Genomic DNA, 57,671 nt, shown 5'->3' on the forward strand with positions numbered 1-57,671 from the left:
CCGCTGTCCGTGATTCGCCTTCTCCCCTTCGGCACCGCCGCGCTCCTTCGGCTCGGGGCGGGAAGGCGCCCGCTGGGGCCGCACATGCCGGTGGGGGGGGCCCCCCCGGGTGGGGGGGGCCCCCCCCCCCCGGGGGGGGGGGGGGGGGGGGGGGGGGGGGGGCCCCCCCCCCCCCCCCCCCCCCCCACCGCTCCGCCGCTCAGCGGTGGCCGGAGAACTGCACCACCTGCTGGTACGTCGGCCGGTTCTGCCAGGTGGTCTTGTCGTCCGTCACCCCGCCCAGCGGGCGCTGGATGATGGTGTCGGCGCACCACTGGTCGCCCGCCGCGCAGTCCGCGTCGCCCGGATAGACCTGGGCGGGGGCCTGGGCGGCGGCCTGGCTCAGGGTGGTGAGCAGGACGTTCCGGCAGGCCGTGAGGTCGCCCCCGCCGCAGAACGGGCGGGCCAGCGGTCCGGCGACCGGGTCGCCGAGGACGGACCGCAGGTCCTTGTCCAGGTAGCTCCACCAGCCGTACTGGAAGGACGAACCCTTGTGCGGGATCGACTCGTTGGCGCTGACCGGGCCGCCGGCCGAGGCGCCGGTCTGCCCGCCGGAGGGCGACTCGTTCATCTGGAGCGCGCCGGTCAGGGCGGTGAACAGCTGGTCGCCGAGTCCGGGGCGCATGACGCCGTCGGCGAGCAGCGGCCACCAGGCGTCCAGCACCCGGATCGCGGTCGCGTCCGCGTAGGCGTGGCTGCCGGGTGACGTCTCCTTCCGCTGGGCGCCGTCGGCGAGCCAGGCCTCCAGCTGCTGGAGGGCGGTGGCGGCCGTCGGGTCGGTGACCGGTGCGCTGCGCAGCACCCGGATCAGGTCGGGCAGCACGTCCTCGGCCCGCAGGTCGGCCAGGGCGGCGCTCTCCATGGCCTGGGTGAGCGAGACCCTGCCGGCCTTGCCGCCGCCCTGCAGCAGTGCCTTGACCCGGTCGTCGAGCAGGTTGGCGCGGTGCACCGAGCCGTTGCCGAAGCCCGCGGCGGTGTAGCCGTCGGCCTGCTTGTTGTTCCAGGAGACGTAGTAGTCCTGGTTCACGGACTGCGGGTGCTCGGTCGGCGGCGTGTACCGGGCGGTGTTGGTGGCGGGGTCGAAGTCGGCCCACTCGTAGGCCGGTCGGGCGAGCACGGGGAGGCCGGAGTCGACGCCGGGGGCGCGGACCGGGTTGCTGCCGGAGTTGTAGTAGGCGATGTCGCGGGAGTCGGCGTAGAACCAGTTGAAGGTGTAGTTGATGTCCTGCGCGGCCCGCTGGAAGCTCGGTGCGTCGTGCACCGCTCCGGGGTCGTTCAACTCCTGGAAGCCGATGATGGAATCGGCCTCGTGCCGGTAGGTGGAGCGCAGCGAGGTGAAGGCGACGGGCGCTCCGCCGACGGTGCCTCGGGCCGTCACCAGGCCGTAGTTCGAGCGGTACATCACCAGGGTGTACGCGCCGGCGGGGGTGGAGTCGGCGGTGGTCGGGCTCCACGCGTCCTTGCGTTCCAGCCGGTCGAAGGGCAGGCAACTTCCGTGCCAAAGATAGGAGTTGGCGGCGGTGGTGACCGGCGAGCCGTCGGTGGTGCAGAGCGGGACGGCGTAGGTGTCGGTGATGTCCTGCCCGGCCGAGGTGGCACTCCAGGCGTAGTCCTGGCCGCGGCCCAGCTGCACGTAGAAGCTGAGGCCCGCGAAGGCCGCGCCGCGGGCGCTGATGCCCGGGCCCTGGATCTCCTCCAGCATCAGCAACTGCGGGGCGAAGTAACCGGTTTGCGGGCCGAACACGGCGACCGGGTGGCCGTCGTCGGTGTGCGCGCCGGAGACCAGCAGGGCGTTGGACATGCCGTGCTTGGCGGTGAGCAGGTTGCCGGGCAGAACGCCGCTCGCCTTCGTGGTCGCGGTGTTGGCCGAGCCGGTGGCGTCGTAGACCATCCGCTCGGGCACCACCGAGCCGGGGTCGGGCAGCGCCTGCCCCTGCGGGTCGTCGGGTACGGTCGCGTACGGGAATCTCTGGCCGTCGTGCAGGGTCCGTACGGCCTCCGGGTCGTCGGCCTCGCGCAGCGACCGCCACACCGCGTCCCCGGTGTCCCTGCCGTACCGGGCCTCGGCGGCCGACTTGACCTGGGCGGAGGCGAGTTCACCGCCGCCACCGGAGCCGAACAGCGCGCCGACCACCGAGGCCAGGGCCACCAGGTCGGTCAGCTTGAAGGGTGCGATGGAACCGGCGTTGGTGATCGGGTCGATGTGCCCGGTCAGGTCGTACTCGCCGGGGAAGGTGCGGCCGTTGTACGCCTCGGTGACGTACTGGTTGATGCCGTCCAGGTAGGCGTTGGCGTCGGCGAGCGCCTGGGTGGCCCGGCCGCCGCGGGCCGCGAGCGCGTCGATCTGCTGCTGCAACTCGGGCTCGGTGTACGGCGCGGCCTGCCAGAAGCTCTGTTCCAGCTGCCGGTTGGCGGCCGCGCCGCCCGCGAAGCCGGACAGCTCGCCGCGGCCGACGTGCCGAAACAGGTCCATCACCCAGAGCCGGTCCTGCGCGGCGGCGTAGCCCGCGCCGAACTCGGTCCCGTACCGGGTGGTGCCGCTGATGTGCGGCACGCCGGTGGCCTTGTCGCGCACGATCGTCACGTCGGGGCGCGGACTGGTGCTGCCGGCGACCTGGTCGGCGGGCACGCCGAAGGACGCGTCGTTGAAGAAGCTCCGCAACCCGGCCTCGGTGAGCCCCGAATACCCGGAGGCGAGGGCCGCGTACGGGCCGAGCTGGTCGTCGGTGTGCGCGGGGCGGCTGCCGAACATCCGGTTCAGCAGGATCTCGGCGAGCGTGGCGTTGCCGTTCTCGCCGGGCGGCAGGATGTCGGTGCAGCGGCCGCCGCAGTAGTCGGGCGCGGCGGCGGTCGCCGTGGTCGTGGTCGCGGTCGCGGTGGCCGGTGCGGTCAGGGCGGCGGTGACGAAGAGGGCCGACGCGAGGGCGACGGCGGCGGACCGGAGGGGATGGGGGCGTGTGCGTGGGCGCAAGGAGAGCTCCTCCGTCGAAGCCACGGGGAGTCGACGGTAGGGGCGCTACTGGACGGTTGGCTAGTGGCGTGCATGCCATTTCGCTCGCGCGCCGGGGAGAGTTGACTGTTCGTGGACCGTGGGACCGGCGCCGGTTGTCGGTGGGGTCGGTTATGGTCGCTCGCGTCGGTGGAAAGATCGTCCGTCGCGGGTCGGCGGGGCAGGGGGGCGTGCGGTGACGGGGACTGGTGTGGAGGCGGGGCGGCTCCGGGCGGTGCCCGAAGGGGTCACGCACGGGCCGAGTCGGGAGCTGCTCGCGGCCGGGGAGCTGTGCTGGTCGCACGCGTACCTGGACTTGGAGGCCTCGGGGGACGAGCCGCTGCAGTCCGCCACGTCCTGGTACGAGCGGCAGGGCGTCCGGGGCACCGAGGGCCTGTACGTGCTGGGGGAGGCCTGCTACCAGGCCTGGACGGGGCCGGTCACCGTGTTGCTGGACGGTGCGAGCGGTGAGGTGTACCTGGCGCGGCCTGACGGTGACGACGTGCTCCGGCGGGACTTGCTGGCCAGCGGCCCGGAGTCCCTGATCGCGCTGGCGGCGGAGATCGAGGCGGTCGGCGCGGCCGCCGCCGGCGAGCAGGGCCTGCCGGAGGGCGGGGTGCGGCCGTACGGTCCGGCGGCCGTGAGCGAGGTGGAGCAGCTCGTACGGCAGTCGCTGCGCGAGGCCGATCCGGAGCTGTTCCGGCGGACGGACGACCGGCCCGCGCACTGGGAGACGGCGCTGACGATCCGCGCCCTCGCCCGGGGCGCCGAGGCCGGCGGGCCGGGCGAGCAGGCGTACGCCGTCTCCGCGGCCCTGGTCGAGGACCTCGCGACGCTGAAGGGCGAGGGCAGCGTCCGGCGGTTCGAGGAGGCCGAACTGCCCGCGAGTGTCAGCCACGGCCCGACCCGTCGGCTGCTGCGCGAGATCGGCCTGCCCGTCTCCGACCGGTGCGTGCTCGACGTCGACGCCGGGGAGCCGCTGCGCACCTTGGCGGAGGAGTACCCGGAGAACTTCGACGCCGAGGGCGAGGACGAGGACGAGCTGTCGACCCGCCCGCAGCAGGGCGGGTTCCTGGTCGTCGGCGGCTGGATGTACGACTTCGTGGTCCTGCTCGACGGCGCCACGGGCCGGGTCGAACTCCCCGACTTCTGGGACGACGGGGAGCCGGCCGCCTATCTGCACCGGGACCTGTCCGCCCTGCTGTACGTGCTGTGGACCTTCGAGCGCCTGCGGGCCGTGCGCCGCGAGACGGAGCGCCCGCGGAGACCCGGGCCGTGGTCGGTGTTCGAGCCGTCCGAACTCCTCGACGGCGCGGCCGAGGCGGTGATGCGCGCCCTCGACCCGGAGGCGTTCGAGAGCGAGAGCCACTTCTGGCCGATACGGATCGACGACGGGCACATGGGCAGCCTGCTGGAGTGATGCCACGGTAGCCGGGGGGCCGTTCACGGGGCGGCTCCCGGGGGCCGGGACGGTCGGGTCCCCGGGCGCCGACCCCGTCCGATGCCGTGCCCGGCTCAGTCGGGCAGGTGCAGGGAGGTGTCCGCGGGCCCCTGGGTGAAGCGGGTGAAGCGGACCTGGAGGCCGGCGCGTTCCGGGGAGCAGCAGAACGGGCCGGCCGTGGCGGTGGCGTCCGGGGCGAGCGGTGCGAGGCGGACGAGGCGCCAGGGGCCGTCCCCGCAGCGGGCGCGGACGGTGACGGCGTCACCGGTGCGGCTGGCGCGGATGGTGACCGGGTGGCCGTGCCAGCCGGGGACGGGCGCGAGGGACCAGTCGGAGACGCCGCGGGTGGCCACCGCGCCCACGTGGGGGAGACCGTCGCTCATCTCGACTCCGGCCTTGATCCACGTCTCGGGGTCGACCCGGATCAGCAGACCGGCCTGGTCGTAGAGGGCGGCGAAGTCGGCGAGGAAGGTGACCTCGGTGGCGCTGCCCGGGGGGAATGGGGTGAGCAGAGCGTGGCCGTCGTCGCGGACGAAGCCGTAGCTGGTGGTGCGCCAGAAGTCGCTGCGGTCAAGGCTTGAGGACCAGGCGGATCGGGTTGCCCTCCTTGCGCTCCAGCGCCTCGACGGCGCGGGCGGCGTCGGCCAGCGGGAGGGTGCCGCTCACCGAGCGGGCGAAGTCCAGTCGGCCGCCGCGGACAAGATTGACCAGGTCGACGACGTCCTGGCCGTCGGAGCCGTAGTGGCCCAGGATCTGCTGGCGCAGGTAGCTGAGGCGGGTGCCGTCGGTGATGGTCAGCGGCTTGTCGGTGAGGCCGACGAGCACCAGGCGGCCGCGCTCGCCGAGGGTGGCCATGGCCTGCTCGCGGACCGGGGCGACGCCGGCGAAGTCGAAGGCGGCGGAGAGCGGGCGGCCGCCGGTGGCCGAGCGCAGGTGCTCGGCGAACCGCGGGTCGGCCGGGTCGAGGGCGGCGTCGGCGCCGAAGGCGAGGGCGCGCTCGCGGGCGGCCGGGAGCGGGTCGACGGCGATGATCGGGAAGGCGCCGATCGCCCGCAGCAGCTGGACGCCGTGGGCACCGAGCCCGCCGACGCCCCAGACGCCGACGGCCTCGGCCGGGCGGACCGCGCCGGTGGCGGTGATGGCGGCCCAGGGGGTGGAGACCGCGTCGGGGATGAAGCAGGCCTGCTCGAAGGGGAGTTCGTCAGGGATCGGCACCACCGTCGTGGCGGTGGCGAGCGTGTACTCGGCCCAGCCGCCGTCGTAGTCCACGCCGCGGGTGAACACCCTGCCGTCGCGGGTCTCGCCGGCCTGCAGCAGCACCCGGTCGCCGACGGTGGCGCCGGTCACGCCCTCGCCGAGGGTGTGGACGGTGCCCGCGACCTCGTGGCCGAGGGTGACCTTGTCGCCCCGGAGGAGGAACGGCTTGAGGGTGCCGTCGATCAGGTGGACGTCGGAGAGGCAGACGCCGGCGGCCTCGACCTTGATCAGCACCTCGCCCGGGCCGGGCACCGGGACGGGTACCTCCTCGACGGCGAAAGCGCCCTTGGTGACGTCGAGGCGGCCGGCGAGCATCGTGGCGGTCATCGGGAGTTCCCTTCTGCCGGGGGCGGCGGAGCCGGGGGAGTGCCTCGCCGCCCCAAACTTGCTTGTTGGACAACAAGCAAGTTCGACCCTAGCATGGTGCCATGCCCACGCACGATGAAACGGCCACCACCCCTGACACGCCTGCGCAGGAGACCCCGGCCCGCCGCACCCAGGCCGAGCGCCGTGCCCACGCGGAGGGTGCGCTGCTCGCCGCCGCCGCCCGGCTGATCGCCGAGCACGGCAGCACCGGGGTGACCCTGGCCCGGGTGGGAGAGGAGGCCGGTTTCAGCCGCGGCCTGGCCACCCACTACTTCGGTTCCAAGGCCGCCCTGCTCGCCCGGCTCCAGGAGGAGGCGCTGGCCGAGGCGATGGCGGCGGCCGCGCCCGAGCGCAGTGGCGCCGGGGCGGTGGAGGAGCTGTGCGGCTTCGCCCGGGGCTGCCTGGAGGGCGTGCGGAACCCGACCGACCTGGGCCGGGCCTTCGTGGTGCTGGGCGCCGAGGCGCTCGCCGGTGCATCCGAACTGTCGCCCGCGGTGGCCGAGTTGGATGGCAGGACGCGCGGCTGGGCGGCGGAGGTGGTCGGTCAGGGACTGGCCGAGGGGCAGCTGCGGGCCGAGGTGGACGCGCGGGCCTTCGCGTTCGCCTTCGTGGGTCTGCTCAAGGGGCTGGTGGTGCAGGCGGCCGCCGCACCGGAGGCCTTCGACGTGGTATCGGCCACCGCGGAGGCGGAGCGCTGGATCCGGCTGGCGCTCGTCGCGGACTGACAAAGGCGTTTCGGGCCACGGTGACGCCCCGAAACGCCGAGCGCCGCGCCGGGGGGGCCGGCGCGGCGCTCGTGATCGCAGCGGGTTCGCAGCAGGTTCGCCGCGCGGTCAGGCGGTGGGCGCCAGCCGGGCCGCGAGGGCGTCGGTGTCCGCGAGGAACCAGATGTGGGAGCCCCGGTTCGACTCGACGACGAGCGAGCGCAGCGCCGAACTGGCCTCCAGGTGGCGGGAGATGTCGCCGAGGACAACCAGCCTGACGTGGTAGTTGACGAACTTCTGCATGACCTCGCCCGCGAACCCGGTGCTCAGCACGAAGAAGGTGTCGTCCAGCCGCTCGGCGGCCACGGCGACCGTCTCGGCGCCGCTGTACGCCGCGCCGATGAGATCCAGTGCGTCCTGCACGGTGGTGATCGCGGGCCCGGCCGGGTCGCACACGAGCACCTTCACCCCGCTCAGTTCCTGCACTGTGTCTGCCATGCTGCTCTCTCCTGCCGGTCGGACGCGACGAGCCGGATCCGGTCATCCGGGCACGAGCCTCAACCTAGGCCAGGGGGAGGGGCGGTCGGAAACGATTTACCGCCCGGTGGCGGCTACTTCCGGGAGCGGCCGTGCCCCGTCGGTGCCGCGATGCGCACCCGCGTGGCGGGGGCGGCCCGTTCGAGGTCCTCCAGCTGGGCCAGGACGGTGGCGCGCAGGTCGTCGTCGTCCTCGAAGTGGTGGTCGTGGAAGAGCGTGTAGCCCGTCCACATCAGGTTGGCGCACACCCGGGCCGGCACCCGTCCCGTCCGGGCGCCCATGCCGACCAGCGCCACCGACCGGATGCTCCCCGGCGCCAGCCGGTTCTGCCGGTGGACGGCCTGGAAGGCGGCCGCGCAGGCGAGGGCCACGTTCAGGGTCTCGCTCACGTTCTGCGAGGAGGTGTGCATCGTGGGCGCGGATATCAGGAACTTCGGGTTGACGGCCCCGGAGGGCACGCAGACGGCGCTGCCCACCGGCAGCGTGCCCGCGTACCGGTCGCGTATCGCCCGCTGCACCTTCAGCTGGATGCCCGCCCCCAGGTGCCGCTTGATCGCCGCGTCCGTGCCGCCGTCCATCCGGCCGCGGGCGTTGGTCGGGCTGACCCAGGCGTCGACCTGTTCGGCGAGGATCGAGCCGTGCCGGACCTCGACGTCGGGGACGTCCGCGAAGGCCGCCCGCCACGACTCGACCACCGTCGCGTTGAGGTCCGTCAGCACCACCCTGAGCGGGGACTGCGCGCGGTCCGTCGTCATGCTGCCACTCCTGTTGTTCGTCGGGTCCTGTTGCCCGTGCTTGCCCGTGCTCGTTCGTCGAGCCGTTTCCCCCGTCGACCAGGAAGCTAGCGCGCGGCACCGACAATCCGTCCGCCGCCGGGCTGCCGACCCGGACTGTCGGTGCCCGCTGTTAGGAATGTGCCGTCCGTTAGCGAGCTGACGGCCAGTCATCCGAATCCTTCCGTGATCCGATCCAGCCGGAGTACCACCATGAGTGCTGCCGAATCCCCCACCCCCGTCCAGCCCGACCCGAACGACCCGCTGGCCCTCACGGAGCTGTTCCAGGGCGGCGGCGAGCCGTGGCTCCCGGTGCTGAAGCCCGTCATCGAGGCGCGCCCCGGCGCGGCCTCGTTCATCGGCCCGGGCCGCAGCCCGGAAGTCGTGCCCGTCCGCGAGCTGACCTTCCAGGCACTGAAGCCGCACGCCCCGCACCGGTGGAAGGTCGTGGTCTTCGGCCAGAACCCGTACCCGCGGCCGGAGAGCGCCACCGGCATCGCCATGTTCGACAACGCCTTCCACGACTGGAAGGAAAGCCAGTTCGGCCGGGTGATCAGCATCCGCTGCATCATCAAGGCCGCGGCGATGTGGAAGTACGGCATCCCCAAGAAGACGCCGATCGCGGACATCCGCGCGCTGCTGAAGAAGGAGGAGACGGTCCAGCCGCCGGAGTGGTTCCAGGCGATGCTGACCCAGGGCGTGCTGCTGCTGAACGCCGCGCTCACCGCCAGCGCCGACGGCTCGATGGGCCCGGACGAGCACACCGGTTTCTGGCGGCCGGTGGCCGAGCGGATCGTCGAGGAGATCCTCCGGGCCAAGCAGCAGGCGGGGGAGGAGGACCGGGGCGTCGTCTTCGCCTGGTGGGGGGCGCACGCGCGCAGCCTGAAGAGCGTCGTGCAGCGGCTGGAGAAGAAGTACCCCGACGTCCAGGTCCGCCACATCGACCACGCCAACCCGGCGGCCCAGGGCGACATCTTCTGCGACAACGACCACTTCGCCACCGTGAACGCCGCCCTCGCCTCGCTCGGCTCGGACGAGATCGACTGGCTGCCCAGCAAGGGCTGGAACGCCGCCGCGGCACAGGGCGAGGGCGCGGACGGCGGCGTCGCCGAGCGGATGGGCGCGTTCATCGCCTCCACCATGGAGCTGCACCAGCTCTACCTGGACCGTCTGGCGAGCGTCAAGGACGAGGGCCTCGAACTCCCGGCGATCAGCGGGGTGTTCGACACGCCGCTGATGGGCTTCCGGGAGGCCGTGGCCCCGGTCGCCGGGCTGCTCCGCGGCCTGGACCGGCACGTCGCGCTGTCGCACGACTTCGGCAAGCGGCGGGCGGACGAGGGCGCGGCCCCCGGCCTGTCCGCCGACGCGATCGCCGCGCTGTACCTCTACACCTGCGAGTCCGCGTTCTACCGGGAGATCAACGCGGTGCTGCGCTCCTCGGACCGCAGCCGGCTCGTCCCGTACCTGCCGTACCTGCGGCTGCTGTTCGCGGCGGTGGCGCAGCTGCCGGTCCGCACCGAGCCGCTCTGGCGCGGGGTGTCGCTGGACCTGCGCAAGCAGTACCCGCTGGGGCGGACGGTGACGTGGTGGGGCGTCTCCTCCTGCACGTCCGAGCTCGGCGTGGCGAAGTCCTTCCTTGGCAGCCGCGGCAAGCGGACGCTGTTCGAGGTGCGGCCGCTGCGCGCCACGGGCATCCAGCGGTTCTCGGCGTTCACGGGCGAGGAGGAGTACATCCTGCTGCCCGGTACCCAGTTGGAGGTCACGGACGTGCGGGCCCAGCGCGGCGGGCTGTGCACCGTGACGCTGACCGAGATCGCGGAGGGGCCGTTGGTGTCCTGAAGTCCCACAGGGGCTGACTTGGTTAGAATCTTTACTTGGTTAAGTTAAGGTAGTTCCTCCGAACAGCAGCCGAGCCGAGCGCGGAGGAAGCGATGACGTCAGGAGCCCTGGGTCTCGACGGTGAGTTGGCGCGCGAACGCGCCCACGTCGAGGTCTGTCGGGCGGCGATGGCCCGGCAGGTCGCGGACGCCGACCACCAGGTCATCGCCGGTGAGGACGTCTCGGGCGACGGCGCGAGCGCCGAAGCCCTGGGCCGGTACCTGCGGACCAGGGCCAAGCGGATGAAGGAGCTGCCGGAGAGCCCCGCGTTCTTCGGCCGCCTCGAATTCGGGGACGCCCCCGAGGCCGGGGAGCACCGGGGGCAGCGCTACTACGTCGGCCGGCAGCGCATCTCCGAGGACCCGACCGTGCCGCCGCTGGTGGTCGACTGGCGCGCCCCGGTCTCCCGGGCGTTCTACCGGGCGAGCACCCACGACCCGCTCGGACTCGCCGGACGCCGACGGTTCGGCTGGGCGCCGTCGAGCCCGGGCCGGCCGCAGGACCTCACCGGACTGGAGGACGAACGACTCGGCGACGCCGAACAGCACCCCGCGAACGGGCCGGGTGGCATCCTGGCCGCCGAGATCGAGCGCCCGCGCACCGGGCCGATGCGCGACATCGTCGCCACCATCCAGCCCGAGCAGGACGAGCTGGTGCGCGGCGGGCTCAGCGAGTCCGTCTGCGTCCAGGGCGCCCCCGGCAGCGGCAAGACCGCCGTCGGCCTGCACCGCGCCGCGTACCTGCTCTACAGCTTCCCCCAGCGGATCCGGCGCAGCGGCCTGCTGGTCATCGGCCCCAACCGCACCTTCCTGCGGTACATCGCGGAAGTCCTCCCCGCCCTCGGTGAGCTGGACGTCTCCCAGTGCACCGTCGAGGACCTGGTCGCCACCCGCCCGGTCACGGCGGTCGACGGCGAACGGGCCGCCGAGATCAAGCACGACGCCCGGATGGCCGTGGTGCTGCGCCGGGCGCTGTACGGCCGGATCCGGGCGGCCGGCGCGGAGCCGCTGGTCGTCCCGGAGGGCTCCTACCGCTGGCGGGTGCCCGGCGAGCGGCTCGACCGGCTGGTCGCCGAGGTCCGCGAGCAGGCGCCGCCGTACGCGATCGGGCGGGAGAACGTCCGGGCCCGGGTGGTGGCGACGGTCCAGCGCCAGGCCGAACGCCGGACCGACGTCAAGAACGCCGCCTGGCAGGCGAAGGTCGGCCGCTGCCGCCCGGTCGCGGCCTTCCTGGAGGCAGCCTGGCCCGCGCTTCGCCCGGAGGCGGTGGTGGCCGCGCTGCTCGGCGACCCGGCCGTGTTGGCCGGGGCCGCGGACGGCGTGCTCGACGCCGAGGAGCAGGCGGCGATCCTGTGGCGCCGGCCGCCGCGCTCGGCGAAGAGCGCGAAGTGGTCCGAGCACGACCTGCTGCTCCTCGACGAGGTGGCCGGACTGATCGAGCGGCCGGCGAGCTTCGGCCACGTGGTGGTGGACGAGGCCCAGGACCTCTCCCCGATGCAGTGCCGGGCGATCGCCCGCCGCAGCGCCTTCGGCTCCCTCACCGTGCTGGGAGACCTCGCCCAGGCCACCGCCCCCTGGTCGGCCCGCAGCTGGGCCGACCAGCTCGCCCACCTGGGCAAGCCGCAGGCCGCCCTGGTGCCGCTGATCACCGGATACCGCGTCCCGGCCGCCGTCATGGCGCCGGCCAACCGACTGCTCGGCGCCCTGGACGTGGACGTGCCACCGGCGGTCTCACTGCGCCGGGGCGGCGAGGTGACCGTCCGCCGGGCACCCGACCTGGACGGGGCCGTCGTCACCGCCGTGCGCGCGGCGCTGGCCCGGGAGGGCTCGATCGCCGTGATCGCCACCGACGACGCCCTGGCCCGGGCCACCGCCGCACTCCGGGCCGCCGGGATCCCGAGCGCCTCCGCCGAGGACGCCACCACCACCCGGGTGACGGCCCTGCCCGCCTCCCTGGCCAAGGGCCTGGAGTACGACCACGTGATCGTCCTGGAACCGGCCGCCATCGTCGAGGCCGAACCGCGCGGTCTGCACCGCCTCTACGTGGTACTGACCCGCGCGGTCTCCCGCCTCGACCTCCTCCACAGCCGCCCCCTCCCGGCCCCGCTGACCGCCTGACGCGCAGCCGGGAGGTCAGAGCACCCGGTGCAGCCAACCCCGGGTGTCCTCGGTGCGTCCGTACTGGATGTCCAGGATGTGTTCGCGGAGGGCGAGGGTGTGCTTGCCGGGGGCGGCGTTGCCGATGGTGAACTCGTAGCCCCGGCCCTTGAAGGCGGTGATCGGGGTGATCACGGCGGCGGTGCCGGCGGCGAAGACCTCGGTGATCGTGCCGTCGGCGGCTCCGGTGCGCAACTCGGTGAGGGTGACGGCGCGTTCGACCGGGGTGAGGGCGAACTCGTCGGCCAGGGCGAGGATGGAGTCCCTGGTCAGGCCGTCGAGGATGGTGCCGAGGGCGGGGGTGACCAGCTCGCCGGCGGCGGTGATCAGGCAGAGGTTCATCGTGCCGGACTCCTCCAGGTCCCCCTCGCCGCCGGTGTCGTCCAGGAACAGCACCTGATCGCAGCCGTGCTGCTTCGCCTCGGCCTGGGCGGCCAGGCTGGCGGCGTAGTTGCCGCCGCACTTGGCGGCGCCGGTGCCGCCCCGGCCGGTCCGGGTGTACTCGGTGCTGACCCACAGGCTGATGCCGGCGACGCCGGAGGGGAAGTAGGGGCCGGCCGGGCTCGCGATGACCGAGTAGGTGACGTGGTCGGCCGGGCGGACGCCGAGGAAGGCCTCGGAGGCGAACATGTACGGGCGCAGGTACAGGCTGCCCTCGCCGTCGGCGGTCGGCACCCAGGCCTCGTCCGCGCGCACCAACTCCTCGACGCTGGTGAGGAAGTCCTCCTCGGACAGCTCGGGCAGCGCCAGGCGCCGCGCGGAGCGGGCGAAGCGGCGGGCGTTGAACTCCGGGCGGAACAGCCAGACGCTGCCGTCGGCGTGGCGGTAGGCCTTCAGACCCTCGAAGATCTCCTGGGCGTAGTGCAGCACGGCCGCGCTCGGGTGCAGCGAGAACGGGGCGAGCGGCCCGATCCGGCGGTCGTGCCAGCCGGCGGCGGAGGTCCAGACGGCGGTGGCCATGTGGTCGGTGAAGAACCGCCCGAACCCCGGTGCGGCGAGGATGCCCCGGCGGTCCGTCTCGGAGGCGGGACCGGTGCTCCGGGACAGCGGGAAGGTTCCGCTCATCGTCAACTCCTCGTGGTGGTGGCCGGTCCGCCGCGGGCAGGCGGGCAGACCAACGGGCGGATGGGCGTACGGAGGGACGGGCGCACGGAGGGACGCGCGGGGCCGGTGCTCGGCGCCGCCCCGGCATGCTAACGCCCGTTCGCTTCGGCGGCGCCCGTTCGTTCGGGTCGTGGACGGACCGAACCGGCAGCCCCGGGGCCCCTGCGCGGGCAGGCCCGCGCCCGCCCGGTGACGCCGCGCGACGAGTCGCCGGATAAGCCAATGCGAGTTCCCCGCGAGTTGCGCCCCGATTCCCCGGCGGGGTGGGCCGGTTGTCGAATCGGCCCATTCAGGAGGTGGTGCTGCCGCGCGGTTGGCCGATTATCGCCAACTATTGAGCGTGCTCACTCAGCTGAGGTACAGTCATCAGCGGTTGATCGGCACACTATTCATCATCCTCGATGGCAGAACCGACCAGGCGGCACAACCGGCCTCCGCAGAGCGGCGATCCAGTGACGGATCGAATGAGTTCTGGCATCATTTCCAGAAAGGCCGCTTCGGAGACCATGGACTTTCCGGACGACCTCGGGCCAAAAGCCGGACTTCCTGGACGGCGCCCGTGAACGGCCAGATACTCCCCGACAAATGGTTCGTTTCCCGAGAATTGCGTCCGGAGGCGCCGGTCAGGCTCGTCTGCTTCCCCTATGCCGGCGGCGCCACGGCCGTCTACACCCGCTGGCCGGCCGCGCTCGGCCCCGACGTCGAGGTCACCGCACTGGCCCTGCCGGGCCGGGAGCGCCGCATCGGCGAGCCCGCGGCCGTGGACGTGGAGCAGATCACGGCGGCCGTCGCGGCTTCCGCCGACCGGCCCTACGCGCTCTTCGGCCACTCGATGGGCGGCCTCCTCGCGTTCGAAGTGGTCCGCCGGCTGCGCCGGGACGGGGCCCGACTGCCCGTCCACCTCTTCGTGTCGGGCTGCGCGCGGCCCGACCAGCCGCGCGGCGGGGACATCTTCGACGGCCTGTCGGAACTCCCCGACGACGAGATGTTGGAGCGGCTGGTCCGAGGCGGCGGCCTGCCCGCCCTCGCCCTGGACGAGCCGGAACTGCTGGAACTCGTCCTGCCCGTCTGCCGGGCCGACTTCGGCTGGCTGGACGCGTACGACTGCGGCGACGAACCGCCCCTGCCGGTGCCCATCACCGCCTTCGTCGGCGCCGAGGACGCCTCGGCCCGACCCGAGGACGCGGCCGGCTGGGCCGCGCACACGACCGGTCCGTTCACCCAGCACGTGGTGCCGGGCGGACACTTCTTCCTCGATGACAACCTGGACGCCATCAGCCGGGCGATTCGCGCCGGGATCGGGAACCCCGTGGCATGACGGCCCCGGGCCGGGCCCGGGGCCGACGGGGATCCACGAGACGGCTGCCGGGCCACGACAGGTTGGAACGACGAGGTCAGGAACTCTGATGGCGGATGGAACCACCGGGTCGGCCGTGCCCGGCGTGGGCGGGGAGCGCACCGCCCGCGCGGCCCACGGCCAGGAACTGGCCTGGCTGACCGGCCGCCGATTCGAAGGCCAGCTGCTCCAGCACGTGGCCGACACCTTCCGGGTCGGCGCCGCGACCGACGAGGCGCAACTGCGCTCCGCCTTCGGTGAACTGGCCCTCCGGCACACCGCTCTGCGCACCTCGCTGCGCGTGGTGGACGGCGAGCTGTGGCAGGTCGTGCATCCGCGGATCGGCCTTCCGCTGGAGTTCACCGACCTCCGCGGGGTGGACGACGGCAGGCGGGCCGAGCAGCTGGCCGGGATCGCCGAGCAGGCGGCCGCACAGCCCTTCGACCCGGGCCGGGCGCCGCTGTGGCGGGCCGTCGCGGTCCGGCTCGGCGAGACGGACTGGGCGGTGGCGCTGGTCGCCCACCAACTGGTCTGCGACCCGGCCTCCTTGTTCCTGCTCAATGCCGAACTCGTCGAGCTGTGTGCGGCGTCCGAGCAGGGCCGCACGCCCGTGCTGCCGGAGCTGCCGAGGGACCCCGCCGGCTCAGCCGACCGCCGGCAGGACCGGTCGGCCACCGAACTCCGCGCACGGAACGAGGAGTTCTGGCGCGAGCAGCTGGCCGGCCTGCCGCCCGGCCACGGCATCCCGCTGGACCGGCCGCGCCCGGCCGTCCGGACCTTCGCGGGCGCCGAGGTCCGCTCGGAGCTCCCACCCGGCCTGCCCGCCGCGCTGCGCAAGGGCGCCGACCGGCTCGACGCGGCGCCCGCCGTGGTGCTGCTGGCCGCCTACGCGGCGCTGCTGCACGGCCGGTCCGGTCGGACCGACCACGGGATCGGCGTACCCGTCTCCGGCCGGCACCGGCCGGAGACGCTGGCGCTGGTCGGCGCCCTGGCCGGCACGGTGGTGCTGCGACTGGACACCTCCGGGGACCCGGACTTCGCCGAGCTGGTCGACCGGGTCCGGGGCGTCGCGTCGGCCGCCTGGGAGCACCAGGGCCCGTCGTGCCCCCACGCGCACCAGCTCGCCTTCAGCCTGACGGAGGGCCCGGACCCCGGCCCCCCGTGCGGCTTCGCCGAGGCCGACCTGCTGCTCGAAGTCGCCGGCCGCGCCGCCCGGTTGGTGTACGACAGCGCGCTGTTCGCCCCCGTGACCGCCCGCGGCCTGCTCGGCGACTACCTGGCGCTGCTCGCCGCCGCCCTCGCCGAGCCGGCCACGCCGCTCTCCCTGCTGTTGTCCCTGCTGCCCGGAGCCGCCGCGACCCGGCCGCCCCGACCGGCCCACGACGAGCGGACCGCCGGTTCCCCCACCGCCGCCCCCGGACCGTCCGAGCCGGAGGCCCCCCGTGGGGGCCGGGCCGCCCCATCGGTTCTTCTGAGGAGCACGACATGACGGTGACCGGTCGGATCGTCGGCGTACCGAGCGAGGTGTGGCACGAGGAGGTGCTGGCGCCGCAGTTCGCGTACGAGGCCGAGCACCTGCTGCGGCACTACGTGGCGATCGAGAAGGTGCTGCTGCTGGAGTACCGGCGGATGGAGCTGGTCGACGACGCGGGCACCGCCGCGATCGCGGGCCGCCTGGACGGGGTGTCCCCGGAGACGGTCCGGGCGAACCCGCGGGAGAACATGTCGGACATCTCCTTCGCCCTGGAGCGGCACGTGGCGGCCGGCCCGGTCGCGCCGTTCGCGGCCTGGCACGTCGACCGGAGCCGGAACGACCTCCAGGTGTGCGCCCAGCTGCTGTCCGCCCGCGAGCAGGTGCGGGCGCTGGCCGCCGACCTGCTCGCCTTCGACGCGGCGGTCCGTGAGCTGGCGGCGGGGGCGGTCGAGGTGCCGATGCCCGGCTACACCCACGCCCAGGCCGCCCAGGTCGTCAGCCCCGGCTTCTACCTGGCCGCGCTGTCCAGCGAGACGCTGACCGCGGTGCGCCGGCTGCTCGCCGCGTACGACGAGATCGACGCCTCGCCGCTGGGCGCGGGCAGCATGGCGGGCCAGGAACTCGCCTGGGACCGCGCCCGGATGGCCGGGCTCCTCGGCTTCGCGCGTCCCCAGCCGCACGCCCTGGTGGCCGTCGCCTCGCGCGGCTGGGCGCTGGCGATCGCGTCCGAGGCGGCGAACTTCGCCGTCGCGCTGAGCCGTTTCACCACCGACCTGATGGCCTGGGGCGGCAGCGCCCACGGCTTCCTGGACCTCCCGGACGAGCTCTCCGGGATCTCCGCCGCGATGCCGCAGAAGAAGAACTTCCCCGTGCTGGAGCGCATCCGCGGCCGCTGCGCGCTGGTGGCCGGCAGCGCGGCCGAACTGGCGGCGGCGCAGCGCAACACCCCGTACACCAACACCGTGGAGGTCTCCAAGGAAGCCGGCGCGCACCTGCGGGTGCAGAACGAGGCGCTGCGCTCGACCCTGCGGCTGGCGCACGCCGTGGTCACCGGGCTGGAGTTGCGCACCGACCGGATGCGCGCGGCCTGCGAGGGGGAGTTCCTCGGCGGCTTCACCCTCGCCAACCGGCTGACCCTGGACGAGGGCGTGCCGTGGCGTACGGCGCAGATCATCGCGGGCCGCTACATCAAGGCCGCGCTGGACAAGGGACTGGCCCCGGCCGACGGCGACGCCGCGCTGCTCTCGTCGATCGCGGAGGACGCGGGACACCGGCTGGCCGGGCCCGGGGCGCTGCTGGCCGCATCGCTGAGCGTCGAGGCGGGGTTGCGCGCCAAGACCTCGGTCGGCTCGACCCACCCCGACCAGGTCCGCGCCACCCTCGCCGAACTCCTCGGCGAGCACGAGCGGCTGACCGGACGGTGGGCGGAGCGGGACGCCGCCGTGCGGGCGGCGGCGGACCGGGTCGCGGCGCTGCTCGCGCCGTCGGCGGACACCCCGGCGGAACGGCCTTGACCCCGCCGCCGCGCCAGCCCGTGGCCTCGCGCCAGCCCGTGACCGCGCCCCCGCCCGTGACCCCGCCCACGACACCGTCCGAGCCCCCGCGCCGGCCCTTCCTGGCCCCCGCCCGCCCCGGTGTCGACCTGCGGACCGGTTCGGCCCGCGCCTTCGGCACCTTCGGCGAGCTCCTCCAGGGCGCGCTGCCCGGCGGCCCTGAGTTCCTGGTGACGCTGCCGGTGGACCGCTGGGCCCGGGCCCGCTTCCGCCTCGACCCGGGCGGCCCGCTGCGGGTCTTCCCCTCGCACAAGACCAAGACCCGGCGGGTGGCCGAGGCGATGCTCGCCGCCTGCGGGCGGCCGGCCGGCGGGGTGCTGCTGCTGGACGGAGACCTGCCGGTCGGCAAGGGGATGGCCAGCTCCTCGGCCGACCTGGTCGCCACCGTACGGGCGGTCGGCGCCGCGGTGGGCCTGGACACCTCGCCGGCCGCGGTGGAGCGCTGGCTGCGCCCGATCGAGCCGACCGACGGCGTGATGCACCCCGGAGTGGTCGCCTTCGAGCACCGCGAGGTGCGGCTGCGCGAACGCCTGGGCGGCCTCCCGGCGGCGACCGTGGTCGCGGTGGACGAGGGCGGACTGCTGGACACGGTGGCCTTCAACCGGGTGCCCAAGGTGTTCTCCCCCGCGCACTGCGCCGAGTACGCGGACCTGCTGGCGGAGCTGGCCGGGGCGGTGCGGGCCGGCGACCTCGCCCGGGTGGGGGCGGTGACGACCCGCAGCGCGGTGCTGAACCAGCGGCTGGCGCCCAAGCGCAACCTCGACGCGATGCTCGCGATCGCCGAACGGATCGGCGCCGAGGGGGTGGTGTGCGCGCACAGCGGCACCCTGCTGGGCCTCCTGCTGGACGAGAACGACGCCGACCACGGGCCCCGCCTGGCCGCCGCCGTGGCGGCCTGTTCGACCCTGCCCGGCACCACCACCACGGTCCGGGCCCTCAACCTTCAGGACATGGAGCTAGCTCATGCGGCATGAATCGATCGTCGAGGCCATCGGTCACACGCCCCTGGTCCGGTTACGGGTGGCCGCGCCGGAGGGCGTCGAGGTGTACGCCAAGCTGGAGCTGGCGAACAACTTCGCGATGAAGGACCGGGTCGCCCGGCAGGTCGTCACCGAGGCCCGCCGCTCCGGGGCGCTGAAGCCGGGCGCGCCGATCGTGGAGAGCTCCTCGGGGACGATGGCGCTCGGCCTGGCCCTGGTGGGCACCCACCTGGGCCACCCGGTGCACATCGTCACCGATCCGCGGATCGACCCGATCACCCTGGCCAAGCTGCGCACCCTGGGCTGCGAGGTGCACGTGGTGTCGGCGATGGGCGAGCAGGGCTGGCAGTCGGCCCGGCTGGACCTGCTGGCCGAGCTGATGACCGGTCTGCCCGGCGCGTTCTGGCCGCAGCAGTACTCGAACCCGCAGAACCCGGCGGCGTACCGCGGCCTGGCCGAGGAGCTGGTCGCCGACCTCGGGACGGTGGACGTGGTGGTGGGCTCGGTCGGCAGCGGCGGTTCGCTGTGCGGGACCTCCCGGGCCCTGCTGGAACGTTTCCCCGACCTGAGGGTGGTCGGCGTCGACGCGGTCGGCAGCGTGCTGTTCGGCCAGCCCGACGTCCCGACCCGCCGACAGTCCGGCCTCGGCAACAGCCTCTACCCGGACAACATCGACTACCGGCTGATCGACGAGGTGCACTGGCTCTCCGACGACGAGGCCTTCGCCGCGACCCGGGCGCTGGCCCGGGAGCAGAAGATCTTCGCCGGGAACACCTCCGGCTCGGTCTACCGGGTGCTCACCCACCTGGCGGCGAACGCCGCGCCCGGCACCCGGCTGGTCGGCATCATGCCGGACCGCGGCGACCGGTACGTCGACACCGTGTACGCCGCCGACGCGGCCGAGCCGGTGCCGGCGGCCGAGCCGGTGCCCGTCCGCTACGGCGAGCTGGTGCACAGCTGGTCGTACGCCGAGATCTCCCGCCGGGAGCGCCCGCTGCTGCTGTTCGTGGAGTCCAACACCACCGGCACCGGCATGCTCGCCCTCACCACGGCGGTGCGGCTCGGCCTGGAGCCGGTGCTGTTCGTGGTGGATCCGGCCCGCTACCAGGGCCTGGCGGAGACCGGCTGCCGGGTCGTGGTCTGCGACACCGACGACCCGCAGGCGCTGCGCAAGGCGGCCGAGGAGGCGGCCGGCGGCCGGGAGGTGGCGGGGGTCACGACGACCAGCGAGTACTACCTGGTCCAGGCGGCCGCGCTGGCCGAGGGGCTCGGGGTGGCGGCCAACCCGGCGTCGGCGCTGGCGGCCTGCCGCGACAAGTCGGCGACCCGGCGCACGCTGCTCGCCCACGGGGTGCGCCAGCCCCGGTTCGCCGAGGTCCGGGACCCGGCCGAGGTCGAGGCGGCGGTCGCGGCGGTGGGCCTGCCCTGCGTGGTCAAGCCGGTCGACGAGTCCGGCTCGCACGAGGTGCTGTGGTGCGGGGACGCCGCCACCGCGACCGAGCAGGCCCGCAGGCTGCTGGCGGTCACCCGCAACGTGCGCGGCCAGGCCAGCGCCGGGACGGTGCTGGTGGAGGAGTTCCTGACCGGACCGGAGTTCAGCGCCGAGATGTTCTGCGCGGACGGCGAGGCGGTCTGCGTCGGCATCACCCAGCGCACCGTCAGCGAGCTGCCGTACTTCGTGGAGACCGGGCACCTGTTCCCGGCGGTCCTGCCCGCCGGGACGGCCGCGGCGATGGCCGACACCGCCCGGCGCAGCCTGGAGGCGGTCGGGCTGAACCGCGGCCCGGCGCACGTCGAACTGCGGCTGACCGCCGAGGGGCCGGCCGTCATCGAGATCAACGCCCGGCTGGCCGGCGGCATGATCCCGGAGCTGATCCGGCCCGCGACCGGCATCGACCTGCTGGACCAGCAGATCCGCGCCGCCGCCGGCCTGCCGCTGAACCTCACCCCGGAGCGGTCCCGCTCGGCCGGGATCCGCTTCCTGGTCGCCGCCGAGCCGGGCCGGCTGGCCGCGGTCGAGGGGGTCGAGCGGGCGGGCGCGGTCGCCGGGGTGGAGCGGGTCACCGTGACGGCGGCCGTGGGACGCCCGGTGCGGCCGGTCCGGGAGGCGTACGACCGGCTGGGCCATGTGATCGCGGTCGGGGACGGCCCCGAGCAGGTGGGCGCGGCCCTGGACGCCGCGCTGGCCGAACTCGCGGTCGTGGTCGAGGGGCGGTAGCAGCGCACGTACGCAAGAGCGCCGGCGGACTGCGGTCCGCCGGCGCTCTGTCCGCGGCGGGGGTCAGTGAGCCGGGCGGCGCCGGCGCACCACGGCCGGCTCCGCCGCGTCCGCCCGGGGCGTGCGGTCGATCCGGGCCGCCAGCGCCGCGATGGTGGGGTGTTCGAAGCAGGCGCTCAGCGGCAGTTCGACGCCCAGGCCCTGGTGGACCTCGGCGAGCATCCGGACCGCCGCCAGCGAGTGGCCGCCGAGGACGAAGAAGTCGTCGTCGATCCCGATCCGCTCGGTCCCGAACAGCCGCTGCCAGATCCCGCACAGCGCCCGCTCGGTGGCGGTGCCCGGCGGAGTGCGGAAGCCCTCGGCGCCCTCCTCCGGCGGGATCCGCAGCGCCTTGCGGTCGGTCTTGCCGGACGGCAGCGTCGGCATCGCACCGAGCACCACGAACCGGGCCGGTGTCATGGCCCGCGGCAGCGAGCGGACGCAGTGCGACCGCAGCTCGGCCGGGGTCGGCCGGGCGGCCGGATCGGCCGGGTCCACCGGGGTGACGAAGGCGACCAGACGCGGCCCCGATGACGCCGAACCGTCCACCACCACGGCCGAGTCGGCGACCTTGCGGTGCGCGCCGAGGACGGCCTCGACCTCACCGAGCTCGATCCGCACCCCGCGGATCTTCACCTGGCCGTCGCCCCGGCCCAGGTACTGGAGCTCGCCGTCGGCCGTCCACCGGGCCAGGTCGCCGGTGCGGTACATCCGCTCCCCGGGCGCGCCGTACGGGCAGGGCAGGAAGCGGTCCGCGGTCAGGTCGGGGCGGCCCAGGTAGCCGCGGGCCAGGCTCGCCCCGGCGAGGTACAGCTCGCCGGTGACGCCCGGTGGGACGGGCCGCAGCGCCTCGTCCAGGACGAACAGCCGGGAGCCGGTGACCGGCGCGCCCAGCGGCGGGCTCACCGTCCCGTCCAGCGGGCCGGACAGGGTGCCCAGCACGGTCGTCTCGGTCGGCCCGTAGGCGTTGTGCAGCCGGCGCCCGCGTCCCCACCGCGCCGCCAGGTCCGCGCCCATCGCCTCGCCGCCGCTGACCACCGCCCGCAGCCGCGGGAACGCGCGGGCGGGCAGCGCGGCCAGGGCGGTCGGGGTCAGCACCACGTGGCTGATCCGCCGCTCTTCGAGCAGGACGGCCAGCTCCTCGCCCAGCACCGGGTGCGCGGGCGCCACCACCAGGGTGGCCCGGGAGCGGAAGGCCATCAGGAGTTCCAGGACGTACATGTCGAAGGTGGGGGACACCTGCTGGAGCACCCGGGGCCGCTCCCCGTCGTCCCCGGCCGTCACCACCTCGTGCAGCCGCTCGGCGAGCGGGGTCAGCCCGGTGTGGGTGACCACGACGCCCTTCGGGCGCCCCGTCGAGCCGGAGGTGTACAGCAGGTAGGCGGCGTTCGCCGGGTCGACCGGGGCGGTGGCCGGGCGCTCGCCGGAGTGGTCGGCGAGCGCGTCCAGCAGGTCGGGATCGTCCAGCAGCAGCGCCGGCGGACCGCCGACGGGCAGGGCGGAGGCGCCGGCCGAGTCGGTCAGCACCAGCGCGGCCCGCGCGTCGGACAGGATGAACGACAGCCGCTCGACCGGGAACCGGACGTCCAGCGGCAGGAACGCGCCGCCGGCCTTGGCGACGGCCAGCACGGCGAGCACCAGCTCGCCGCCGCGCGGCAGGGCGAGCGCGACGGTGCGCTCCGGGCCGATCCCGCGGGCGACCAGTTCGGCGGCCAGCCGGTTCGCCTGCTCGTCCAGCTCGGCGTACGAGAGGGTGATGTCCCCCGCCTCCAGGGCCGGCGCGTCCGGCGCCGCCGCCACCGCCCGCTCGAACTGCTCGGCGAAGGTGGCCGGTTCGGGCGAGGCCGCCCCGCTGCTCCACCCGCCGAGGACCGCCTCGCGCTCGCCCGGGAGCAGCAGCTCCCACCGGGAGATCGGCAGGTCGGGCTGCTCGGTCGCGACGGCGAGCGCGAGCAGCAGCCGCCGGGCCAGCGACTGCCCGGCCGCCTCGTCGAACCGGTCGGCGCTGACCGTCAGGACGCCGCTGATGGTGGCGCGGGCGCGGTCCTCGGTCAGCTCGAAGGTCAGGTCGAACGGGGTGGCCGGGGTGCCCAGGTCGAAGGGCTCGGTAGGCAGCCCGCCGAGCGCCGGCACCGGCTCGGGATCGCCGTTGAGGCTCGCCATCACCTGGAACAGGGGGTTGCGGCCGTTCTGGCGGGGCGGGTTGAGGGCGGTGACGATCTCGTCGAAGGGCAGCTCCATGTGGTCGTGCGCGGCGAGGTTGGTCTCCCGCACCCGGGCGATCAGGGTGCGGAAGCTCGGGTCGCCGGAGGTGTCGGCGCGCAGCACGGCGGTGTTGATGAAGCAGCCGATCAGGTCGTCCAGCGCCTGGTCGGAGCGCCCCGCGGTGGGGGTGCCCAGCGGGATGTCGGTGCCCGCGCCGAGGCGGGTGAGCATCGCGGCGATCGCGGCCTGCAGCACGATGAAGACGCTGGCGCCGTGCTCGTGGGCCGCCGCGGTGATCCGCCGGTACAGCTCGGGGCCGGCCTCCACCCGGGTGGGCAGCCCCCGGAAGGTCGGCGTCGCGGGACGCGGCCGGGCCCCCGGCAGGGCGAGTTCCTCGGGCAGCCCGGCCAGCGCCTTGGCCCAGAACGCCAGGCTGCGCCCGAACGGGCTGCCCGGATCCTCGGCGCGGCCCAGCTGCTGCGCCTGCCACAGCGCGAAGTCCGCGTACTGGATGGGAAGTTCGTGCCAGGAGGGGGCCTGTCCGGCGGACCGGGCGGCGTAGGCGGTGGCCAGGTCGCGGCAGAGCGGGGCCAGCGAGAGGCCGTCGCAGGCGATGTGGTGGACGTCCACCAGCAGCACGTGCGAGCGCGGGCCGGTGCTGAACACGTGCAGCCGCAGCGGGACTTCGACGGTCAGGTCGAACGGGGTCTCCAGCGCGTCCCGCAGCGCCTGCCGGAGGCCGTTGGGGTGGACGGCACCGGCCCGGACCACCTGGGCGACGGCCTCGGGCGGCTGCACCGACTGGCGCGGCCCGCCGGCGTCGGCGGGGAAGACCGTGCGCAGGATCTCGTGCCGACGGCCGAGGTCCGCCGCGGCCGCGGTGAGCGCGGCGAGGTCCAGTTCGCCGTCGAGCCGCACCGCCAACGGCATGTGGTAGAAGGCCTGTTGCTGACCCAGCCGGTTGACGATCCAGATCCCGCGCTGGGCCATGGACAGCGGCAGCGATTCGGGCCGGGGGCCGGAGGCGGCCGGGATCGCGCTGCGGGCGGGCGCCTCGGCGGGGGTCGCGGCGGCCTCGTCCAGCAGCTCGGCCAGGTCGGCGAGGACCGGGGTCTTGAGGATGTGGCGGACGGAGAGCTTGACCGACCACTGCCGCCGGATCCGGGCGACCAGCCGGGTGGCCAGCAGCGAGTCCCCGCCGTCCCGAAGGAAGTCGGTGCCCCGGTGGACTGTCTCGGTGCCCAGCAGCCGGGACCAGATCGCCGCGAGGGCCCGCTCGGTCTCGGTCGCGGGGGCGTCGGAGCCGTCGGCGGGTCCCGGGGCGGTGCGGGCGGCCGGGACGCGCGGGTCGGTGGCGAACTCGACGGTGCCGTCGCCCAGCACCCTGGCCCGGCGGCCGCTCGGCGCGCCCGCCAGCAGCAGTTCGCCGTACACCCCGGCGGGCGCCCGGTTGCCGTACCGGTCGCGGACCTCCGCCTCGGCGCCGTCCACCTCGGCCGGTCCGTGTGCGCCCAGCGGGACGCCGCCGACACTCGCAGTGCCCTCGGCCAGGAAGGCCTCCAGCAGGGTCAGGTAGTCGGCGGCGAGCCGTTCCACGGTCGCCCGCTCGAACAGGTCGGTGGCGTAGTCGAAGGCGAAGCCGACCTCGTCGGCCGTGTAGCTGACCGCGAGCTCCAGGTCGAACTTGGCGGAGTCGTTGCGCATCTCCGTGATCTCGACCGCCAGCCCCGGCAGCTCCGGCGGGGGAACGACCTGGTTGACGCTGCACATCACCTGGAACACCGGATTGCGGGACGGGTCGCGGGCCACGCCGAGCGCCTCCACCACCCGGTCGAACGGCACGTTCTGGTGCGAGAGCGCCTCCGCCGCGACCGTACGGACCTGGCCCAGCAGCTGGCGCAGCGTCGGGTCGCCGGCCAGGTCGACCGGCACCGCCAGGGTGTTGGCGAAGTAGCCGATGACCGGCTCCCACTCGGCCCGCGGCCGGTTGGCCACCGGCACGCCGACGACCACCCGGTCCTCGCCGTTGTACCGGTGCAGCAGTGCGGCGAGCACCGTCACCGCGGTGGCGAACAGCGAGGCCTCGTGCCCCGAACCCCAGGCGGCCAGCCGCCGCTGGAGGTCGGCCGGGACGGGCACGGTGACGCTGGCGCCCTCGCCGCTGAGCAGGACCGGCCGCGGCAGGTCGGCCGGGATCCCGGCCTCCTGCGGCAGTCGGGCCAACTGTTCGCGCCAGAAGGCGAGCTGGCCGCGGTAGAGCTCCACCGTGGCCGGTTCGGCCTCCCAGGCGGAGTAGTCGGCGTAGCGCACCGTGAGCGGGGCCAGGCCGGTGGGCGCGCCACCGACGCGGGCCGTGTAGCAGGCGCCGAGATCCCGGAAGAACAGGCCCTCCGACCAGCCGTCGGTGATCGCGTGGTGCATGGTGACGGCCAGGTGGTGCACCGAGGCCCCGGCCCGGATCAGCTTCGCCCGGAACAGCGGCCGGCCGGCCAGCGCGAACGGGATCCGGCTCTCCTCGTCGATCAGCCGGGTCACCGCCGCCTCGCCGAGGTCGGTCAGGTCCAACTGCTCCCAGGGCAGTTGCTCCGGGTCGAGCAGCAGTTGGAAGACCTCGTCCTCGTCCCCGGCGAAGGTGGTGCGCAGGCCCTCGTGGCGGGCCACCAGGTCGCCGACCGCGAGCCGCAGGGCCTCGGTGTCGAGCTCGCCCGCCAGCCGGAGCCGGAACGGGACGTTGTAGGTGCTGTTGGGGCCGTTCAGCTGCTCCAGGAACCAGAGCCGCTTCTGCGCCAGCGACGCGGGCGCCCGCCCGTCGTCCGAGCGGGCGGCCGGCACGGCGGCGGACGCGGGAGCGGCGGCGGTCGAGGCGGCGGTCGAGGCGGTGGCCTCCTCCGCCAGGGCGCGGGCGAAGACGGCGTCCAGTGTGGCGCGGCCGACCGCATCGGTGTCGTTCACGAACGTTCCTGGCCTTCCGGGTCGTGGGGGCCGCGACTGACGGTGCGTCAGACGGTCGCGGGGGCGGGGAGATCGGTGGGGATTCCGGTCGCGGTCCGGACCGGGGACAGGGCCAGCAGCACCGCGGCCAGCCCGATGCCGCCGGCGCAGACCACGATCGCCCACTGGGTGCCCAGCAGGGAGCCGAGCCCGCCGCCGGCCATCGCGCCGAACGGGGTGCCGGCCATCACGATCATCCGGGTGGAGGCGTTCATCCGGCCCTGCATGTCGTCCGGCGTGATCGCGGACCGGTAGCTGCGGATGTTGACGGCGCTGGCGATCACCAGCACGGCATAGGCGACCTGGACGAACATCAGTATCGCGAAGGCGACCCCCTTGGGCACCACGGTCGCGGCGGGGATGACCAGTTCGACGCCGGTCATCGCCACAGTGGTCCAGACCACCATCCGTCCGAACGGCAGCATCCTGGCCAGCCGGGCCGCGAACAGCGCGCCCATCAGCGAGCCGACACCCGTCCCGGCCAGCAGCGCGCCGACCAGGATGCCGGGCAGGTCCAGGGTGCGGGTGATGAAGACCAGGAACACCGGGTCGATCGCGATCGCGGAGAAGTTGATCAGGAAGGTGACCAGCACCAGGGTGCGCAGCGTGGCGTTGCCGAAGATGAAGCCCAGGCCCTCGCCGATCTCCTTCCACATCGAGGACGGCTCGGCGTCGGCGGGCCGCTCCGGCACCGGCTCGCGCTTGCGGATGCGCAGGGTGCAGGCGGCCGCCAGCCCGAAGGCGAAGACGTTGACCATGATGACGACGGGGCCGGTGAGCAGCTGCACCAGTAGGCCGCCGAAGGTCCGGCCGCCGATGTTGGAGACCGAACTGCTCATCTCCAGCTTGCTGTTGCCCTCGACGAGGTCCTCGCGCTCGACCAGGGCGGGCAGGATCGAGGCGTTGCCGATGTCGGAGACGGTGCTGCAGGTGCCGGTGCCGAACACGACCGCCAGCAGGATGGGGACGTTCAGCAGGTGCGCCCAGGAGAGCAGCGGGACGGTGAGCAGGATCAGCGAGCGGACGGCGTCCGCCGCCACGATGATCATCTTCTTCGGCCGCCGGTCCAGCCAGACCCCGACGAACAGGCTGATCAGGAGGTAGGGCAGGAACTCGGTGGCGAGCAGCAGACCCATCTGGAACACCGAGGCGCCCAGGCTGACCGAGGCGATCAGCGGGACGGCCACCGCGACCATGTTGGTGCCCAGCATGGACAGGGTCTGGCCGGCCCAGAGTCTGCGGAAGTCGGCGTGGTCCCAGAGTCCGGCGAGCTTCACGACGCCGCTCCTTCCCCGGTCATGGCACGGCCCATCAGGTCGAGCAGCGGCTGCGGGGCGGAGAGGAAGGCGTGGTGCCCGCCGTCCAGCAGGTGTTCGTGGTGGCGACCGGGCGGGACGTACCTGGTCCAGCCGCCCAGCTGCTCCGGGCGGATCTCCACGTCGTCCTTCCAGCCGACCGCGTGCACGGCGCAGGCCAGCGGCTCGGGGGCGGCGAGCCGGTAGCGGCGCTGGGCGGCCAGGTCCTCCTCCAGCACGTCCAGCGCGACGTCCAGGAAGTCCGGGTCCATCCTGGTCCCGGCCGCCTCGGCGAGGATGTTCAGCTCGACCGCGAGGTCGTCCCGGCCCAGCCACAGCCAGCGACCGAACGGGTCCTCGTCGGGGGCGAGTTGGGAGGACATGAAGAGCGCGGTCAGCTCCCTGCCGTGGACCCGCTCCAGTTCGAGCGCGGTGGCGAAGGCGGAGAGGGCGCCGCCGCAGTGTCCGAAGAAGCCGGTCGGACGGTCCACCAGCGGCGCCAGGGCCGCCGCGGCCGCCGTGGCCAGGTTCTGGTAGGTGACCGGGTGCGGCTCGCGCAGGCGGTTCTCCCGCGCGGGCAGCTGCACCAGGCAGACCTCGACCTCACCGATCCGCTCGGGCCAGGCGCGGTACATCGACGCGCCCGTGCCCGAGTACGGGAAGAGGAAGATCCGTGCCGGGGCGTCCTCGGATGGTTGGCGGAACAGCCATTTGCCCGCGTCGGTCTGCATGGCGCCGTGAACTCCTTGTTCCCACCGTTGCGGTGTCGGGGTGGTCGGTGATGGGGCGGTCGGACGGTGGGGCCGCGGCGACCGGTCAGTCGCCGAGCGCGGCGGCGCCGAGGACGCCGCCGACGGCCCGGACGTGCGGCTGCCGGACCAGGCCGTAGTGGTCGGTGTCGAAGCGGTGGACCCGGAACGCGCCGGCCACCACCGCCCGCCAGGCCTCGGCGCTGCCCAGCTCCCGGCCGTCCCGGCTCTCGAGGTAGACCACGTCGCCGGGGTGGCGGCGCGGCCGGTAGGCGTGGTGGGCCCGCAGGTTGGCGGCGAAGACCCGGTGGCGCGCCGCCCGGGCCTCGCCGCCGGGCCCGGCTGGCGGGGCGCCGGTGAGCGCCAGGGCGTCCCGCAGGAGCGCCTCGGTGGTGCGGGCGTCGTCCAGCCCGGCGAGCTGCCCGGGGTCGGGGAAGGCGGCGTCGACCATGCCGAGGGTCACTTCCCGGCCGGCGGCCGTCAGCAGGCCCGCGGCCTCGAAGGCCAGCACCGCGCCGAACGACCAGCCGGCCAGGTGGACCGGCCCGGCCGGGTGGTCCCGCCCGATCCGGGACACGGCGGCCGCGGCGATCTCCTCGACGGTGGAGCCGACCGGTTCGGCGCAGTCCAGCCCGTACACGGCCAGCCGGGGATCGAGCGCGCCGGTCAGGGCCAGGTAGCCCAGGGCGCTGCCGCCGACCGGTGGGAACAGCCACAGCGGCGCGGCGCCGGACGGGCGCAGGGCCAGCACCTCCCAGCCGTTCGCGGTGTCCGGGGCGGGCGCCGTCAGCAGGGCGGCCAGCCGCTCGACCGTGTCGTGGGCGAACAGCTCGGCCACGGTCAGCCGGCGCTCGAAGTCCCGGCGCAGCCGCCCGATCAGCCGGACGGCGGCCAGCGAGTGCCCGCCGACCCGGAAGAAGCCCTGGTCGACGCCGAAGTCCGCGGTGTCCAGCACGTCCGTCCAGGCGGCGGCGACCAGGCGCTCGGCGTCGGTCAGCGGTCGGGCGGGTGCGGCGGACTCCCGGGAGTCCGAGGGGGTGGGGAGCCGCTTGCGGTCCACCTTGCCGCTGCCGGTCAGCGGCAGCTCGGCGAGCGGCTGCCAGGCGGCGGGCACCATGTGCCGGGGGAGCAGGCGTTCGGCGTGCCGGCGCAGTTCCTCGACCGCCAGCTCGGCCCCGGGCCGGGCGGTGAAGTGGCCGATCAGCCGGTCGCCGTCGAAGGTCACGGCGGCCGAGCCGCAGTCCGGGTGCGAGGACAGGACGGCCTCGATCTCGCCCGGCTCGACCCGCATGCCGCGGACCTTCAGCTGGGCGTCGGTCCGGCCCAGGTACTCGATCGCGCCGTCCGGGCGGCGCCGGGCGAGGTCCCCGGTGCGGTAGAGGCGCTCGGTGGTGCCGTCCGGCAGGGTGTGCTCGCGGAAGCGCTCGGCGGTCAGTTCGGGCCGCCCGTGGTAGCCGTCGGCCAGGCAGACGCCGCCGATGAACAGCTCGCCGGCGGTGCCGACCGGGACGGGGTGGCCGGACGGGTCCAGCAGGTGGATCCGGGTGTTGGCGATCGGGTGGCCGATCGGCACGGTCCCGGTGCCCCGGGCGCCCTCGGGGGTGCAGTGCCAGTACGTCACGTCCACGGCCGCCTCGGTGGGGCCGTACAGGTTCGCCAGGGCGGCCTTGGAGCGGTCCAGGAAGTCCCGCTGGAGGTCGGCCGGCAGCGCCTCGCCGCTGCACACCACCTGCCGCAGCGCGGTGGCGGCGGAGAGGTCGGCGGCGTCCAGGAAGGCCCGCAGCATGGAGGGGACGAAGTGCGCCACGGTGATGCACTGCCGGGCCAGCACCTGCTCCAGGTAGCCCGGGTCCCAGTGCCCGCCGGGCTCGGCGACGACCAGCCGGGCGCCCTCGCGCAGCGGCCAGAAGAACTCCCACACCGAGACGTCGAAGGTGTACGGCGTCTTCTGCAGCACCCGGTCCTCGGCGGTCAGCCGGAACTCCTCAGCCATCCAGTCCAGCCGGTTGGCGATCGCCCGGTGGGACACCACCACGGCCTTGGGGCGGCCGGTGGAGCCGGAGGTGTGGATGACGTACGCCGGATCGGCCGGACCGGTCCCGACCTCCGGTCCCCGCTCGCTCTCCGCGAGGTCCGCCGGGACGGACTCCACCCGGACGTCCACGAGTCGGAGGCCCTCGGTACCCGCGGCCGTCAGCACCACCCGGCAGCCGGACTCGGCGAGCAGGCCGGCCGTGCGCTCCGCCGGGTCCGCCGGATCCAGCGGGACGTACGCCCCGCCCGCCTTGAGCACGGCGAGCAGCGAGACCACCAGCTCCGCCGAGCGGTGCTGGACGATCCCCACGTGGTCGCCGGGCCGCACGCCGAGGGCGACCAGCCGGTGCGCCAGGGTGTTGGCCCGGCCGTCCAGTTCGGCGTAGCTCAGGACGCGGTCGCGGAACAGCACGGCAGGAGAACGCGGGGTGGCCGCGGCCTGTCGCTCGATCGCCCGGTGCAGCAGCTGGGGGCCGGGGTACTCCCGCTCCGTCCGGTTCCGCGCGCGCAGCTCGGCCAGCTCCGCCCGGCCCAGCAGCGGGGTGGCCGTGGGCGAGGCCGACGGATCGGCCAGCACGGCCCGGATCACGGCCACGTGGTAGCCGAAGTAGCGGTCGGCGTCGGCGGCGGCGATCCGGTCGGCGTCGTAGCGCAGACCGAGCCCGATCAGGCCGGTCGCGGTGTCCCGGGAGAACTCCGAGCCCAGCAGGAAGTCGGTGGGGGTGTGGCTGCGCTCCTCCAGCACCTCCACGTCGCCGGTCGGCACGGCCGATTCGTTGCGGAAGTGGGTGTAGTTGAAGAAGGTCTCGAAGGCGGCCGCGCCGGCCACCCGGCCGCGCAGCTCGGCCATCGGGAAGCGCCGGTGCGGCTGGACGGCCAGGTCCGTCGCGGCGACCTGCCGGATCAGCCCGGACCAGCTGTCGACCGCCAGCCGGCAGCGCACCGGCAGGGTGTTCAGGAACAGGCCGACCACCCGGTCCCCGTCCGGCTCGGCGATCCGGCCGTTGTACACCGCACCCGAGACCACGTCCTCGGAGCCGGTCAGCAGCGCTATCACCCGCAGGTGCACGGTGAGCAGCACGATCCGCACCGGGACCTGTAAGCGGGCCGCCAACGCGACCAGCCCGGCGGACAGTTCGGCCGGCAGCTCGCGCGGCACCACGGCCATGTCCGGAACCCCGGTGCCCGGGGAGGCGGGCACGGACCCGAGCGCGACGCCGTCGAGCTGCTCCTGCCAGAAGGCGAGCTGCTCCCGGTCCCGTACGGCGGCGCGCTCCAGGGCGACGAAGGAGCGGTAGTGGGCGCGGGGCGGGGGCGGCAGGGCGGCCGGGCCGCGCCCGAGGGCGGCGAGGTAGAGGGAGAGCAGTTCGCCGAACAGGATCCGCTCGCTCCAGCCGTCGATCACGGCGTGGTGCACCACCGTCCACAGCTGCACCTCGTCCTCGGCGAGCCGGGCGACGTGGTAGCGGATCAGCGGCGGCCGCTCCCAGTCGAAGAGGTCGCGGCCCTCCCAGTCGGTGCGCTGGTCGATCAGGGCGCGCTGCTCCTGCTCCGGCAGGCCGCGCAGGTCCTCGAAGCTCACCGGTGGGTGGTCGATGCGGCAGTGGACGACCTGGAGCGGTTCGCGGAAGCCGCCGGGGGCGAAGGAGGTGCGCAACAGCTCGTGGCGGTCCAGCAGCCGGGCCACGGCGGTGCGCCAGGCCTCGGCCGAGAACGCGACCCGCAGCCGGGTCAGCAGCACGTCGTGGTACATCGCGGTGTGCGCCTGCTGGCCGCTGCGGTAGAGCATGCCGGACTGCAGGGCGGTCAGCGGGTAGGCGGCGACGGCGTCGGCGGGCAGCCGCGGCCGGTCCTCGGGGTGGACCAGCTCGAACGGGCCGGTGGGCGCGGGCCCGGCGGCGGGCTCGGCGGTGCGCACCAGCGGGGCGAGCTCGCGGACGGTCTGGTTGCGCAGCAGGTCGCGGACCCGGAAGCCGAGGCCGCGGGCGCCGGCCCGGGCGACGATCTGCACGCTGCTGATGGAGTCGCCGCCGAGCTCGAAGAAGTTGTCGTCGATGCCGACGGCGGGGCGCCCCAGCACCTCGGCCCACACCTCGGCGAGCACCCGCTCGGTCTCGTCGCGCGGCGCGGAGTCGGCGGGAACGGTGGACTCGACCGCCGGGCCGGGCCGTTCGGGCTCGGCGGCGCGGCCGACGGCCCGCGGCGCGTCGGAGCCGAGGAAGTCGGTCAGCGGCCGGTCCGGCTGTTCGGCGGCCAGTTCCAGCACCCGGGCGTAGCACGCGGCGAAGTCGGCGATCCACTCGGGGGAGAACCGGTCGGCGCGGTACTCGAACTCGGCGACCGGCCCGTCCGCGGTCCGGTTGACCTGGAGGGACAGCTGGTACTTGGCGGTGACCGACGGGACCTCGACCGGGCTGAACCTCAACTCCCCGGCGCGGACGGGCTGGAAGAAGTCCTCGCCGACGGTGAAGGCGACCTGGAAGACCGGCGGGTGCCCCGGGCGCCGGGGTGGCCGGACCTCCTTCACCACGGTCTCGAACGGCACGGCCTGGAGGTCCTGGGCCCGCAGGACGGCGGAGCGCACCCGCTTCACCAGCTCCCGGAAGGTCCGCGGCCCGGTGAGGTCGGTGCGGACCGCCACCATGTTGACGAAGCAGCCGACCGTCGACTGGAACTCGGTCCGGCTGCGGTTGACGGCCGGCGTGCCCACCACGAGGTCGCGCAGCCCGGTGCGGTCGGCGAGCAGCAGGTCGTACGCCGCCAGCAGAACGGTGAACAGCGTGGTGTGCGACTCGGTCGCGAGTGAGGCGAGCTGTTCGACGGCCGGGGCGGGCAGCGGGACGTCGGCGGTGCCGCCGGGGGCGGCGGTGGAGGCGGGGTCGGGTGGCGGGAGGTCCCCGGGCAGCTCCAGCACCGGCAGGTCCCCGGCGAGCAGTTCGGCCCACTCGCGCAGGGCCCGTTCGCCGCCCGGGCCCGCCAGCCACTCGTCGTGCCAGAGCGAGTAGTCGCCGTACTGGTAGTCGACCTCCGGCAGTTCGGGCTCGGTTCCGGTGGTGAACGCCCGGTAGTGGGACACCAGTTCGTCGAGCACCAGCTTGGCCGACCAGCCGTCGAAGACCGCGTGGTGGGCGCAGAGCATGACCACGTGGCTGTCGTCGGCGCAGCGCAGCAGCCCGGCCCGTACCAGGGGGCCGCGTTCCAGGTCGAAGGGGGCGCGGGCGTGGCTCACCATCCGCAGTTCGCGCTCCTCGGCGTCCCGGCAGGTGGCGAGGCGCCATTCCCACCGCGGTTCCGGATGGACGACCTGGAGAAGGCCCTGTTCGTGAATGCGGAAAGTGGTGCGCAGCGCCTCGTGCCGGGCGAACACGGCGCCGAACGCATTGCGCAGCGCCGGGATGTCGACCGTCCCCCGGACTTCCCAGAAGCACGGGATGTGAAAGGTCGGCGCGTCACCGACGGTCTGCTGCGCGAGGAAGAGTTGCTCCTGGACCTTCGACGCCGGGAACGGATCCTCGTCCGCGGCGTCCGATTGGGCGGGGAACTCGCTGTCCACGGCTCGTAGACGCCCTTTCCTCCCGGGTGTGGAGACACGGATCGGCGTCCCCCAGGAACGTCAGCATACAGGCGGGAATTGGCTCGGCAAGGGGTGAGATCTTGCCGTGCCCGCAAGGGATTTGACCTCTGTCATGATCGCATCGAGTAGGGTAGTCTCGCCGCATCTTGCAGCGATGAGAGCGGGGGATCAACCCATGCCCGACCGTGTCGTTCCCATCTCGCCGCAGCAGCGCAGGCTGTGGCTCCTGCACAACCTGCATCCGCGGCTCCCGCTCTACAACGGGCCCGTGGCGCACGAGATCCGGGGCGAACTGGATGTCCCGGCGCTGGAACAGTCAATCCGTGCACTGATATCCCGGCACGCCGCGCTGCGGACGGGTTTTTCCGTGGTGGACGACCAGCCCGTGCAAGTGGTCGTCGACCGGCTGGAGTTCAGCCTCCCCGTGCACGACCTGAGGGGGGATCCCGATTCCCTCCGGGCCCGGGTGCGCGAGGCCGCCGCCGAGCCGTTCGACCTGGAGCGCCCCGGGGTCTTCGACTTCCGGCTGTTCCGGTCGGCGGACGAGGAGTGGACGCTGCTGCTGAACCTCCATCACATCGTCACCGACGGCTGGTCCAACGCGGTGATCGCCGAGGAGATCGGCCGTGGCTACGCGGACGCGCTGGCCGGCCGACCGGCCGGCGCCGCCGAACCCGGGAACGGGTACGCCGAGTACGGTGCGGCGCTGGCCGACCGGTTGGCCGGCGGCCTGGCCGAACGTCAACTCGCCTACTGGTCCGAGCACCTGTCAGGCGCCCCCGACCTGCTGCGACTCCCGCTGGACCGGCCCCGGCCGGCCCGCCAGCGCTTCCGCGGCGAGCTGCTGGACTTCGCGCTCGACGCCGAGCTGGCCGAGCGGGTGCGGCAGACCGCGGCCCGCCACCGGACCACGGACTACGTGGTGCTGCTGGCCGCCTTCACCCTGCTGATGCACACCTACACCGGCGAGCGGGACGTGGTGGTGGGCGCACCGGTGTCCAACCGGGACGACGAGGCGCTCGACCGGACCGTCGGATTCTTCGTCAACATCCTTCCGCTGCGCAGCCGGAGCCGGAGCGACGAGAGCTTCTCGGAGTATCTCCGGCGCTGCCGGACGACGTTCATCGGCGGATTCCGCAACCAGGCGGTGCCTTTCGACGAAATCGTCAAGGTGACGGGTGGTCAGGGATCGCTCGGCCACTCACCGCTGGTGCAGGCGGTATTCGGATACCACCAGGAGACCGCGCCGACGCTTCCGCTGGACGGTCTGCGGACGAGTCGCTGGAACGTGCCGACCGGGTTCGTCCAGACGGATCTGGAGTTCGACCTCGCACGAGCCGCGGACGGTTCCGTGGCCGGAATCATCGCCTATGACAGCGACCTGTTCGACGAGGCGACGATCGCCCGGCTCGGCGCGAATTACCGCGCCCTGCTGGAGGGGGCGTTGGCCGATCCGCAGACACCGCTGGCGCGGCTCGAACTGCGTTCCGCCGGGGAAATTCGCTTCGACCGCGAGGTGAACGCGACGGTGGCCGAGTTTCCGGCGGACGCCTGCCTACACGAGTTGTTCGAGGCGCAGGTCGAGCGCACCCCGGACGACGTCGCCGTGGTCTCGGAATCGGCCCGGCTCAGCTACCGCGAACTCGACGCCCGGGCCGAGGCGTTGGCCCGGCAGCTGCGGGCCCGGGGCGTCGGCCCCGAGCGCGCCGTCGGCATCTGCCTGGAGCGCTCGGTGGAGATGGTGGTGGGGCTGCTCGGCATCCTCAAGGCCGGCGGCGCCTACCTTCCGCTGGATCCGGCCAGCCCGCCGGCCAGGATCCGGCAGATCCTGGCCGACGCGGCGGCACCGGTGCTGCTGGTGGACCGGGCGCTGGGGGAGGAGATCGACGCCGCCTCGGTCGGCGCGCGGACACTGGACCCGGCGTGCCCGGACCCGGCGGCCGTGGCGGAAGACCCCGGTCCGCACCGCCCGCACCCCGAGAACCTGGTCTCCGTCTACTACACCTCCGGCTCCACCGGCACGCCCAAGGGCGTGGCGAGCCGCCACCGCGGCTGGGTGAACCGGATGGTCTGGATGCAGCGCCGGCACCGGCTGGCCCGGGGCGAGACCGTCCTGCACAAGACCACGCTGACCTTCGACGACTCCGCCCTGGAGATCTTCTGGCCACTGTCGGTCGGCGGCCGGGTGGCCGTGCTCGAACCCGGCCGCCACCGGGACCCGGTGGCGGTGCTGGAGGCCGCCACCCGCTACGAGTCGGTGTACCTCCAGGTGGTGCCGAGCATGCTGGGCGCGGTGCTCGACCTGGTGGAGCAGGCCCCCGAGCGGGTGCCGCCCCGGCTGCGGAACACCACCTCCAGCGGCGAGGCGCTCACCGCGGCGACGGTCGGGCGCTTCCACCGGCTGATGCCGGGCGCGCTGCACAACACCTGGGGCGCGACCGAGGTGTCGATCGACTCGACCTGCCACACCTGCGGCCCGGCCGACGAGACCGAGGCCGGACCGGTGAGCCTGGGGCGCCCGTTCGACAACAACACCGTGCACGTGCTGGACCGGGAGCTGCGGCCGGTGCCGGTCGGCGTGGTCGGCGACCTGTACATCGGCGGCCTCGGACTGGCCCGCGGCTACCTCAACGACCCGGCCCGTACGGCCGGCGCCTTCCTGCCCGACCCGTTCCGCCCCGGCGAGCGCCTCTACCGCACCGGCGACCAGGGCTTCCTGCACCCCGACGGCGCTTTCCGCTTCGTCGGGCGCACCGACCACCAGGTCAAGATCCGCGGCATGCGGGTCGAACTCGGCGAGATCGAGGCCGTGCTGCTCCGCCACCCGCGGGTGAGGGACGCCGTGGTGGTGATCGCCGCCGAAGGCCCGGTCCAGCGGCTGGTGGCCTTCGTGACCGCCGTCGACCCGGCCGACCCGCCGCTCTTCGACCAGCTCCGGGAGCACGCCAAGGAGTGGCTGCCGCACTACATGATCCCGGCCCAGCTGGTGGTCGAGGACACCTTCCCGCTCAACGCCAACGGCAAGGTCGACCGGCGGGCGCTGAAGGTCCCCGGGCCGCCGGCCGGTTCGGAGGCCGGCGGGGGCGGGGCGCCGCGGACGCCGTCCGAGCAGTTCGTCGCCGGGGTGTGGCGGGAACTGCTCGGTGTGGAGCGGATCGGCGCGGAGGACGGCTTCTTCATGCTCGGCGGGCACTCGCTGATCGCCACCCGGTTCACGGCGCGGGTGCGCCAGCGGCTCGGCGTCGAGTTCCCGTTGGTCACGCTCTACTCGGAGCCGACCGTACGGGCGACGGCGAGGACGCTGGAGGAACTCGTCGCGGAGAAGCTGGCCGCCGACGAGCGGCCCGAGCAACTCGCGGAGGCCGAGCGGTGAGCGGCAGCGGCGGCTGGGACGCCGTGGTGGTGGGCGCCCGGGTCGCGGGCGCCGCCACCGCGCTGCTGCTGGCCCGGTGCGGTCACAAGGTCCTGCTGATCGACCGGGCCGCGTTCCCCTCGGACACCATGTCCACCCTCTACATCCACCAGCCCGGCGTGGCCAGGCTCTCCGAGTGGGGCCTGCTCCCGGCGCTGCTGGACTCCGGCTGCCCGGTGCTGGACACCATCAGCTACGAGGTCGGCGGCGTGCGGCTGGCGGGCCCGGCCCCGGTGATGCCGGGCGCCCCGGCGGCCTTCGCGCCGCGCCGCCTGGTGCTGGACCAGCTGCTGGTCGACGCGGCGGTCAAGGCGGGCGTCGAGTTCGTGGACCGGGCCAACCTCCAGGAGCTGGTCCATTCCGAGGGCCGGGTCACCGGCGTCCGCTTCCGCACCGCGGGCGGGGTCCGCACCGAGTACGCCCGGCTGGTGGTCGGGGCCGACGGGATGCGCTCCCGGGTGGCCCGACTGGTCGAGGCCGAAGTCGAGCTGAGCGATCCGCGGGCCAGCTGCGTGTACTACACCGGCTGGGCCGGGATCAGCACCGGCTTCGGTTTCCACGAGAGCCCCGGCAACTGGATCGTCCGCATCCCCACCCACGACGACGTGACCCTGGTCTCCACCTACTTCCCGCAGGACCGGTTCGCCGAGATCAGGCAGGACCCGTTCCGCCACCACCTGGCGGCCGTGCGCGGCACCGCGCCCGAGCTGTACGAGCAGATCGCCGAGGCCGAGCAGGTCGAGCCGGTCATCGGCACCGGCGACCAGCAGAACTTCTTCCGCCGCGGGCACGGCCCCGGCTGGGTGCTGGTCGGCGACGCCGGGCACCACCTGGACACCATCAGCGCCCGCGGCATCACCAACGCCCTGCTCCAGGCCTCCTTCCTGGCCGAGGAGTTGGCGGACCGGGTGGACGACCCGGCCGCCCTGGCCCGCTTCACCCGCCGCCGCGACGAGGAGCTGACCGAGCCGTACCAGAGCACCCTGGAGCTCGCCAGGCTCACCGTCACCCCGTCGCGGCTGGAGCTGCTGCGCGGCATCGGCGCGTCCCCCGAGCTGACCGGCCGCTACTTCGCCGTCGTCGCCGGGATGCTCGGCATCGACGAGCTCTTCGACGAGGACGACCTCGATGACGACGACGTGTTCTGAGCCCACCCCTGGAGGAACCGCAATGAGTCCCGCTCCACTCTCGCTCTGGGGCGGCGAGTCCCAACCGCCCTGCCTGCTCGCCGCGTTCCATGACCAGGCCGTCGCCCGGGGACCGCAGAGGGCCGTCGTCGACGGGGGCCGCAGCATCACCTACAGCGAGTTGCTGTCCTGGGTCCGGGGCATCGCCGAAGGCCTGACCGCGGCCGGGATCGGCCCGGGGGACCGGGTCGCGGTCACCGGGCGGCGCAGCGCCGCGGTGGTGGCCGCGATGCTCGGCACCATGTGGGTGGGCGCCACCTACCTGCCGCTGGACAGCGAGTACCCGGCTGCCCGGCTCGCCCACATGCTCAAGGACAGCGGCGCCGGCCTGCTGCTCTACCCGGACGCTTACCAGGAGCCGGAGTTCGAGGTGCCGGTGCCCAGCCTGCCGATCTCCGGCCTGCCGACCGGCGGGACCGTCGACCCGGTGGCCTGCCGGCCCGAGCTGTGGACGTACGTCATCTACACCTCGGGCTCCACCGGCCTGCCCAAGGGCGTGGCCGTCCCGCACAGCTGCCTGGACACCATGGTCGACTGGCAGCGCAACCACTCGGTGTGGCCGTACGTGCGAACCGCCCAGTTCGCCCCGCTCAACTTCGACGTCTCCTTCCAGGAGGTGCTGGGCACCCTGTGCGGCGGCGGCACGCTCGTGGTGGTGCCGGAGGAGCTGCGGCAGGACCCGTTCGAGCTGCTGGAGTGGCTGGGCGAGAACCGGATCGAGCGGCTCTTCCTGCCGTACGTCGCGCTGCAGATGCTCGCCGTGGCCGCCGCCGAGGAGGAGTCGCTGGACCACCTGGCGCTGGCCGAGGTCAACGCGGCCGGGGAGCAGCTGGTCTGCACGCCGGACATCCGCGCGCTGTTCGCCCGGCTGCCGCGGTGCCGGCTGAACAACCACTACGGGCAGAGCGAGTCCGCGATGGTCACGGCGCACACCCTGACCGGCCCCAGCGACTCCTGGCCCGCGCTGCCGCCGATCGGCGCGCCGCTGCCGGGCTGCGAGCTCCTGATCGACCCGCTGGACGCGGCCGAGCCGAACGTCGGCGAACTGCTGGTGGCCGGAGCGCCGTTGTCGCCCGGCTACCTCAACCAGCCGGAGCTGAACGCCAAGCGCTTCGTCACCGTCGAGCCGACCCCGCACGGGCACACCGCCGCCTTCCGCACCGGCGACCTGGTCCGGCTGGAGGACGGCGTGGTGACCTTCCTGGCCCGTCGGGACAAGGACGTGAAGATCCGCGGCTACCGGGTCAACCTGCTGGAGATCGAAGTGCGGCTGCTGGAGCTGCCGACCGTCTCCGCCGCGGTCTGCGTGGCCCTGGACGACGGGCAGGGCTCGCGTTCGCTGCACTGCGCGGTGACGGTCGACACCGGCGCCGAGTCGCTGGACGGCGCCCGGGCGGCGGAGGAACTGCGCCGCAACCTGCCGGACCCGTACATCCCGCGCTCCTTCACCACGGTGGCCGCGTTGCCGCGCACCCACAGCGGCAAGGTCGACCGGGAGGCGGTGGCCCGTACGCTCGCGCTTCGCTGAACCCCTGCCCAGCAGAAGGGCCGGCCCCCACCGCGGAGGTCGGCCCTTTCGGCCCGGGGTCAGCGCAGCGACGGCCGGGTGCTGGTGCCGCGCCGCTCGGTGACGATGGCGGCGACCTTGGCGACGGTGTCGGCGGCGATCAGGTCGGCCACCTTCAGCGCGGTGCCGAAGCGCCGGTTCAGCCGGCCGACGACCTGGATCGCGGCCAGCGAGTTGCCGCCGAGGTCGATGAAGGAGGCGGCCGAACCCGGGACTTCGGCCAGGCCCAGCACCTCGTGCCAAGCCTCACCGACGGCGGTGCGGACGGCCGGGTCGGAGGTGTCCTCCGCCGTGGGAGCGGCGGCTTCGGCGGCGAGCCGTTCGAGCTCCGGCCGGGCGATCTTGCCGTTCTGGTTCACCGGCAGCTCGGCGAGCACGAACACCCGGGCCGGGACCATGCTTTCCGGCAGCCGCTCGCCCAGGTGGGCCCGGAGGCCGGCGACCGAGGCCTCGGCTCCCTCGGCCACCGACACGTAGGCGGCCAGCGACTGGGCGATGCCCGCGGAGTCGCGCACCGGCACCACGACGGCGTCCGTCACCGCCGGGTGCTCGCGCAGGCAGGACTGGATCTCGCCGAGCTCGATCCGCACGCCGCCGATCTTCACCTGGTGGTCGACCCGGCCGATCAGCTCCAGCTCGCCGTCCGCCCGCAGCCGGGCCAGGTCGCCGGTGCGGTACAGCCGGGCGCCGGGGACGGCGGAGAACGGGTCGGGCAGGAAGCGCTCGGCGGTGAAGGCCGGGCGGTCCTGGTAGCCCCAGCCGACGCCCAGGCCGCCGAGGAACAGCTCGCCGAGTTGGTCCACCCCGGCGGGCGTGCCGAAGGAGTCCAGCACGTAGGCGCTCTGGTTGGTCATCGGCCGCCCGTAGGGGATCGAGCGCCAGCGCGGGTCGACGGCGGCCACGTCGTAGTAGGTGCTGTCCACCGAGACCTCGGTGGCGCCGCCGAGGCTGATGAAGCGGGCCTGCGGGAACGCCTGGCGGGTCGCCCCGGGCTGGGCCAGCGGGATCCAGTCCCCGCCCAGCAGGAAGGCCCGCAGCGCGCCGGTCCGGGCGGTGCCCCAGGTGCGCAGGAACTGTGCCAGCGAGGACGGGACGGAGTGCCAGACGGTGATCCCGGCCTGCTCGACCAGCTCGGCCCAGTGCTCGACGTCGTTCTCCCGCCCGCGCTCCGGCAGGACGAGGGTGGCGCCGGTCATCAGCGCGGCGAACACGTCGTAGACCGTCATGTCGAAGCTGGGCGAGGAGACGCCGAGGATCCGGTCGCCGGGGCCGAGGCCGTAGCGGGAGCTGAGGTCGAGGATCATGCTGGTGCGGCCGACGTGGTCGAGCAGGGCGCCCTTCGGCTCGCCGGAGGAGCCGGAGGTGAAGATCACGTACGCGAGGTCCCGGCCGGTCACGTCGACCTTCGGCAGGGCCTCCCGGTCGGCGCTCGGCAGCTCCTCGACCCGGCCGAGCGGGATCACCGGGACGCCCGACGTCGAGTCCGCGCCGTTGGCGGCGCCGGCGGCGTCGGCGACCACCACGTCCACCCGGCCCAGCCGGTGCAGGACCTCGCGGCGGTGGGCGGGCAGCATCGGGTCGAGCGGGACGAAGGCCGCACCGGTCTTCAGCGCGGCGTACGCCGCCACCACCAGCTCCGCGCTGCGCGTCGCCGCCACGCCGACCCGCCCGCCGGGCCCCACTCCGTGCCCGGCGATCCGGACGGCCAGGGCGTTGGCCCGGGCGTCGAGTTCGCCGTACGTGAGGCTCAGCGGGCCCTGGACCACGGCGATCCGCTCCGGGTCCGCGGCCACCTGCCGCTCCACCCGGTGGTGCAGGCAGACCGGCTCGGCGAGCGGCGGCCGCGGGCGGTTCACCTCCGCGACCAGCTCGCGTTCGGCGGGGGTCAGGTGCTCGACCTGGTCGATCCGCAGCTCGTCGGGGGCGGCGAGGTAGGCCGCGAGGTGCGCGGCGATCCGGGCGGGCGCGTGCTCGTCGTCGGGGCGGGCGGCGGCCCGCAGGCGCAGCGTCCAGGTGCCGTCGTCGGCGGGGGAGAGGGCGAACACGGCGGGCGAGGACTGCGGGTCCACCGACAGCTCCAGCCCGCCCCCGAAGGCCGCCGAACGCCGGGCGAAGGCGGCCCGGCAGGCCGCGAGGGTCGGTGTGGAGGATCCGGTTCCGGCCAGTTCGGCGGGCTCGATCGGCCACGCCGTCCAGGCCTGCCGCTCGTCGGCGCGGCCCCACAGGGTGACCGGCCGCAGGCCGCCGTAGCGCAGCACCAGCGCGCACAGCCCGGCGGCGAGGTCCGAGGGCGCGGCCGCCCGCAGGCCGCTCAGCGGCGCGGACTCGACGGCCCCGGCGCGGTCGCTCCACAGCACCGGGAGGACGGGATCGGCGTGCTCGGTCATGGGGAGGCTCCCTGGTCGGGTTCGTGAGGAGTGGGGGCGAGGGCGGCGAGCAGCCGGGAGGCGCGGGCGCCGGGTCGGTCCACGGCCGCCCGGAGCAGCCCCCGCAGCTGGTCGGCCAGGCCGGCGGCCCACGGTGCGTCGAACGCCTCCGTCGAGTACTCGATGCTGAGGAGGAAGTCCGGGCCGTCCTCGATGAAGGTCACCGTGGCGTCGAAGGCGTGCTGCCCGGGATACAGGTCGACGTCCTCGCAGGCGACGCCCGGCAGCTCCGGGCGGCCCGGGGCGCTGGCGCCGGTGCGCAGTTGCAGGGTGACCTGGGCCAGCGGGTTGCGCCCGGGCCGGCGGGCGGGAGCGAGGTGGCGCACCACGCTGCCGAACGGCACCTCGTGGTCGATGGCCCGCAGGTTGGCGGCGTTCAGGCGGGCGGCCAGCTCGCAGAAGGCCGGGTCGTCCGCGAGGTCGGCGCGCAGCACCACCATGTTGACGAAGTAGCCGATCAGCGGTTCGAGTTCCGGCTCGCCGCGGCCGGCGTAGAGGGTGGCGAAGGCGGTGTCGGGGCGGCCGGTGCGCTCGGTCAGGGCGAGTGAGAAGGCGGCGCCGAGCCACGAGAACAGCGACACCCGGGCGGCCCGGGCCAGGCCGGTCAGCGCGCGGTGCAGCTCCGGGTCGAGCCGGACCACCAGCCGGTCGGCGGCGAAGGACGGCCGCCGGGGGCGCGGCCGGCCTGCGGCCAGGTCGACGGCCGGGACGCCGCGCAGAGTCTCCTCCCAGTGGGCGAGCAGTTCCTCCAGCTCCGGGCCGCGGAAGCACTCCCGCTGCCACTGGGCGTACCGCCGGTACGGCACCGGCAGCGGCGGCAGCCCCGCCTCGGGGTCCTTCCCGGCCAGCAGCGCGGCGTAGCCGGCGGACAGCTCGTCGGTGAACAGGCGCAACGACCAGCCGTCGGTGACGATGTGATGCATCACCAGGGTCAGCACGTGCTCCTCGGGCCCGAGCCGGAACAGCCGCAGCCGGAACGGCCGGCCGGCGGCCAGGTCGAAGGGCTCGCGCGCCTCCCGGTGCAGCGCGTCGGCGAGTTCGGCCCCGTCGGCGACCTCGCGCAGCGGCAACTCGGCCCCGGCGGGCGGGAGCACCACTTGGTACGGCTCGCCGTCGTCCTCGCGGAAGGCGGTGCGCAGCACCTCCTGGCGGCGCACCACCAGGGTCAGCGCCGTGCCCAGCAGGTCCGTGCGCAGGGGGCCGCGCAGCCGGAAGGCGAGCGGGACGTGGTAGGCGGCGGTGCCGGGCGCCAGCTGTTCGAACATCCACAACGCCTCCTGACCGGAGGACAGTTCGTACCGCTCGGCCGGGTCGGTCGCGCCGACGGAACCGGGCATCGTGCTCCCATCGGTGAAGAGTGCCGGGAGGTCTGTCGGATACCGGGAGGACGTCGCTCCCCGGGAACCGGGGTCGGGCCGCGCCGGGACCGAGTGCGCCGGCGGGCTATCGCGGCCCAGTCTGTCAGCCGTACGCACTCTGCGGAAGATCCTCCCGGCGGTGGGCCGGAAAACTCCAGGAGGAAAGGCAGTTGGTTGTCATACCTCGGCGTCTGCTGTATCCCTTGATCTCGAACCTGTCCGGTGCATGCTCACTTTCGGGAGTCGCGAATGACCGGCACACACTTCGCCGGCGGTCTCGTCACGACGGCGGCCGTGGGCATGGTGCGGTTGCCGTGCGATCGGTGGCTCGCCAATCGGCCCGCCAGTCGGAGTAGTTCGTGTACGCAAACGGTACCGGCGCCGATCCTCGCGCGATTCCTGAGCCTCGCCGAGGAGCCCACGGGCAGCCCGGACGCGGGGCTCGCGGCCGTGCTCGCGGTGCTGCTGCACCACTACGCGGGCCAGCAGGACGTCCGGCTGGCGTTCGACCGGGCGGAGGTGCGGATCGGCCTCGCGGAGGACGCCGGGCTGCGCCGGATCTGGCAGGCGGTGGACGGGCAACTGACCGGTCGGCGCGCCGAAGTGGCCGGAACCGAAGTGGCCGGAACCGAGGTCCCGCTCACGGTCCGGCTGCGCCCCGACGGCACGGGCGAGGACGCCGTGCTGGAAGCCGCGTACGACCCGGCGCTGCTCGACGGGCCGACCGTCGCCCGCGTCCTGGATCACGCCGTCCGACTGCTGGAAGCGCTGGTCACCGACCCCGACGGACCGGCCCGGCAGGCCCGGTTCGGTTCGGCGCAGGAGCGCGAGCGGATCCTCACCGACTGGAACGGGACGCGCACGCCGTACCCGGACTCGACCGTGGTGGCCGCCTTCGAGGAGCAGGTGCGGGCGACCCCGTCCGCGCCCGCCGTCGAGTTCGAGGGCGCCGTGCTCAGCTACGCCGAACTCGACCGGCAGGCGGGCCTGGTGAGCCGCCGGCTGCGGTCCGGCCGGAACTCCGGCTTCGTCGGCATCCACCTGGAGCGCTCGCCGGAGCTGGTGGTGGCGATCCTCGGGGTGCTCAAGGCCGGGCTCGCCTACGTGCCGCTGGATCCCGAACTGCCCGCCGACCGGGTGCGTTACATGGTCGAGGACTCCGGCGCCCGCACCGTGCTGTGCCGCCCCGAGGACGTCGAGGCGCTCTCCGGCCTCGGAGCCGACCCGCTCACCGTCCGACAGGCCGTCGAGGATCCGGGGGAGGAGACCGGAGGCCGCCCGGAGATCACCGGCGACACCCCGGTCTACCTGATCTACACCTCCGGCTCCACGGGCCGCCCCAAGGGCGTGCTGAACCGCCACGCCGGCGTGTTCAACACCGTCCACTGGCGCCGCCGGCGCTTCGAACTCGGCCCGGACGACCGGGTCCTGCAGAAGACCCCGTTCGGATTCGACGTCTCGGCCTGGGAGTTCCTGTGGCCGCTGGTCTCCGGCGCCTGCCTGGTGGTCGCCCGCCCGGGCGGCCACCGGGACACCCGCTACCTCAAGCGGACCGTCCGCGAACACCGGATCACCGTCATCCACTTCGTGCCGTCCATGCTGGACGCCTTCCTCGAAGAGGACGAACTGGCCGCGCACTGCGCGAGCCTGCGCCTGGTCTTCGCCAGCGGCGAGGCGCTCGCCCCGCCGACCGTCCGGGCCTTCTTCGAGCGGCTGGACTGCGAACTCCACAACCTCTACGGCCCCACCGAGGCCTCCATCGAGGTCTCGCACTGGCAGGCCTCGCCGGGGTTCGCCGGGCGCGACGTGCCGATCGGCCGCCCGATCGCCAACACCGCCCTGTACGTGGTCGACGAGAGGCTCGAACCGGTGCCGATCGGCGTGGCGGGCGAGCTGTGCATCGGCGGCGTCCAGGTCGCGCTGGGCTACCACCGGCAGCCGGACCTGACCCGCGAACGGTTCGTCGCCGACCCGTTCACTCCGGGGGCCCGGCTGTACCGCACCGGAGACCTCGCCCGGTACCGCACCGACGGGCAGATCGAGTACCTCGGGCGGCTCGACGACCAGGTCAAGATCAGCGGCTTCCGGATCGAACCGGGCGAGATCGAGACCGTGCTGCGCGGGCTGCCGGGGGTCGGACAGGCAGCGGTGCTCCCGGTGGGGGAGGACGGCGCCCGGCGCCTCGCCGCCTTCGTGGTGCCCGCCGACCCGGCCTCCTTCGACCCGGAACCCCTCCGGGCCGCACTGGCCCGGGCGCTGCCCGCCCACATGGTGCCGAAGCAGTTCACGCCCCTCGCGGCGCTGCCCACCTCGACGAACGGCAAGCTCGACCGCCGTGCCCTGGCCGAGCTCGCCCGCCCGGCCGATCCGGCCCAGGCCCCCGCCGACGACGCCGGGGACGCCGACGACGCCGGGTCCGACCTGGAGACGGCCCTGCGCGCGCTGTTCGCCCAGTCGCTGGGCGTCGCCGAGGTCGGCCTCCACGAGGACTACTTCGAACTGGGCGGCCACTCGCTGGCCGCCGTGAAGCTGGCGACCCGGATCCGGGCCGCGCTCGGAGTGGACCTCGACGTCTGGACCCTGTTCGACTTTCCCACCGTGGCCGAGCTGGCACGCGAACTCGCCCGGCCGCTCTGACGAAGGACGGTCCCCCCATGACAGCATTACCCGCTCCCGCTCCCGCCCCCGGGCGCGCCGCGGAAACCGCCGCGGGCGCCGCGGACACCGACGACGCCGAGGATCCCGTACGCGATCTGCTGGTCGCGGGCGCCGAGCGGCTCGCCGCCGACGACCCGGTGCTCCACCGGGTGCTGGCCCGCGAGCAGGCCCGGCAGAACGCCACCCTGTCGCTGGTGGCCTCCTCCAGCGTGGTCGACCCGTCCGTGCTGGCCGCCCAGGCCTCCACCGCGGTGAACGTGACCGCGGAGGGCTACCCGGGCCGCCGCTACCACGCCGGCTGCGGTGTCATCGACGACATCGAGAGCCTGGCGATCGAGCGCGCCAGGAGCGTCTTCGGCGCCCGCTACGCCAACGTCCAGGCGCACTCGGCGACCACCGCCAACTACGCGGTGCTCTCCGCCCTGCTCGACCCCGGGGACACCCTGCTCGGGATGAACCTGGCCGAGGGCGGCCACCTGACCCACGGCAGCCCCGCCGCGTACGCCGGGCAGTACTTCGACGCCGTCGGCTACGGACTGGACGCGGACGGGCTGATCGACTACGACCAGGTCGCCGAGCTGGCCCGGGAGCACCGCCCCAAGGTGATCATCTGCGGGGCGACGGCCTACAGCCGGATCGTCGACTTCGCCCGCTTCCGGGCCGTCGCCGACGAGGTCGGCGCCTACCTGATGGCCGACATCTCGCACGTCGCCGGGCTGGTCGCGACCGGCCTGCACCCGAGCCCGGTCGACCACGCCCACATCACCACCGCCTGCACCCACAAGCAGCTGTTCGGCCCGCGCGGCGGCCTGATCCTGGTCGGCCGGGACCACGACGCCCCGGCGCCGAAGGGCAACGGCGACCTCGCCGCCTTCCTCCAGCGCGCGATCTTCCCGTACTACCAGGGCGCCCCGGCGCTCAACAGCATCGCGGCGAAGGCCCGCGCCCTGGCCATCGTCGCCACCCCGGCGTTCGCGGCCACCACCGGGCGGATCGTCGCCTTCTCCCGCGGCATGGCGGCCGAACTCGCCGGGCGGGGCTACCCGATCGTCTCCGGCGGCACGGACAACCACACCGTCCTGGTGGACCTGCGCGCCCGCGGCCTCAGCGGCCTGGTGGCCGAGGAGGCACTGGAGGAGTGCGGGATCGTGGTGAACAAGAACCGGGTGCCCGGCGACACCACCCCGCCGCTGGTCGGCGGCGGCGTCCGGCTCGGCTCCAACAGCGCAGCCCACCGCGGGATGTCCGGGGCCGAGGCCGCGCGCTGCGCCGAACTGATCGACACCGTGCTGTCCGCCGTCACCCCGCTCGGCCCGCGCACCTACCGACTGCCCGACGACGTCCGCTACTCGGTCTCCTCCCAGGTCGCCGAACTGGCGGCCAAGTTCCCCCTGCCCGGCTACGCCACCACCTGACCATCACGACTGGGTCCCCCCGGAAGGAAGAGCACATGAGCGAGTTCGACGACGACCGCCGGCACCTGGTGGTCCTCAACGACGAGGAGCAGTACTCCGTCTGGCCGGCCGAGCGGGACGTCCCGGCGGGCTGGCGGGCGGAGGGCTTCGAGGGGACCCGCCAGGAGTGCCTGGACCACGTGTCCCTGGTGTGGACCGACATGCGCCCGCTCAGCCTGCGGCGGGCGATGGAGACCGCCCGGGACTGACCGGCCCGGCGCGGACGCCGAAGGTCCCGGGGCGGTGGGAACCGCCCCGGGACCTTCGAGTGCCGTGGACCTCAGCTCACTCGGCGCCGCCGCCCAGCCGCAGGGCGCGCATGGTGTCGGCCACCTCGCGGTGCAGCCCCGAGCCGCTGGCGGCGAACCGGTCCAGCACCCGCTGCTGGACCTCGGGGTCCTTCTCCTGGCTGAGCTTGAACATCACGTCGACCTTGGTCACCGTGAAGAAGAGGCCGCCGACCGCGCCGACGATCTGCCGGTGGTACTCCAGGGAGGGCGCCAGGGCCATCTTGTCCCCGAACCGGTCCTCCAGCGTCTGCGCGGTGGTGTGGACGATCGCCAGGGTCTCGTCGTCCCCGGCCAGTTCGATCGTGCCCTCCAGGTGGACCGCCACGTAGTTCCAGGTCGGCGCGACCATGTCGGCCGAGTACAGGGTCGGCGTGACGTAGCCGTTCGGACCGTGGAAGACGAGCTTCGCCGGGCCGCCGCCGTCGGCGACCAGCTGCTGCCAGTGCGGGTTCGCCCGGGTCAGGTGCGCCCACAGGCGCATGCCCGCCAGGGCGTCCCCGGGGGCGGCGTCGGGCGGCGCGATCACCGGGACGTGGGTGGCGTGCGGCACCGGGTCCCCGTCGCTGACGAGCACCGCGAGCGGATGCCGCTCGATGATCCGCAGGGGCCAGTCGTCCCCGTCCACCTGGTAGAGCTTCGGCGTGAACACTCGTCCTCCTCGATGTCAGCAGGTCAGCGGGTCAGCGTGATCGGCGGGGCCGACGGGTGGGCCGGGCCCGGGTCACCCGGACAGCGCCTTGACGAGCATGTCGCCGATCTCGCCGGCCCGGACCGCGGACAGGGAGAGCAGGGTCTCGGAGAGCCCGTGGCTGTGTTCGCCGAAGCCCTGGACGTAGATCCCGCACCGAACGCTCTCGTCGGTCACCACCCGGTGTTCCCGGTCGAGCCGCAGGCGGCCCTGGTCGTCCAGCCGGCAGTGCGGCAGCAGGCCGTCCAGGAAGACGGCCGGATCGGTGCGGGTGTATCCGGTCGCGCACACCAGCGCCTGCGCCTCGATGACGGTGCTGGTGCCCGAGGACAGCGATTCCACGTCGATCCGCAGGCCGTCCGGAGTTTCCGTCACTTCGCGCACCCGGGAGACGTTGTGGAAATTCAGCCGGGGATTTCCGGCCACCTTTTCCAGGTACGCCTGCCGGAACAGCGAGTGCAGCAGATCGGCGTCCACCACCGAGTAGTTGGTGGACGCGTGATAATCGACGAGCCGCTGCCGGACGTCGTCGGGCGCGGTGTGGAAGCGGTCGACCGCCTCGGGGTTGAACACCTGGTTCGCGAACGGGCTGTCGTCGGCGACGCTGAAGCCGTACCGGGCGTGCACCGAGTGGACCTGCGCCCGCGGGAAGCGCCCGTGCAGGTGCTCGATGGCCTCCGCGGCGCTCTGGCCCGAGCCCAGCACCACGAAGGAGCGCGGGTCCTGCGGGGCGATCCGGTCCACCTCCGGCAGGAACCTGGCGGTGTGCCATATCCGGGGCAGGACCGGCAGGTCGGCGGGCAGCCGGGGCTCGATTCCGGCGGCTATCACCAGGTTGCGGGCGCGCTGGACCTGCCGGGTGCCGTCGGGGGCGACGAAGAGCACGTCGAGGAACTCGACCCCCTGCTCGCCGGTGACCGGCTCGACCGACACCACCCGCGACCCGTACGAGACGAGGTCCGCGAAGCTCTCCGCGACCCATTCCAGGTAGTCGTGGAACTCCACCCGTAGCGGATAGGGGGACTTGGTGTTGATGAAGTCCGCCAGCCGCCCCCTGGTCTGGAGGTAGCACAGGAACGAGTACGGACTGGTCGGGTTCCGCATGGTCACCAGGTCCTTGAGGTACGAGACCTGCATGGTCGCGCCCTCGATCAGCATGCCCCGGTGCCAGCCGAAGCGCGGCTGGGCCTCGAAGAAGCGCGCGCTCACCGGTGCCTCGCCGGCGGTCTCCGCGATGGCGGCCGCGAGGGCCAGATTCGAGGGGCCGAAGCCGATTCCGGCCACGTCGACGATGTCGGTCCCGGCGACCACGCCGGAACGTTGCCGCTCACCCACGGACTTCCCTGCTCTCTCCCTTTTGGGGATGGCCTGTCGGGGTCGACGATCAGTCCGGTCGACCGATGGCGGTGGCCAGGGCAGCACGTCGGCACGGCTCCTGATCACTCCATGACAGTAGGAGCTGCGCCACCGGCTGTGCAAGCAAATGGGAGAAATACCGATCTCGGGTGGGGAGTTGGCGTTCCTGACCGGAGATCGATCGGGTCCGCTCTTGACGGCGCATCGTCACGCTGAATAGCATCCGAAGCGTTCGAGGTGGGCATAGCCGTAGCCCAAGTCGACGACTCGGCAAATGAGTTCGTTACCGGCAATCCGAACTCCATTCACTGACTTCTCGTCAAGTGCTGACAAGGGCAAGGTTTCGCGCGAAGGGATCCGCGACCGCACCATGTTGGAATCATCGAGCATGACCGAGTCGGATCCCCGGCGGGGGTCGACCCTTGCGAGTCGCTTCTCCGCCGTCGCGGCGGCCTCCCCGCAGGCGACCGCCGTCCGCAGCGAGGCCGGAGACCTCCGCTACGCCGAACTGGACGCGGCCGCCGACGCCCTCGCCGCCCGGCTGCACGGGCGCGGCGTGCGCCGCGGCGACCGGGTCGGCGTCCTGCTGGAACGCTCGCCCCGACTGATCGTCGCCCTGCTCGGCATCCTCAAGGCCGGTGCCGCGTACGTCGCCGTCGACCCGGGCGACCCGGTCGGCCGGCTGCGCACCATCCTCGGCGACGCCGAAGTGGCGCTGGTGGTCACCGACGACACCCAAAGCGCCAAGGTGAACGCTGACTTCGCATACCTGGACGTCGAGGGCGGCCGGGCCGCCGCCGCCTCCGCACCCCCGGTCGAGCAGACCCCCGAGGACCTCGCCTACGTCGCCTACACCTCCGGGTCCACCGGCCGCCCCAAGGGCGTCTGCGTGCCGCACCGGGCCGTGCTGCGCCTCGTGCTGGACGCCGCCTTCCTGCGCGCCCGGTCCGACGACGTCTTCCTCCAGCTCGCCCCCGTCGCCTTCGACGCCTCCACCCTGGAGATCTGGGGCGCCCTGCTGAACGGCGGCTGCCTGGCCCTCGCCCCGGCCGGCCGGCTCGGACCGGCGGAGATCGTCAGGACCGTCCGCGACACCGGCACCACCGTGCTGTTCCTCACCACGGCCCTGTTCCACCAGGCGGTCGAGGCCGGCCTGACCGACCTGCCCGCCCTGCGCGCGCTGTTCACCGGCGGCGAGGTGCTCTCCGCCGAACTCGTCGACCGCGCCGCCGCCGCCCTGCCCGGCACCGTGCTCTCCGCGGCCTACGGCCCGACCGAGAACACCACCTTCACCAGCACCCACCCCGTCCGCGAACCGCTCGGCGCCCGCGGCGTCCCGATCGGCGCACCGATCGACGGCACCGGTATGGTCGTCCTCGACGAGCGGCTGGACCCGGTGCCCGACGGCACCGTCGGCCGGCTCTTCGTCAACGGCGCCGGCCTCGCCCACGGCTACCTCAAACTGCCCGGCCTGACCGCCGACCGCTTCCTCCCCGACCCGTACGCGACCGCCCCCGGGACCAGGATGTACGACACCGGCGACCTCGCGCTGCGCGCCCCCGACGGCGCCTTCGAGTTCGCCGGGCGCGCCGACGGCCAGCTGAAGGTCAACGGCGTCCGGATCGAGTCCGACGACATCGAGGCCCGGCTGCGCCGCCACCCGGACGTCCAGGACGCCGCCGTCGTCCTCCAGGACCACGGCCCCGGGGACCGCCGCCTGGTCGCCTTCTACAGCGGCCCGTACGCCGTCTCCTCGGTCGAGCTGCGCCGGGGACTGGCCGAGGACCTCCCGGCCACGATGATCCCCTCCGCCCTGGTCTGGGTCGACCGGCTGCCGCTCAAGGCCAACGGCAAGGTCGACCGGGCCGCCCTGGCAGCCCGGCGCGGCCGGACCCGCCCGGACGGCGAGGTGCCCTACCGCGAGCCCGGCGACGAGGTCGAGCGCCGGCTCACGGTGCTCTGGCAGGAGATCCTCGACGTCGAACCGGTCGGCGTCGACGACGACTTCTTCGACCTCGGCGGGCACTCGCTGACCGCCAGCCGGATCACCCGGGAGATCACCGCCGAGTTCGGGGCGGTGATCCGGGCCAGGGCCTTCTACCTCGACCCCACCGTCGCCGGGCTGGCGGAACACATCAGGACCCAGCGGCCGGAACCGGCCACCGATGCCCGGTCGGTCCCGGCCGCTGCGCCGACGGGTCCCGCGGCCGGGGCGGCCCGGTGAGGATCACCGTCCCGGGCGCCGGGCCGGAGCACGACCCCGGTCAGGTCGATCCCGAGCGCGTCGACCTGAGCGACCCCCACTTCTACGCCACCGGCGACCCGCACGCGGTCTGGCGCCACTACCGGCACGAGGCCCCGGTGACCAGGCTCTCCGTGCCCGGCGGCCGCAGCTACGTCTCCGTCACCACCCACGCCGGGACCAGCACCGTCCTGCGCGACCACGCCGTCTACACCTCACGGCGCGGCAACATGCTCTCCGTCCTCGGCGAGCAGGACCCGGCGGCCGACCGGATGATGGTCGCCAGCGATCCGCCGGTCCACGGCTACCTGCGCCGCCCCGTCGCCCAGGCGCTCTCCGCGCGCGAACTCGCCGCCCGCCGCCCGGCCATCCGCCGGATGGCCCGGCTGCTGCTGGAACCGCTGACGGGCGGCGGACCCTGGGACCTGGCGGCGGCGATGACCGCCTTCCCGATGATGTTCACCGGCGCGCTGATGGGCCTGCCCGAGGCCGACTGGCCCGAACTGACCCGGCTCACCACGGTCGCGATCGCCCCCGCCGACCCGTCCTCCCGGGACGACTCCGGCGGCCACCAGCTGGTCTCCGCCCACCACGAACTCTTCGACTACTTCGCCGAGGTGGCGGCCGCGCGCACCCCGCGCCAGGACCTGATCGGCCTGCTCCAGCAACTCACCGTCGGGGACCGGACGATCCGGCTCGACGAGGTCATCTACAACTGCTACAACGTGCTCCTCGGCGCCAACGTCACCGCGCCGCACGTCATCGCGACCACGGTGAACGCCTTCCTGGAGCACCCGGACCAGTACCGCCGGTTGCTCGACGGCGGCGCGACCGTCGCCTCCGCTGTCGAGGAGGGCCTGCGTTGGGCCTCCCCGGCCACCCACGCCATGCGCTACGCCACCGAGGACACCCGCCTGGGCGGCGAACCGGTGCGGGCCGGCGAGGCGGTGGTCGCCTGGCTGGGGTCCGCCAACCGGGACGAGACCGTCTTCGACGCCCCGTACCGCTTCGACGTCGCCCGGACCCCCAACCGGCACGTCGCCTTCGGGTTCGGGCCGCACTACTGCGTGGGCGCGCCGCTCGCCCGGATCGCCCTGGCCGAGTTCTTCGCCGAGGTCACCGACCTGGTGGAGCGGTTCGAGCCGGCCGGGCCGGTCGAGCACCTGGCCTCCAACTTCATCGCCGGGATCAAGCACCTCCCGGTGACCGCCCGGCTGCGCTGACCGCCTCCCCACATCCCGGACCCCAGGCACTCCGGACGAACGCACCCCACAACGAGAGGACCCTCCCGCCGTGATCGAGATGCGCAGTGACACCTTCACACTGCCGACGCCCGAGATGCTCACCGCGATGACCGGGGCGGAGCTCGGCGACGACGTCTACGGCGAGGATCCGACGGTCAACGAACTCGAGCGCCGCTCCGCCGAACTGACCGGCAAGGAGGCGGCCTGCTTCTTCCCCAGCGGCACCATGGCCAACCTGGCCTCGATCATGGCCCACGCCCCGCGCGGCACCAAGGCCGTGGTCGGCGCCGAGAGCGACATCTGGCTGTACGAGGCGGGCGGCGCCTCCGTCTGCGGCGGGGTCGTCTACGAGCCGGTGCCGAACCGGCCCGACGGCACGATCGCGCCGGCCGACCTCGCCGCCGCGTTCCCCGACGACCCGGACGACCCGCAGTTCGCGCTGCCCTCGCTGATCTGCCTGGAGAACACCCACAACCGCTGCGGCGGCGTGGTGCTGCCGCTCGACTACCTGGCCGAGGTGCGCCGCTTCGCGGACGAACGCGGCGTCGCGGTGCACCTGGACGGCGCCCGGGTGGTCAACGCGGCGATCGCCGCCGGGGTGGAGGTCGCGGAGATCACCGCGCACGTCGACTCGGTGCAGTTCTGCCTCTCCAAGGGTCTCGGCGCGCCGGTCGGCTCGATGGTGGCGGGCAGCGCCGAGTTCGTCGGGAAGGTCCGCCGGCTGCGCAAGATGCTCGGCGGCGGGATGCGCCAGGCCGGCCTGCTGGCCGCCGCCGCCCTGGTCGCCCTGGACACCCGGGACCGGCTCGCCGAGGACCACGCCAACGCCCGGCGGCTGGCCGAGGGGCTGGCGCTGATCCCCGGCGTGGAGGTGGACCTCGACACCGTCGAGACCAACATCGTGATCTTCAAGGTCACCGACGAGCGCTTCACCTGGCGCACCTTCCTGGCCTCGGTGCGGCAACACGGCCTGGCGGTCACCGAGTTCGGTCACGGACGGATCCGCGCGGTCGTCCACAACGGGGTGAGCGCCGAGGACGTGGCGGCCGCCGTCGGCATCGTGGCCCGGGTGCTCAAGGAGGGTCCGGCGGCCGGCTGAACCGGCCGCCGGGTGCGCTGCGGGCCGCCGGTCACGCCGTCCGCAGCACCTGCGCCACGAACGCGTCCAGGTTGGCGACCGTACGGGAGACCTGCTCCTCCAGGGTCAGGGACTCCTCCGGACGGCTCACCGACGCGGACCGGCGCTTGCCGCGCACGTACAGCGAGCAGCCCAGGTCCGCGCAGATGTAGGTGCCGACGGTGTTCCCCTCGCGCCCGGCGGCACCGGCCCGCCGGGCGGAGAGCAGCGCCACCCCGCTGCCGCCGTGGATGGTGATGCACAGCGAGCAGACGTTGGTCTTGGTCAGGCTGCGCCGGACGTTCGGCGCGCGGAGCGTGATCCCCACCAGGTCCTCGCCCCGCACGGCGACCAGGTAGCCGCGGTCGGGCGCGCCGGGATCCCGCCACCCCAGGAAGTCCAGGTCGTCCCAAGGGAGTTCGGACAGGTTGCGGGGAATGCTGAGCCTGCGCGCCTCTCCCTTCGAGCAGTTGACGAAGGATTCACGAATCTCGTTCTCGGCAAGTCGACGCATCCGTCAGAGCCTAGTTGACCGCCGGGCGGGTGGCCCCCGTCCGCCCCGAAATCCACGATCGCAGAGGAGATCCCCATGTCCACCGGCGGTATTCAGCCCGGGCCGGTGCGCCCGGAGTCCCGGACGGCCACCCCGCGCCGGCTCCTGATGTGCCGGCCGCGCCATTTCGACGTGACGTACTCCATCAACCCCTGGATGCACCCGGAGAAGCCGGTCGACCGCGAGCTGGCCCTGTTGCAGTGGGAGCGGCTGCGCGAGGTGTACCTCTCGCTCGGCCACACCGTCGAGGTGATCGACCCGGTCCCCGGCCTGCCGGACATGGTGTTCGCCGCCAACGGCGCCACGGTGGTGGACGGCAAGGTGCTCGGCGCCCGGTTCCGGCACGTCGAGCGGACGGCCGAGGGGCCCGCCTACCTGGCCTGGTTCGTCCGGCAGGGCTACCGGGAGGTGCTCTGGCCCGAGTTCGTCAACGAGGGCGAGGGCGACTACCTGCCGGTCGGGCGCCGCATCCTGGCCGGCACCGGCTTCCGCACCGACCAGCGCTCGCACTACGAGGCGCAGGAGTTCTTCGGCCTGCCGGTCACCTCCCTCACCCTGGTCAACCCCGAGCACTACCACCTGGACACCGCGCTCGCGGTGCTCTCCGACACCGAGGTCATGTACTTCCCGGAGGCCTTCACGCCGGGCAGCCGCTCCGTGCTGGAACACCTCTTCCCCGACGCGATCCACGCGGACCCCCAGGACGCCGCGGTGTTCGGCCTCAACGCCTTCTCGGACGGCCACAACGTGGTGCTCCCGCAGGCGGCCGCGGGCCTGACCGAGCGCCTGCGGGAGCGGGGCTTCAACCCGATCGGAGTGGACACCACCGAACTGCTCAAGGCCGGTGGCGCCGTCAAGTGCTGCACGCTCGAACTGCGCCCGTAGGACGACCCCTGCGCCGCCCCGTCCGTCCGGGCGGACGGGGCGACTGAGCGTGGCCGGTAGGGCGCGAACGGGGTGGCCGCGCGCCGGGCATGACGTTCACGAATCAATGACAGGGGGTAGTCGAGTGGGTGCGAAAGGTGGCCGAGTGGGGGGTGATGCAGGGAGCGAAGATGCCGGAACACGAGGAGCGGGGCGCGCGGGCCGAGACGGACGGTCCGGCGGGTCGGCGGGTGCCGCCACAGGAAAGGCGCGGTGAGGCCGAGGAGCCCGGTTCCGGGAGACTGCCGGGGTCGGCGGCGCCCGGGCCGGACGTCGATCCGGCGGTGCGCTGGCCCGACCTGATGCTGCCACTGCTGCGCACCCCGACCACCGCCCGGCCGCTGGCCGGTGGCGGCGGCCGAAGGAGGGACGGTGAGCCAAGCCCCGCCGAGGTGGCCGCCGTGGTGGATCTGGCACTGCTGGTGGGCGAGTTGATGCTGGCCTGCGGTGAGGCCGCGGAGGGCGTCGAGGCGGCGATGCTGGCCGTGGCGCGGACGTACCGGGCCGGGCCCTGTGATCCCCAGGTGACCTTCACCCGGGTGGCGATCTCCTACCAACAGGGCCCCGGGGAGCCGCCGGTGACGGCCGAGCGGACGGTGCACCACCCGGCCGGCGACTACGCGGGGCTGGCGGCGCTGTTCCGGCTGGTCACCCAGATCACCGGGGGCGGGCTCGCCGTGGACGCCGCCCACCGGAGGCTGCGGGCCGTGCGCCGGTACTCCCGCCACTACCCGGGCTGGGCCCTGGCGCTTTCCTCCGGCCTGCTGGCCGGCGTCGCCACGCTCCTGATCGGCGGCCGGTCCGACGCCCGTGCCTGGCTGGTGTTCGTCAGCGCCGTCGTCGCGGCGATGGCCGGGCACCAGCTGGCGGCGCTGGTCGGGCGGCACGACCTGCCGGAGTTCTACCGGATCGCGGCGGCCGCGACCCCGGCCGCGGTGGTCGGCATCCTGCTGTCCTTCAACCAGCTACAGCTGCGCGGCTCCGTGGTGATCACCGGCGGGCTGTACGCGCTGCTGCCCGGCTGGCCGATGGTGGCGGCGGTGCAGGACGGCCTCGCGGGCTTCTACCTGACCGCCGCGGCACGGCTGCTGGAGGTGCTGTACCTGCTGGCGGGCGTGGTCGTCGGGGTGATGTCGGTGCTCTACGTCGGTGTCAACAACGGCGCCGACCTGGCCACCCAGAGCGTGCCGACCTCGCTGTCGAACCCGCCGCTCCAGCTGGCGGCGGCGATGCTGCTGGCCCTGGCCTTCGCGGTGCTGCTCAACACCGAGCCGGCCACGCTGCCGGCCGTCCTGGTCAACAGCATGGCCGGCTGGACGACGTACGCCGTGCTGGTCGGCGCGGGCGGGGAGCCGATCATGGCCACCGGGCTCGCGGCCGTGCTGGTGGGCCTGTCCGGCCAGCTGATGGCCCGGTACCGGGGCAGTTCCGCGCTGCCGTTCGTCACCGCCGCACTGGGGCCGCTGCTGCCCGGGTCGCTGCTGTACTTCGGGCTGCTGGCCT

The 57,671-nt window shown here is 73.9% G+C and carries 34 protein-coding genes and 1 pseudogene (1 of these 35 running past the window's edge); 20 read left to right on the top strand and 15 right to left on the bottom strand.

Features of this window, described 5'->3' with window-relative positions:
• Positions 1-199 precede the first annotated feature (199 nt).
• Positions 200-3,010 (bottom strand): penicillin acylase family protein, encoded by a 2,811-nt coding sequence (locus ACH4J0_RS10400; RefSeq protein WP_396238290.1) that lies wholly within the window; start codon positions 3,008-3,010, stop codon positions 200-202.
• A 214-nt stretch (positions 3,011-3,224) separates the two neighbouring features.
• Here ACH4J0_RS10400 and ACH4J0_RS10405 point away from each other — a divergent pair, with 214 nt between their 5' ends.
• Positions 3,225-4,448 carry an SUKH-4 family immunity protein gene (locus ACH4J0_RS10405; protein WP_396238292.1) on the top strand — a complete coding sequence of 408 codons (1,224 nt, stop codon included), beginning with the start codon at positions 3,225-3,227 and terminating at the stop codon, positions 4,446-4,448.
• A gap of 95 nt (positions 4,449-4,543) precedes the next feature.
• Here the strand turns inward: ACH4J0_RS10405 and ACH4J0_RS10410 are convergent.
• Positions 4,544-5,038: pseudogene (locus ACH4J0_RS10410) on the bottom strand (DUF1349 domain-containing protein); the annotation flags it as partial.
• A gap of 1 nt (position 5,039) precedes the next feature.
• On the bottom strand, positions 5,040-6,053 hold the full coding sequence (locus ACH4J0_RS10415; protein WP_396238294.1) for a zinc-binding dehydrogenase: 1,014 nt from the start codon (positions 6,051-6,053) through the stop codon (positions 5,040-5,042).
• A gap of 101 nt (positions 6,054-6,154) precedes the next feature.
• Here ACH4J0_RS10415 and ACH4J0_RS10420 point away from each other — a divergent pair, with 101 nt between their 5' ends.
• A complete protein-coding gene (locus ACH4J0_RS10420) occupies positions 6,155-6,817 on the top strand; it encodes a TetR/AcrR family transcriptional regulator (RefSeq protein WP_396238296.1) in 663 nt (220 codons plus the stop codon).
• A 108-nt stretch (positions 6,818-6,925) separates the two neighbouring features.
• Here ACH4J0_RS10420 and ACH4J0_RS10425 read toward each other — a convergent pair whose 3' ends face one another.
• Both ACH4J0_RS10425 and ACH4J0_RS10430 read right to left on the bottom strand, forming a co-directional pair.
• A complete protein-coding gene (locus ACH4J0_RS10425; protein ID WP_396238298.1) occupies positions 6,926-7,294 on the bottom strand; it encodes a DUF4180 domain-containing protein in 369 nt (122 codons plus the stop codon).
• Between the two features lie 113 nt (positions 7,295-7,407).
• A complete protein-coding gene (locus tag ACH4J0_RS10430; protein ID WP_396238300.1) occupies positions 7,408-8,088 on the bottom strand; it encodes a macro domain-containing protein in 681 nt (226 codons plus the stop codon).
• 231 nt (positions 8,089-8,319) lie between these two features.
• On the opposite strand from ACH4J0_RS10430, the gene ACH4J0_RS10435 reads away from it, so the two are divergent.
• Both ACH4J0_RS10435 and ACH4J0_RS10440 read left to right on the top strand, forming a co-directional pair.
• On the top strand, positions 8,320-9,945 hold the full coding sequence (locus tag ACH4J0_RS10435) for an ADP-ribosyltransferase domain-containing protein (RefSeq protein WP_396238302.1): 1,626 nt from the start codon (positions 8,320-8,322) through the stop codon (positions 9,943-9,945).
• Between the two features lie 92 nt (positions 9,946-10,037).
• Positions 10,038-12,101, top strand: a complete 2,064-nt coding sequence (locus tag ACH4J0_RS10440; protein ID WP_396238303.1) for a HelD family protein — start codon at positions 10,038-10,040, stop codon at positions 12,099-12,101.
• A gap of 15 nt (positions 12,102-12,116) precedes the next feature.
• On the opposite strand, the gene ACH4J0_RS10445 is transcribed toward ACH4J0_RS10440, so the two are convergent.
• Positions 12,117-13,205, bottom strand: coding sequence for a branched-chain amino acid aminotransferase (locus ACH4J0_RS10445; RefSeq protein ID WP_396238305.1), 1,089 nt, complete (start codon positions 13,203-13,205; stop codon positions 12,117-12,119).
• A 598-nt stretch (positions 13,206-13,803) separates the two neighbouring features.
• On the opposite strand from ACH4J0_RS10445, the gene ACH4J0_RS10450 reads away from it, so the two are divergent.
• The 5 genes from ACH4J0_RS10450 to ACH4J0_RS10470 all read left to right on the top strand — a co-directional run bounded on the left by ACH4J0_RS10450 (position 13,804) and on the right by ACH4J0_RS10470 (position 20,805).
• A complete protein-coding gene (locus tag ACH4J0_RS10450; protein WP_396238307.1) occupies positions 13,804-14,562 on the top strand; it encodes a thioesterase II family protein in 759 nt (252 codons plus the stop codon).
• Positions 14,563-14,650: 88 nt separating this feature from the next.
• Positions 14,651-16,069, top strand: a complete 1,419-nt coding sequence (locus ACH4J0_RS10455) for a condensation domain-containing protein (RefSeq protein ID WP_396238309.1) — start codon at positions 14,651-14,653, stop codon at positions 16,067-16,069.
• The gene (locus ACH4J0_RS10460; RefSeq protein ID WP_396238311.1) at positions 16,066-17,568 is read left to right on the top strand and encodes a lyase family protein; all 1,503 of its coding nucleotides are present in this window, start codon (positions 16,066-16,068) and stop codon (positions 17,566-17,568) included. Before ACH4J0_RS10455 ends, ACH4J0_RS10460 begins: the two co-directional genes overlap by 4 nt.
• Positions 17,569-17,624: 56 nt before the next feature.
• Positions 17,625-18,581 carry a kinase gene (locus ACH4J0_RS10465; RefSeq protein ID WP_396238313.1) on the top strand — a complete coding sequence of 319 codons (957 nt, stop codon included), beginning with the start codon at positions 17,625-17,627 and terminating at the stop codon, positions 18,579-18,581.
• Entirely contained in the window at positions 18,571-20,805 is a 2,235-nt protein-coding gene (locus tag ACH4J0_RS10470) for a pyridoxal-phosphate dependent enzyme (RefSeq protein WP_396238315.1), read from the top strand. The genes ACH4J0_RS10465 and ACH4J0_RS10470 overlap by 11 nt, the downstream gene beginning before the upstream one ends.
• A 63-nt stretch (positions 20,806-20,868) precedes the next feature.
• Here the strand turns inward: ACH4J0_RS10470 and ACH4J0_RS10475 are convergent, their stop codons facing one another.
• From ACH4J0_RS10475 to ACH4J0_RS10490, 4 genes are all read right to left on the bottom strand, one after another.
• Entirely contained in the window at positions 20,869-26,001 is a 5,133-nt protein-coding gene (locus ACH4J0_RS10475; RefSeq protein ID WP_396238317.1) for an amino acid adenylation domain-containing protein, read from the bottom strand.
• 47 nt (positions 26,002-26,048) lie between these two features.
• On the bottom strand, positions 26,049-27,317 hold the full coding sequence (locus tag ACH4J0_RS10480; protein ID WP_396238319.1) for an MFS transporter: 1,269 nt from the start codon (positions 27,315-27,317) through the stop codon (positions 26,049-26,051).
• The gene (locus ACH4J0_RS10485; protein WP_396238321.1) at positions 27,314-28,066 is read right to left on the bottom strand and encodes a thioesterase II family protein; all 753 of its coding nucleotides are present in this window, start codon (positions 28,064-28,066) and stop codon (positions 27,314-27,316) included. The genes ACH4J0_RS10480 and ACH4J0_RS10485 overlap by 4 nt, the downstream gene beginning before the upstream one ends.
• A gap of 85 nt (positions 28,067-28,151) precedes the next feature.
• Positions 28,152-33,671 carry an amino acid adenylation domain-containing protein gene (locus ACH4J0_RS10490; protein WP_396238323.1) on the bottom strand — a complete coding sequence of 1,840 codons (5,520 nt, stop codon included), beginning with the start codon at positions 33,669-33,671 and terminating at the stop codon, positions 28,152-28,154.
• A gap of 196 nt (positions 33,672-33,867) precedes the next feature.
• Between ACH4J0_RS10490 and ACH4J0_RS10495 the strand changes: the two genes are divergently transcribed.
• From ACH4J0_RS10495 to ACH4J0_RS10505, 3 genes are read left to right on the top strand one after another with little or no spacing between them, the layout of a single operon-like run.
• Positions 33,868-37,065 (top strand): amino acid adenylation domain-containing protein, encoded by a 3,198-nt coding sequence (locus tag ACH4J0_RS10495; protein ID WP_396238325.1) that lies wholly within the window; start codon positions 33,868-33,870, stop codon positions 37,063-37,065.
• Positions 37,062-38,252, top strand: coding sequence for an NAD(P)/FAD-dependent oxidoreductase (locus tag ACH4J0_RS10500; RefSeq protein ID WP_396238327.1), 1,191 nt, complete (start codon positions 37,062-37,064; stop codon positions 38,250-38,252). Before ACH4J0_RS10495 ends, ACH4J0_RS10500 begins: the two co-directional genes overlap by 4 nt.
• Positions 38,253-38,274: 22 nt before the next feature.
• Positions 38,275-39,819 carry an AMP-binding protein gene (locus tag ACH4J0_RS10505; protein WP_396238329.1) on the top strand — a complete coding sequence of 515 codons (1,545 nt, stop codon included), beginning with the start codon at positions 38,275-38,277 and terminating at the stop codon, positions 39,817-39,819.
• A gap of 59 nt (positions 39,820-39,878) precedes the next feature.
• On the opposite strand, the gene ACH4J0_RS10510 is transcribed toward ACH4J0_RS10505, so the two are convergent.
• Positions 39,879-42,245 (bottom strand): amino acid adenylation domain-containing protein, encoded by a 2,367-nt coding sequence (locus ACH4J0_RS10510; protein ID WP_396238331.1) that lies wholly within the window; start codon positions 42,243-42,245, stop codon positions 39,879-39,881.
• Entirely contained in the window at positions 42,242-43,621 is a 1,380-nt protein-coding gene (locus ACH4J0_RS10515; RefSeq protein ID WP_396238333.1) for a condensation domain-containing protein, read from the bottom strand. The genes ACH4J0_RS10510 and ACH4J0_RS10515 overlap by 4 nt, the downstream gene beginning before the upstream one ends.
• Before the next feature lie 471 nt (positions 43,622-44,092).
• Between ACH4J0_RS10515 and ACH4J0_RS10520 the strand changes: the two genes are divergently transcribed.
• The 3 genes from ACH4J0_RS10520 to ACH4J0_RS10530 are packed head-to-tail and all read left to right on the top strand — an operon-like array spanning position 44,093 to position 47,963.
• Positions 44,093-46,279 carry an amino acid adenylation domain-containing protein gene (locus ACH4J0_RS10520; protein ID WP_396238335.1) on the top strand — a complete coding sequence of 729 codons (2,187 nt, stop codon included), beginning with the start codon at positions 44,093-44,095 and terminating at the stop codon, positions 46,277-46,279.
• 17 nt (positions 46,280-46,296) lie between these two features.
• Positions 46,297-47,715, top strand: a complete 1,419-nt coding sequence (gene glyA / locus ACH4J0_RS10525) for a serine hydroxymethyltransferase (protein ID WP_396238337.1) — start codon at positions 46,297-46,299, stop codon at positions 47,713-47,715.
• 35 nt (positions 47,716-47,750) lie between these two features.
• The gene (locus ACH4J0_RS10530) at positions 47,751-47,963 is read left to right on the top strand and encodes an MbtH family protein (RefSeq protein ID WP_396238339.1); all 213 of its coding nucleotides are present in this window, start codon (positions 47,751-47,753) and stop codon (positions 47,961-47,963) included.
• Positions 47,964-48,039: 76 nt separating this feature from the next.
• Here ACH4J0_RS10530 and ACH4J0_RS10535 read toward each other — a convergent pair whose 3' ends face one another.
• Positions 48,040-48,693: an FMN-binding negative transcriptional regulator gene (locus tag ACH4J0_RS10535; RefSeq protein WP_396238341.1), complete on the bottom strand. Its 654-nt coding sequence runs from the start codon at positions 48,691-48,693 to the stop codon at positions 48,040-48,042.
• A 72-nt stretch (positions 48,694-48,765) separates the two neighbouring features.
• Positions 48,766-50,043 (bottom strand): lysine N(6)-hydroxylase/L-ornithine N(5)-oxygenase family protein, encoded by a 1,278-nt coding sequence (locus tag ACH4J0_RS10540; RefSeq protein WP_396238343.1) that lies wholly within the window; start codon positions 50,041-50,043, stop codon positions 48,766-48,768.
• A gap of 433 nt (positions 50,044-50,476) precedes the next feature.
• Between ACH4J0_RS10540 and ACH4J0_RS10545 the strand changes: the two genes are divergently transcribed.
• From ACH4J0_RS10545 to ACH4J0_RS10555, 3 genes are all read left to right on the top strand, one after another.
• Positions 50,477-52,312 (top strand): amino acid adenylation domain-containing protein, encoded by a 1,836-nt coding sequence (locus tag ACH4J0_RS10545; protein ID WP_396238345.1) that lies wholly within the window; start codon positions 50,477-50,479, stop codon positions 52,310-52,312.
• The gene (locus ACH4J0_RS10550) at positions 52,309-53,553 is read left to right on the top strand and encodes a cytochrome P450 (RefSeq protein WP_396238347.1); all 1,245 of its coding nucleotides are present in this window, start codon (positions 52,309-52,311) and stop codon (positions 53,551-53,553) included. Before ACH4J0_RS10545 ends, ACH4J0_RS10550 begins: the two co-directional genes overlap by 4 nt.
• Positions 53,554-53,632: 79 nt before the next feature.
• Positions 53,633-54,673: a GntG family PLP-dependent aldolase gene (locus tag ACH4J0_RS10555; protein ID WP_396238945.1), complete on the top strand. Its 1,041-nt coding sequence runs from the start codon at positions 53,633-53,635 to the stop codon at positions 54,671-54,673.
• A 31-nt stretch (positions 54,674-54,704) separates the two neighbouring features.
• Here the strand turns inward: ACH4J0_RS10555 and ACH4J0_RS10560 are convergent, their stop codons facing one another.
• Positions 54,705-55,205: an FBP domain-containing protein gene (locus ACH4J0_RS10560; protein WP_396238349.1), complete on the bottom strand. Its 501-nt coding sequence runs from the start codon at positions 55,203-55,205 to the stop codon at positions 54,705-54,707.
• A gap of 75 nt (positions 55,206-55,280) precedes the next feature.
• On the opposite strand from ACH4J0_RS10560, the gene ddaH reads away from it, so the two are divergent.
• Together ddaH and ACH4J0_RS10570 are read left to right on the top strand one after the other, a co-directional pair.
• Entirely contained in the window at positions 55,281-56,129 is an 849-nt protein-coding gene (gene ddaH, locus ACH4J0_RS10565) for a dimethylargininase (protein ID WP_396238351.1), read from the top strand.
• A gap of 170 nt (positions 56,130-56,299) precedes the next feature.
• Positions 56,300-57,671, top strand: the 5' portion of a protein-coding gene (locus tag ACH4J0_RS10570) for a threonine/serine exporter ThrE family protein (protein ID WP_396238353.1). It continues 170 nt past the right edge of the window; the window shows 1,372 of its 1,542 coding nt (coding positions 1-1,372); its start codon is at positions 56,300-56,302; the stop codon falls past the right edge of the window.

Origin of the sequence: Kitasatospora sp. NPDC017646, from assembly GCF_044329365.1 — a bacterium.
Lineage (GTDB): Bacteria > Actinomycetota > Actinomycetes > Streptomycetales > Streptomycetaceae > Kitasatospora.

Coding starts and splice junctions, on each gene's coding strand:
- ACH4J0_RS10460 (WP_396238311.1), top strand. CDS start 16,066: ATGACGGTGACCGGTCGGATCGTCGGCGTACCGAGCGAGGTGTGGCAC.
- ACH4J0_RS10510 (WP_396238331.1), bottom strand. CDS start 42,245: ATGACCGAGCACGCCGATCCCGTCCTCCCGGTGCTGTGGAGCGACCGC.
- ACH4J0_RS10435 (WP_396238302.1), top strand. CDS start 8,320: ATGAGTGCTGCCGAATCCCCCACCCCCGTCCAGCCCGACCCGAACGAC.
- ddaH (WP_396238351.1), top strand. CDS start 55,281: ATGTCCACCGGCGGTATTCAGCCCGGGCCGGTGCGCCCGGAGTCCCGG.
- ACH4J0_RS10415 (WP_396238294.1), bottom strand. CDS start 6,053: ATGACCGCCACGATGCTCGCCGGCCGCCTCGACGTCACCAAGGGCGCT.
- ACH4J0_RS10470 (WP_396238315.1), top strand. CDS start 18,571: ATGCGGCATGAATCGATCGTCGAGGCCATCGGTCACACGCCCCTGGTC.
- ACH4J0_RS10555 (WP_396238945.1), top strand. CDS start 53,633: ATGCGCAGTGACACCTTCACACTGCCGACGCCCGAGATGCTCACCGCG.
- glyA (WP_396238337.1), top strand. CDS start 46,297: ATGACAGCATTACCCGCTCCCGCTCCCGCCCCCGGGCGCGCCGCGGAA.
- ACH4J0_RS10545 (WP_396238345.1), top strand. CDS start 50,477: ATGACCGAGTCGGATCCCCGGCGGGGGTCGACCCTTGCGAGTCGCTTC.
- ACH4J0_RS10560 (WP_396238349.1), bottom strand. CDS start 55,205: ATGCGTCGACTTGCCGAGAACGAGATTCGTGAATCCTTCGTCAACTGC.
- ACH4J0_RS10485 (WP_396238321.1), bottom strand. CDS start 28,066: ATGCAGACCGACGCGGGCAAATGGCTGTTCCGCCAACCATCCGAGGAC.
- ACH4J0_RS10495 (WP_396238325.1), top strand. CDS start 33,868: ATGCCCGACCGTGTCGTTCCCATCTCGCCGCAGCAGCGCAGGCTGTGG.
- ACH4J0_RS10440 (WP_396238303.1), top strand. CDS start 10,038: ATGACGTCAGGAGCCCTGGGTCTCGACGGTGAGTTGGCGCGCGAACGC.
- ACH4J0_RS10425 (WP_396238298.1), bottom strand. CDS start 7,294: ATGGCAGACACAGTGCAGGAACTGAGCGGGGTGAAGGTGCTCGTGTGC.
- ACH4J0_RS10505 (WP_396238329.1), top strand. CDS start 38,275: ATGAGTCCCGCTCCACTCTCGCTCTGGGGCGGCGAGTCCCAACCGCCC.
- ACH4J0_RS10515 (WP_396238333.1), bottom strand. CDS start 43,621: ATGCCCGGTTCCGTCGGCGCGACCGACCCGGCCGAGCGGTACGAACTG.
- ACH4J0_RS10430 (WP_396238300.1), bottom strand. CDS start 8,088: ATGACGACGGACCGCGCGCAGTCCCCGCTCAGGGTGGTGCTGACGGAC.
- ACH4J0_RS10455 (WP_396238309.1), top strand. CDS start 14,651: ATGGCGGATGGAACCACCGGGTCGGCCGTGCCCGGCGTGGGCGGGGAG.
- ACH4J0_RS10420 (WP_396238296.1), top strand. CDS start 6,155: ATGCCCACGCACGATGAAACGGCCACCACCCCTGACACGCCTGCGCAG.
- ACH4J0_RS10530 (WP_396238339.1), top strand. CDS start 47,751: ATGAGCGAGTTCGACGACGACCGCCGGCACCTGGTGGTCCTCAACGAC.
- ACH4J0_RS10445 (WP_396238305.1), bottom strand. CDS start 13,205: ATGAGCGGAACCTTCCCGCTGTCCCGGAGCACCGGTCCCGCCTCCGAG.